Origin of the sequence: Vibrio sp. TRT 29B02 (assembly GCF_050113655.1) — a bacterium.
Taxonomy (GTDB): Bacteria; Pseudomonadota; Gammaproteobacteria; order Enterobacterales; family Vibrionaceae; genus Vibrio.
Genome location: NZ_JBNJOJ010000034.1, coordinates 1 through 53,082, shown reverse-complemented (window position 1 = coordinate 53,082; position 53,082 = coordinate 1). Strand labels below are relative to the sequence as shown.

The 53,082-nt window shown below is 44.4% G+C and carries 54 protein-coding genes and 1 pseudogene; 16 read left to right on the top strand and 39 right to left on the bottom strand.

What is annotated here, in order from left to right; translation table 11 throughout:
• Together ACQEXT_RS18090 and ACQEXT_RS18085 are read right to left on the bottom strand one after the other, a co-directional pair.
• Positions 1–167 (bottom strand): annotated as a pseudogene (locus ACQEXT_RS18090) (inovirus Gp2 family protein); the annotation flags it as partial.
• A 61-nt stretch (positions 168–228) separates the two neighbouring features.
• Positions 229–909 carry an inovirus Gp2 family protein gene (locus tag ACQEXT_RS18085; protein WP_148504118.1) on the bottom strand — a complete coding sequence of 227 codons (681 nt, stop codon included), beginning with the start codon at positions 907–909 and terminating at the stop codon, positions 229–231.
• 574 nt (positions 910–1,483) lie between these two features.
• Here ACQEXT_RS18085 and ACQEXT_RS18080 point away from each other — a divergent pair.
• The gene (locus ACQEXT_RS18080) at positions 1,484–2,242 is read left to right on the top strand and encodes a hypothetical protein (protein ID WP_270055160.1); all 759 of its coding nucleotides are present in this window, start codon (positions 1,484–1,486) and stop codon (positions 2,240–2,242) included.
• Between the two features lie 57 nt (positions 2,243–2,299).
• On the opposite strand, the gene ACQEXT_RS18075 is transcribed toward ACQEXT_RS18080, so the two are convergent.
• The 3 genes from ACQEXT_RS18075 to fabR all read right to left on the bottom strand — a co-directional run bounded on the left by ACQEXT_RS18075 (position 2,300) and on the right by fabR (position 4,867).
• Positions 2,300–3,559, bottom strand: coding sequence for a tyrosine-type recombinase/integrase (locus ACQEXT_RS18075; protein WP_193289580.1), 1,260 nt, complete (start codon positions 3,557–3,559; stop codon positions 2,300–2,302).
• Between the two features lie 283 nt (positions 3,560–3,842).
• Positions 3,843–4,226: a YijD family membrane protein gene (locus ACQEXT_RS18070; protein WP_138971318.1), complete on the bottom strand. Its 384-nt coding sequence runs from the start codon at positions 4,224–4,226 to the stop codon at positions 3,843–3,845.
• Positions 4,226–4,867 (bottom strand): HTH-type transcriptional repressor FabR, encoded by a 642-nt coding sequence (fabR, locus tag ACQEXT_RS18065; protein ID WP_138971317.1) that lies wholly within the window; start codon positions 4,865–4,867, stop codon positions 4,226–4,228. Before fabR ends, ACQEXT_RS18070 begins: the two co-directional genes overlap by 1 nt.
• Positions 4,868–5,125: 258 nt before the next feature.
• On the opposite strand from fabR, the gene sthA reads away from it, so the two are divergent.
• Entirely contained in the window at positions 5,126–6,556 is a 1,431-nt protein-coding gene (gene sthA / locus ACQEXT_RS18060; RefSeq protein ID WP_138971316.1) for a Si-specific NAD(P)(+) transhydrogenase, read from the top strand.
• 44 nt (positions 6,557–6,600) lie between these two features.
• Here the strand turns inward: sthA and fghA are convergent, their stop codons facing one another.
• The 6 genes from fghA to ACQEXT_RS18030 all read right to left on the bottom strand — a co-directional run bounded on the left by fghA (position 6,601) and on the right by ACQEXT_RS18030 (position 12,266).
• Positions 6,601–7,449: an S-formylglutathione hydrolase gene (gene fghA, locus ACQEXT_RS18055; protein ID WP_426953117.1), complete on the bottom strand. Its 849-nt coding sequence runs from the start codon at positions 7,447–7,449 to the stop codon at positions 6,601–6,603.
• A gap of 84 nt (positions 7,450–7,533) precedes the next feature.
• Positions 7,534–8,682, bottom strand: a complete 1,149-nt coding sequence (locus tag ACQEXT_RS18050) for an S-(hydroxymethyl)glutathione dehydrogenase/class III alcohol dehydrogenase (RefSeq protein ID WP_426953116.1) — start codon at positions 8,680–8,682, stop codon at positions 7,534–7,536.
• A 212-nt stretch (positions 8,683–8,894) separates the two neighbouring features.
• The gene (gene dinF / locus ACQEXT_RS18045) at positions 8,895–10,232 is read right to left on the bottom strand and encodes an MATE family efflux transporter DinF (RefSeq protein ID WP_426953115.1); all 1,338 of its coding nucleotides are present in this window, start codon (positions 10,230–10,232) and stop codon (positions 8,895–8,897) included.
• 41 nt (positions 10,233–10,273) lie between these two features.
• Positions 10,274–11,086: a class I SAM-dependent methyltransferase gene (locus tag ACQEXT_RS18040; RefSeq protein WP_269378419.1), complete on the bottom strand. Its 813-nt coding sequence runs from the start codon at positions 11,084–11,086 to the stop codon at positions 10,274–10,276.
• An 88-nt stretch (positions 11,087–11,174) separates the two neighbouring features.
• The gene (lexA, locus tag ACQEXT_RS18035) at positions 11,175–11,795 is read right to left on the bottom strand and encodes a transcriptional repressor LexA (protein WP_138971311.1); all 621 of its coding nucleotides are present in this window, start codon (positions 11,793–11,795) and stop codon (positions 11,175–11,177) included.
• Between the two features lie 108 nt (positions 11,796–11,903).
• The gene (locus ACQEXT_RS18030) at positions 11,904–12,266 is read right to left on the bottom strand and encodes a diacylglycerol kinase (RefSeq protein WP_426953114.1); all 363 of its coding nucleotides are present in this window, start codon (positions 12,264–12,266) and stop codon (positions 11,904–11,906) included.
• Positions 12,267–12,470: 204 nt separating this feature from the next.
• Between ACQEXT_RS18030 and plsB the strand changes: the two genes are divergently transcribed.
• Positions 12,471–14,906 (top strand): glycerol-3-phosphate 1-O-acyltransferase PlsB, encoded by a 2,436-nt coding sequence (plsB, locus tag ACQEXT_RS18025; RefSeq protein ID WP_426953113.1) that lies wholly within the window; start codon positions 12,471–12,473, stop codon positions 14,904–14,906.
• A gap of 37 nt (positions 14,907–14,943) precedes the next feature.
• Here plsB and ubiA read toward each other — a convergent pair whose 3' ends face one another.
• A complete protein-coding gene (gene ubiA, locus ACQEXT_RS18020; protein ID WP_331418000.1) occupies positions 14,944–15,798 on the bottom strand; it encodes a 4-hydroxybenzoate octaprenyltransferase in 855 nt (284 codons plus the stop codon).
• Positions 15,799–16,338 (bottom strand): chorismate lyase, encoded by a 540-nt coding sequence (locus tag ACQEXT_RS18015; protein WP_138971307.1) that lies wholly within the window; start codon positions 16,336–16,338, stop codon positions 15,799–15,801. It lies immediately after the preceding gene.
• A 165-nt stretch (positions 16,339–16,503) separates the two neighbouring features.
• Here ACQEXT_RS18015 and ACQEXT_RS18010 point away from each other — a divergent pair, with 165 nt between their 5' ends.
• Entirely contained in the window at positions 16,504–16,911 is a 408-nt protein-coding gene (locus ACQEXT_RS18010; protein WP_138971306.1) for a flagellar basal body-associated protein FliL, read from the top strand.
• Positions 16,912–16,949: 38 nt separating this feature from the next.
• Here ACQEXT_RS18010 and glpG read toward each other — a convergent pair whose 3' ends face one another.
• From glpG to ftsY, 6 genes are all read right to left on the bottom strand, one after another.
• Positions 16,950–17,786 carry a rhomboid family intramembrane serine protease GlpG gene (gene glpG, locus ACQEXT_RS18005; RefSeq protein WP_138971305.1) on the bottom strand — a complete coding sequence of 279 codons (837 nt, stop codon included), beginning with the start codon at positions 17,784–17,786 and terminating at the stop codon, positions 16,950–16,952.
• A 4-nt stretch (positions 17,787–17,790) separates the two neighbouring features.
• Positions 17,791–18,117, bottom strand: a complete 327-nt coding sequence (gene glpE, locus ACQEXT_RS18000) for a thiosulfate sulfurtransferase GlpE (RefSeq protein WP_138971304.1) — start codon at positions 18,115–18,117, stop codon at positions 17,791–17,793.
• A gap of 415 nt (positions 18,118–18,532) precedes the next feature.
• Positions 18,533–19,390: an RNA polymerase sigma factor RpoH gene (gene rpoH, locus ACQEXT_RS17995; RefSeq protein WP_138971303.1), complete on the bottom strand. Its 858-nt coding sequence runs from the start codon at positions 19,388–19,390 to the stop codon at positions 18,533–18,535.
• 182 nt (positions 19,391–19,572) lie between these two features.
• Entirely contained in the window at positions 19,573–20,541 is a 969-nt protein-coding gene (gene ftsX / locus ACQEXT_RS17990) for a permease-like cell division protein FtsX (protein ID WP_426953112.1), read from the bottom strand.
• Positions 20,531–21,205: a cell division ATP-binding protein FtsE gene (gene ftsE, locus ACQEXT_RS17985; protein ID WP_138971301.1), complete on the bottom strand. Its 675-nt coding sequence runs from the start codon at positions 21,203–21,205 to the stop codon at positions 20,531–20,533. Before ftsE ends, ftsX begins: the two co-directional genes overlap by 11 nt.
• Positions 21,206–21,253: 48 nt before the next feature.
• Positions 21,254–22,441, bottom strand: coding sequence for a signal recognition particle-docking protein FtsY (ftsY, locus tag ACQEXT_RS17980; RefSeq protein WP_426953111.1), 1,188 nt, complete (start codon positions 22,439–22,441; stop codon positions 21,254–21,256).
• A gap of 209 nt (positions 22,442–22,650) precedes the next feature.
• Here ftsY and rsmD point away from each other — a divergent pair, with 209 nt between their 5' ends.
• Positions 22,651–23,253 (top strand): 16S rRNA (guanine(966)-N(2))-methyltransferase RsmD, encoded by a 603-nt coding sequence (gene rsmD, locus ACQEXT_RS17975; protein ID WP_138971324.1) that lies wholly within the window; start codon positions 22,651–22,653, stop codon positions 23,251–23,253.
• A gap of 10 nt (positions 23,254–23,263) precedes the next feature.
• Positions 23,264–23,530, top strand: coding sequence for a DUF1145 domain-containing protein (locus tag ACQEXT_RS17970; RefSeq protein WP_426953110.1), 267 nt, complete (start codon positions 23,264–23,266; stop codon positions 23,528–23,530).
• A gap of 64 nt (positions 23,531–23,594) precedes the next feature.
• Here the strand turns inward: ACQEXT_RS17970 and ACQEXT_RS17965 are convergent, their stop codons facing one another.
• The 4 genes from ACQEXT_RS17965 to ACQEXT_RS17950 form a co-directional block, all read right to left on the bottom strand.
• Positions 23,595–24,179 carry a YhgN family NAAT transporter gene (locus ACQEXT_RS17965; RefSeq protein ID WP_138971298.1) on the bottom strand — a complete coding sequence of 195 codons (585 nt, stop codon included), beginning with the start codon at positions 24,177–24,179 and terminating at the stop codon, positions 23,595–23,597.
• 117 nt (positions 24,180–24,296) lie between these two features.
• Positions 24,297–24,533, bottom strand: coding sequence for a YecH family metal-binding protein (locus ACQEXT_RS17960; RefSeq protein WP_426953109.1), 237 nt, complete (start codon positions 24,531–24,533; stop codon positions 24,297–24,299).
• Positions 24,534–24,599: 66 nt separating this feature from the next.
• Complete coding sequence (locus tag ACQEXT_RS17955) at positions 24,600–25,223, bottom strand: lysoplasmalogenase (protein ID WP_331418003.1); 624 nt, start codon at positions 25,221–25,223, stop codon at positions 24,600–24,602.
• A 937-nt stretch (positions 25,224–26,160) separates the two neighbouring features.
• Positions 26,161–26,526: a DUF4145 domain-containing protein gene (locus ACQEXT_RS17950; protein WP_138972189.1), complete on the bottom strand. Its 366-nt coding sequence runs from the start codon at positions 26,524–26,526 to the stop codon at positions 26,161–26,163.
• Between the two features lie 267 nt (positions 26,527–26,793).
• Here ACQEXT_RS17950 and ACQEXT_RS17945 point away from each other — a divergent pair, with 267 nt between their 5' ends.
• Positions 26,794–27,123 carry a DUF2500 domain-containing protein gene (locus tag ACQEXT_RS17945; protein WP_426953108.1) on the top strand — a complete coding sequence of 110 codons (330 nt, stop codon included), beginning with the start codon at positions 26,794–26,796 and terminating at the stop codon, positions 27,121–27,123.
• On the opposite strand, the gene ACQEXT_RS17940 is transcribed toward ACQEXT_RS17945, so the two are convergent.
• The 7 genes from ACQEXT_RS17940 to rhtB form a co-directional block, all read right to left on the bottom strand.
• On the bottom strand, positions 27,120–28,133 hold the full coding sequence (locus ACQEXT_RS17940; RefSeq protein WP_426953107.1) for an acyltransferase: 1,014 nt from the start codon (positions 28,131–28,133) through the stop codon (positions 27,120–27,122). The genes ACQEXT_RS17945 and ACQEXT_RS17940 overlap by 4 nt on opposite strands.
• A gap of 97 nt (positions 28,134–28,230) precedes the next feature.
• Positions 28,231–29,451, bottom strand: a complete 1,221-nt coding sequence (gene arsJ / locus ACQEXT_RS17935) for an organoarsenical effux MFS transporter ArsJ (protein WP_426953106.1) — start codon at positions 29,449–29,451, stop codon at positions 28,231–28,233.
• 108 nt (positions 29,452–29,559) lie between these two features.
• A complete protein-coding gene (locus ACQEXT_RS17930; RefSeq protein WP_426953105.1) occupies positions 29,560–30,051 on the bottom strand; it encodes a cyclin-dependent kinase inhibitor 3 family protein in 492 nt (163 codons plus the stop codon).
• Positions 30,052–30,062: 11 nt separating this feature from the next.
• The gene (locus tag ACQEXT_RS17925; RefSeq protein WP_426953104.1) at positions 30,063–31,064 is read right to left on the bottom strand and encodes an ArsJ-associated glyceraldehyde-3-phosphate dehydrogenase; all 1,002 of its coding nucleotides are present in this window, start codon (positions 31,062–31,064) and stop codon (positions 30,063–30,065) included.
• Between the two features lie 25 nt (positions 31,065–31,089).
• A complete protein-coding gene (locus ACQEXT_RS17920; protein ID WP_138972195.1) occupies positions 31,090–31,431 on the bottom strand; it encodes a metalloregulator ArsR/SmtB family transcription factor in 342 nt (113 codons plus the stop codon).
• 105 nt (positions 31,432–31,536) lie between these two features.
• Complete coding sequence (locus ACQEXT_RS17915; RefSeq protein WP_426953118.1) at positions 31,537–32,763, bottom strand: EAL and HDOD domain-containing protein; 1,227 nt, start codon at positions 32,761–32,763, stop codon at positions 31,537–31,539.
• 31 nt (positions 32,764–32,794) lie between these two features.
• Complete coding sequence (rhtB, locus tag ACQEXT_RS17910; RefSeq protein ID WP_269378402.1) at positions 32,795–33,412, bottom strand: homoserine/homoserine lactone efflux protein; 618 nt, start codon at positions 33,410–33,412, stop codon at positions 32,795–32,797.
• Between the two features lie 85 nt (positions 33,413–33,497).
• Between rhtB and ACQEXT_RS17905 the strand changes: the two genes are divergently transcribed.
• Together ACQEXT_RS17905 and ACQEXT_RS17900 are read left to right on the top strand one after the other, a co-directional pair.
• Complete coding sequence (locus ACQEXT_RS17905) at positions 33,498–34,484, top strand: alpha/beta fold hydrolase (RefSeq protein ID WP_331427751.1); 987 nt, start codon at positions 33,498–33,500, stop codon at positions 34,482–34,484.
• A gap of 106 nt (positions 34,485–34,590) precedes the next feature.
• A complete protein-coding gene (locus ACQEXT_RS17900) occupies positions 34,591–35,418 on the top strand; it encodes a Cof-type HAD-IIB family hydrolase (RefSeq protein WP_269378400.1) in 828 nt (275 codons plus the stop codon).
• Between the two features lie 47 nt (positions 35,419–35,465).
• On the opposite strand, the gene ACQEXT_RS17895 is transcribed toward ACQEXT_RS17900, so the two are convergent.
• Positions 35,466–35,945 (bottom strand): EVE domain-containing protein, encoded by a 480-nt coding sequence (locus tag ACQEXT_RS17895; protein ID WP_138972199.1) that lies wholly within the window; start codon positions 35,943–35,945, stop codon positions 35,466–35,468.
• A 38-nt stretch (positions 35,946–35,983) separates the two neighbouring features.
• Here ACQEXT_RS17895 and ACQEXT_RS17890 point away from each other — a divergent pair, with 38 nt between their 5' ends.
• Together ACQEXT_RS17890 and ACQEXT_RS17885 are read left to right on the top strand one after the other, a co-directional pair.
• Positions 35,984–37,510 (top strand): COG3650 family protein, encoded by a 1,527-nt coding sequence (locus ACQEXT_RS17890; RefSeq protein WP_426953103.1) that lies wholly within the window; start codon positions 35,984–35,986, stop codon positions 37,508–37,510.
• The gene (locus ACQEXT_RS17885) at positions 37,507–38,142 is read left to right on the top strand and encodes a tRNA-uridine aminocarboxypropyltransferase (protein ID WP_426953102.1); all 636 of its coding nucleotides are present in this window, start codon (positions 37,507–37,509) and stop codon (positions 38,140–38,142) included. Before ACQEXT_RS17890 ends, ACQEXT_RS17885 begins: the two co-directional genes overlap by 4 nt.
• Here the strand turns inward: ACQEXT_RS17885 and ACQEXT_RS17880 are convergent.
• The 7 genes from ACQEXT_RS17880 to lptM form a co-directional block, all read right to left on the bottom strand.
• Positions 38,126–40,600 (bottom strand): EAL domain-containing protein, encoded by a 2,475-nt coding sequence (locus tag ACQEXT_RS17880; RefSeq protein WP_426953101.1) that lies wholly within the window; start codon positions 40,598–40,600, stop codon positions 38,126–38,128. The genes ACQEXT_RS17885 and ACQEXT_RS17880 overlap by 17 nt on opposite strands.
• Before the next feature lie 95 nt (positions 40,601–40,695).
• Entirely contained in the window at positions 40,696–41,418 is a 723-nt protein-coding gene (gene yigB, locus ACQEXT_RS17875) for a 5-amino-6-(5-phospho-D-ribitylamino)uracil phosphatase YigB (RefSeq protein WP_331418015.1), read from the bottom strand.
• A gap of 2 nt (positions 41,419–41,420) precedes the next feature.
• Complete coding sequence (gene xerC / locus ACQEXT_RS17870) at positions 41,421–42,347, bottom strand: tyrosine recombinase XerC (protein WP_138972203.1); 927 nt, start codon at positions 42,345–42,347, stop codon at positions 41,421–41,423.
• Positions 42,319–43,023, bottom strand: coding sequence for a DUF484 family protein (locus ACQEXT_RS17865; protein WP_269378393.1), 705 nt, complete (start codon positions 43,021–43,023; stop codon positions 42,319–42,321). The genes xerC and ACQEXT_RS17865 overlap by 29 nt, the downstream gene beginning before the upstream one ends.
• A gap of 26 nt (positions 43,024–43,049) precedes the next feature.
• Entirely contained in the window at positions 43,050–43,880 is an 831-nt protein-coding gene (dapF, locus tag ACQEXT_RS17860) for a diaminopimelate epimerase (protein ID WP_331427745.1), read from the bottom strand.
• A 10-nt stretch (positions 43,881–43,890) separates the two neighbouring features.
• Complete coding sequence (lysA, locus tag ACQEXT_RS17855; RefSeq protein WP_426953100.1) at positions 43,891–45,144, bottom strand: diaminopimelate decarboxylase; 1,254 nt, start codon at positions 45,142–45,144, stop codon at positions 43,891–43,893.
• 28 nt (positions 45,145–45,172) lie between these two features.
• The gene (lptM, locus tag ACQEXT_RS17850; RefSeq protein WP_419723661.1) at positions 45,173–45,292 is read right to left on the bottom strand and encodes an LPS translocon maturation chaperone LptM; all 120 of its coding nucleotides are present in this window, start codon (positions 45,290–45,292) and stop codon (positions 45,173–45,175) included.
• 75 nt (positions 45,293–45,367) lie between these two features.
• Between lptM and cyaY the strand changes: the two genes are divergently transcribed.
• The gene (gene cyaY, locus ACQEXT_RS17845; protein WP_331418019.1) at positions 45,368–45,682 is read left to right on the top strand and encodes an iron donor protein CyaY; all 315 of its coding nucleotides are present in this window, start codon (positions 45,368–45,370) and stop codon (positions 45,680–45,682) included.
• Between the two features lie 60 nt (positions 45,683–45,742).
• On the opposite strand, the gene ACQEXT_RS17840 is transcribed toward cyaY, so the two are convergent.
• Positions 45,743–48,271, bottom strand: coding sequence for a class I adenylate cyclase (locus ACQEXT_RS17840; protein WP_138972208.1), 2,529 nt, complete (start codon positions 48,269–48,271; stop codon positions 45,743–45,745).
• Between the two features lie 333 nt (positions 48,272–48,604).
• On the opposite strand from ACQEXT_RS17840, the gene hemC reads away from it, so the two are divergent.
• From hemC to ACQEXT_RS17820, 4 genes are read left to right on the top strand one after another with little or no spacing between them, the layout of a single operon-like run.
• Positions 48,605–49,543 (top strand): hydroxymethylbilane synthase, encoded by a 939-nt coding sequence (gene hemC / locus ACQEXT_RS17835; RefSeq protein WP_426953099.1) that lies wholly within the window; start codon positions 48,605–48,607, stop codon positions 49,541–49,543.
• 6 nt (positions 49,544–49,549) lie between these two features.
• The gene (locus tag ACQEXT_RS17830; protein ID WP_138972210.1) at positions 49,550–50,293 is read left to right on the top strand and encodes a uroporphyrinogen-III synthase; all 744 of its coding nucleotides are present in this window, start codon (positions 49,550–49,552) and stop codon (positions 50,291–50,293) included.
• Positions 50,294–50,296: 3 nt separating this feature from the next.
• Positions 50,297–51,505, top strand: a complete 1,209-nt coding sequence (locus ACQEXT_RS17825) for a uroporphyrinogen-III C-methyltransferase (RefSeq protein WP_138972211.1) — start codon at positions 50,297–50,299, stop codon at positions 51,503–51,505.
• On the top strand, positions 51,505–52,692 hold the full coding sequence (locus ACQEXT_RS17820) for a heme biosynthesis protein HemY (RefSeq protein WP_138972212.1): 1,188 nt from the start codon (positions 51,505–51,507) through the stop codon (positions 52,690–52,692). Before ACQEXT_RS17825 ends, ACQEXT_RS17820 begins: the two co-directional genes overlap by 1 nt.
• Positions 52,693–53,082 lie beyond the last annotated feature (390 nt).

The following is a 53,082-nucleotide window of genomic DNA, read 5'->3' as shown; positions in this document are numbered from 1 at the left end:
AAGATTCTTGGGTATTGGTTTAGTGCTTCAGTCAGCACTCGGTCTATCTCCTCTAGGTATTCGAGAACGAGACCATCTTCAAAGTAGTAGAGTGGCTTTCCATTAAAGGTTCGGTCATGAGTGATGGTGTGGACTCTTTGATGAGCCTCGTTGAGTTGATGAATCATGATTGGTTCCTGTGGTTTGTTGTGATTCCCACAGGAACTGGTACTGCCGTTACTTTTTAAGCTACTTATGACTATGACCGAAATTTCGTCTACCGCTACCAAAGTGCTTCGTGTTCTCTTTTGCTAGATAGCTAATGTGCTTGAAGAACTCATCAAACGCATCATCAAAGTCATCAGAGTTACAATTCAAGCGGTGGATGACCACACTGTCGCTATTCTTTCTCTTTGAAAAATGAACCAGTCCATTGGCTTCCTCGTAGTCGACACCAGCCACCCTCGCCCATGCCTCTACGATAAAAGAGCCTAAGTTCTCCTGTTGTGTTTGAGTTTTACCCAACCAGTTAAATCTATCTTTGTTGAACATGAGTACTAGGTGATAGTGGTCGTTTATCGAGCTAGAGCGCTCCCTCACCCAAGCAATCCGCACTTTACAGGGATGCACTCTAGCACTCCCTTCTCTTTTCTTTCGTTTTCCGGAGTGATCAATCTGCGACTGTAACGAGCGTAGAAAGTCGGTCATGACATTACCGCTCTTTTCATTGTTCCTTAGCTTAGGAAACCTCAAATCCACTCGAATAGCCATCAGCCGAGGATACTCGCCCAATGCGAGATCAATCGTATCGTGCATTTTCTCTAAGTAGTCGATGTAGAGTGGACCGTGCTCGGTCTGGATAGGCCTACCCAGAAACGTTTTCTTGTTGGTTAGTCTGAGGTTTTTGTTTTTTCTAGAACGTTCATTCATTCCTATCTACTCCGGTGTTTAGGTTCATAGATAGGTCTGTGTCGTTAATTTTTAATTGCGTACTGTGAGTCACTATGGTGACTCAATAGAGGGTAATACAGATACGAAGATAATATAATACTAACCAGACAGACATCGACCAAAAACTAAAATAATCAATAAAGAGAAAAAATAGCCACGATTATATTAAAAAAAGTCTATAACGACATTGAACAATGAAAAAACCACCAAAAACATATAATAAAAAACATCATATCAGTTTCATTTTAAATGCATCCTTCCCAACAGTAAACACCTCTAAAAATGTTATATACAACTCTCCCCCCCCCTTTAAATCATCCAAAGTTATACATAACAACGTAACTTATCATCGGTTCAACAATACAGAGGTGAGTCTTCATTCAGACTTACCGCTTTAACTTCCCTTTCACATCACCATTTCTCTGTGAATCTATCACTAACTAGGCATTGACCACATAGTAACAAAGACACTACTTAGCTCATACAGCTTTAAATAAACACTTGAAAAACACTCAATAATACGTTAAAAATTTAACACAAAAACTACTGAGTAATGATGATGCCAGAAATCGACTATACCGATAGAGATAAAAAATTAAAAAATTTTATTTCAAGAAGAGATCTTAGCTTCATAGATAATAGTGATCCTGTGAGCATAGCCATACCATACATTTTTCTTTACACTCATGATTTTAAAGAAAATGGCGATATCATACCTAGATTTGGAACAACAAGAATAACTGACAAGTTTGGGTTGGAATATTTTGTTGATGTTATAGAGGCATATAGAACTCAAGATATGCTAGAAGTTTTCTTTGATTATAATGAAAACTCTGACATCGATAGTGGCATAAAAAGAAAGGTAAATAATGAAATAGCTAAATTTTACGAAAAATATAAATCTGAAAATAAAACTTCTTGGATAGAAAAAGGAAACCGAGATCAAGCCCTCTGGCTAAAGAAATATATATCCAATAATGAACTAATAGAAACAATAACGAAAAGAACCCCTAAGTGCATGAATAAAGAGGAATTAATTCATATAACTGTACCTTCATTAATTTATTCAATGGACATGGAAGATGCAGAAAGGGAATTATTGATAATAAAAATGAGACAAGCTTGGGGACAGGTTAAATATAGAAATAAGATAAAAAAGGAAAACAAAGTTAACTTTAACTTTGTTACAGATAAAAGAACAAAAGAAAAACTAAAAAAAATATCACATGTTTATGATTTAACTATGAATGAGACCCTTGATCGATTGATAAATGCCGCTTACCAGAGCTCATCCAAAAAACATGAATCTTAGACTCCGCCAGACCTATTAACCACAATTCTAATGGGTTACATAGAACCAGACGTCCACCTAAGCCATCTTAGATAAAGGTAACGGGTGGACGTTCGCTTCCATTAGCGATTGCAACTTGTTCCCCCATGCCTCCAGAACCTTCAACTGCTCATCAATATAATCATGATGGTTATAGACTCTGAGCATGCCCGGAAGCTGGTGGCCGACTGTTTTTTCAATCGCTACGATATCTAACCCCATTTCACTGCAACGGCTGATAAAGGTACGGCGCAAGTCATGAGGTGAAAAGCGCACAAAATCGGTAGGTAGATTACGTTTGATCAATGCCCGTACTGCCGCAGGTTCTTGCACTTTATCGACCGTTAGCTGGGGCCATACCAATTTCCACTTACTTGGCACACTGTCACGCTGCTCTTTTAGAAGTGCAAACAAGTAGCCACTCAAAGGTACTTTACGTGCATCTTGGCTTTTAGTGTGTCGCTCTTCTGAGCTGGCTGGTAATAGCCAAATTCCCTCATCAAAATCCAACTCAGTCCAACGCATTTCCAGTACGGCACTAATACGCTGTCCACAACCAAGTAAAAACTGCATTAAACGGATGTTCGAGGGATCTGTACGCCATGACGGCATACTCGTTAACAGGATCTTTAACTCTGAAAAGCTTAAATTACGTTTTGTGACTTTAGAGCCGCCACCAACGTCTTTTGCTTTCAGTTGTGGTGCGGGATGAGTATCGAGCATATTTAGTGCTAGGGCATGGTTAATCACTTGATTGATAATTTTATGGCAAACACCAATAGCCCCTGCCATACGCTTACCGTCTTTATCAACCTTCGCATCAAAGACCCTATTGAGATCATATATGCTTAAATCTGCCAATTTGATGTTACCGAGAATTGGCTTGATATCTCGATTGTAAATGGTCCTCGACTGGTCACCCCGTAGCTGTTTTGAAAGACGTTTCTCATCGAAGCTCATAAACGCATCATCAAAGGTCTTCGCCTCATCTTGCGCTCGTTTCTCTATATCCAGTTCAACCTTTGGGTTCTTACCATTCTCCAACCAACTTCGATAACGGCCAGCTTCCTTTCGTGCTTGATCTAATGTCATCCCGCGCTCTGGTTTGGTCTTAATGTATCGACCCATAGAGATTTTTTCGTGTTTCTTCCCTACTTGAAAACGAAAGATCCAAGTCATTGTGCCTGTTGGACGAACTCGAATATTCAATCCTTCGACCTTCTTATCGGGGATCGAGTATTCCTTATCCTGTGGCTTCAATGCTTGCAACGTTGCATTGGTACTGATTCGTTTCGTCATCGTTGGAAAACCTCTGCATTTCTGGGTACGGCGTGGGGTACGGGAAACATCGAGTTTCTATTGTACGCCTTTGAACTCCAACGGACAATAAGATCATAAAAAACACTATTAATCATAATCTTACAATTGAAAAATATAACTCTGTAGACTTTGACGGACTAAAGGTTCCATTTACCCACCATATGGAAGCGGGTGTACTGCTAGAGCGCAAGTAATCTCAAATAAGGACAAAATAAAAAACGAGCCTAAGTGGCTCGTTTTTTTGTCTCTAGAGTATGGCAGATTAAGATTCTGCTTTAGTGACTGCGTTTAGAAAACCCAGTTTCTTTGCAACCCATAGTAGCAAACCTAAGGTGATGAAGATTGCCAACATATTTGAGCCCGCATCTGGATACTGCGCTTTGACAAACGCGGAATGGCCAAATGCTCCGACAAAGAAACACGCTAGACCCACCAGCGGGATATCTTCAGAGACAGGGTTACGTAGGTACTCTTGGTAGAGCGCTTGTACTGATAGTACAAGTGCAATCAGTGGAAAAATTGAGAAAGAGACTTCACTCATAGTTAGCCATGACAACATGGCATCACCACACATACCCGCGACGAGCGCCAATACGAGTGTTTTCTTCTCAGAACCACGATTAACTTGGTTTGTTTCATTCGACATTAATCTATCCCACCTTTTAATCGGTTACGTTCACGTTCTTTGCGATACCAGAAAGCCCCTTTGGCTATCATTCGCAATTGCATTATAAGACGCTCCGCGAGTTCATCTCGCTCATGCCTTTCTAAATCTAAAGCTTCTGCACCTGAGCTGAAGACCAAGGTAACGGATGCTTCTGCTTGGGTAAAAGCTTCGTCCCGAGTCATCCCGGTACTAATCAAATACTCTGTCATCTCTGCGACAAAATGTTGCATCTCACGAGCGACAGCGGTACGAAATTCAAAAGAAGTACCCGATCGCTCACGTAACAATAGACGAAAAACGTTTGGACTACTTTCGATAAACTCCATGAAGGTTTCAACAGAAGTTCGAATCACACTGCCCTCTTTGACAATGCGTTGGCGTGCTTGGCGCATAAGTTGACGCAGCAACAAGCCTCCCTCATCGACCATGGTTAAACCTAACTCATCCATATCCTTAAAGTGGCGGTAGAATGATGTTGGCGCGATTCCCGCTTCGCGTGCGACTTCTCTTAAACTTAAGTTGGAGAAGCTACGATCAGCACTCAATTGACTAAACGCTGCATCAATTAATGAACGACGCGTTTTTTCTTTTTGCTGTGCACGGATTCCCATGGATTTCATATTTGTTTTTCTATTTTTCTTTCAACGGTAGCCTTTAATATACAACGATTGGCTTAAGGAGATAACCCATAATCTCTCGCTTTGACAACCGAGTGGCAATTAAACCGAGTTAGGCCAAATTTTCAATCTTTTCGCCCTGAATTAGAGACATACGACATACCCTTTAATCTATTTACTTGATTCTACGTGATCTCACCGACTCTCTAGTGCGCTTTTCTTTTACGCCTTTGAGGAATCAGTTAAAATCTCGCTACAGCAATGTTAAGACTATATAACAAGGAAAAAGCTATGGCGGAGAGTAACCACTTTGATGTAATCGTTATTGGTAGTGGTCCCGGTGGTGAAGGGGCAGCGATGGGATTAACCAAAGCGGGATTAAATGTAGCCATTGTAGAAAAGGAAAGCAGTGTAGGTGGTGGTTGTACTCACTGGGGAACCATCCCTTCTAAGGCGCTGCGTCATGCAGTTAGCCGTATCATTGAATTCAACAACAACCCTCTGTTCTGCCACAATAACACCAGCTTACACTCAACGTTTTCCAATATCCTTGGTCATGCCAAATCCGTTATCGATAAACAGACGCGTTTACGTCAAGGCTTTTACGACCGCAATCAGTGTACGTTGATTTTCGGCAGCGCTCGTTTCATCGATAAGTACACGATAGCGGTAATGCAAAGTGACGGTACTGAAGAAACCTACAGTGCAGATCGATTTGTTATTGCGACGGGCTCTCGTCCATATCAACCAGACAATGTCGATTTCATGCATGAACGCATTTACGACAGTGACTCAATCCTTAACCTAAAGCATGACCCTCGCCATATCATTATCTATGGTGCTGGTGTGATCGGTTGTGAGTACGCATCGATTTTCCGTGGATTAGGGGTTAAAACTGACCTAATTAACACCCGAGATCGCCTACTTTCTTTCCTTGATAATGAAGTGTCTGATGCGCTCTCTTATCACTTCTGGAACAGTGGTGTCGTGATACGTAACGATGAGACCTTTGAAAAAATCGAAGGAACCGAAGATGGTGTCATCGTTCACTTGGAATCAGGTAAGAAGATGCGAGCTGACTGTATCCTTTACGCGAATGGTCGTACAGGTAACACGGATAAACTCAATCTTTCAGCAGTTGGTCTAGAGGCAGACTCTCGTGGTCAACTTAAGGTTGATGGCAACTATCAGACTGAAGTGGAACACATCTATGCTGTTGGTGACGTGATTGGTTACCCTAGCCTAGCCAGTGCCGCCTACGACCAAGGCCGTTTTGTTGCTCAAGCAATAACGAAAGGCCAAGCAGAAGGCCATTTGATTGATGATATCCCAACCGGCATCTACACCATTCCAGAGATCAGTTCGGTAGGTAAAACTGAACAAGAGCTGACGGCGGCCAAAGTTCCGTATGAGGTTGGACGTTCATCATTCAAACATTTGGCTCGTGCGCAAATTGCAGGGAAAGATATTGGTAGCTTAAAGATTCTATTCCATCGCGAAACCAAAGAGATCTTGGGCATTCACTGTTTTGGTGAGCGTGCCGCTGAAATCATTCACATCGGTCAAGCCATCATGGAACAGAAAGGCGAAGCGAATACGATTGAGTACTTCGTTAACACCACCTTTAACTATCCAACCATGGCGGAAGCGTACCGAGTTGCCGCTCTCAATGGTTTAAACCGATTGTTCTAAGCACCGAAACGAATTAAGCCTGCATTGTATGCAGGCTTAAATATTTAGCTATGCTTCTGAATTAGGTAAGAGGCATGGAAATCAATGTGCTCATCAATAAAGCTGGATATGAAGTAGTAACTATGGTCATAACCCGGTTGAAGGCGAACCTCGACATCTGAACCATGCTCTTGTGCCGCAGCAACCAGCACTTCTGGTTTAAGCTGTTCGACTAAAAAACTATCTGCATCACCCTGATCAACCAGAATCGGCAGCTGAGACTTCGCCTGTTTGAGCAATTCACTCGCATCGTACTCTCTCCATATTTCGAAATCATTACCAAGATAAGCAGTAAACGCTTTCTGCCCCCACGGTGATTGCATCGGATTACTGATCGGGCTAAACGCTGAAATCGAACGATATTTCTCACTGTTCTTCAAACCAATAGTCAACGCACCGTGTCCCCCCATGCTATGACCAAAAATAGAACGCTCTTTAGATACGGGAAAATTTGCTTCAATCAATGCAGGCAGCTCATCAACCACATAATCGTACATCTGATAGTGGCGAGACCAAGGCTCTTGCGTAGCATTGAGATAGAAGCCCGCGCCTTTCCCAAGATCATACCCATCATCATCAGCAACATCGTCACCGCGTGGACTGGTATCTGGCGCAACAATCGCTATGCCTAACTCTGCTGCACGACGAAATGCTCCCGCTTTTTGCATGAAGTTTTCATCTGTACACGTCAATCCAGAAAGCCAATAGAGCACGGGGACGGGGCTACTCTTCGACGCTTTCGGCGGTAAAAAAATCGCAAAACGCATTGCGCAATTCAGTCGGACAGACTGATGTGTATATTGTTTGTGCCAACCACCGAATACTTTGGCTTGGCTAATATTCTCAATGGTCATAACAACCTCATGGGGAAAAGCGATTTTGATAAATTATAAAGTTAACGCCCCTGTTTCAGGGCGTTAAAACTTAAGCGTGAAACGTTATCTATCCATGTGAAGTACAGTACGAATAGACTCACCTCTGTGCATCAGTTCAAATGCTTCATTCACGTCTTGCAAACCCATCGTATGAGTAATGAATTCTTGCAGACCGAACTCACCAGCCATGTAGCGTTCAACAATTTCAGGTAGCTCTGAACGACCTTTCACACCACCAAATGCTGAACCACGCCATACTCGACCAGTAACCAACTGGAATGGACGAGTAGAGATTTCTTGTCCAGCACCAGCGACACCAATAATCACCGATTCACCCCAGCCTTTGTGGCAGCACTCTAGTGCTTGGCGCATAACGTTGACGTTACCAATACACTCAAATGAGTAGTCGACACCGCCATCCGTCATTTCAACGATAACTTCTTGAATTGGCGTATCAAACTTTTGCGGGTTAATACAATCGGTCGCCCCCAATTGTTTTGCTAGTTCGAACTTACTTTCATTGATATCAACGCCAATGATGCGGCTTGCGCCAGCCATACGAGCACCAATGACCGCCGATAAACCAATACCACCAAGCCCAAAGATAGCCACCGTATCGCCCTGCTTAACCTTAGCGGTGTTTAAGACAGCACCCATACCCGTTGTTACGCCACAGCCCAGTAGACACACTTCTTCAAGTGGTGCTTCTTTGTTGACTTTAGCCAGTGAAATTTCTGGCAGTACGGTGTACTCAGAAAAAGTAGAGCAACCCATGTAGTGAAAAATTGTTTCACCATTAATGGAGAAACGACTTGTACCGTCTGGCATTAAGCCCTTTCCTTGAGTTTCACGAACAGCCTGACATAGGTTAGTTTTACCTGATTTACAGAACTTACATTCACCACATTCAGCTGTGTATAGTGGAATAACATGATCACCCACTTCAACGCTGGTTACACCTTCGCCCACCATCTCAACAATACCACCACCTTCATGGCCGAGGATTGCAGGGAAGATGCCTTCTGGATCGTCACCAGACAAAGTAAAAGCGTCTGTGTGACATACACCAGTCGCCACAATACGAACAAGTACTTCACCCGCTTTGGGAAGCTGAACATCAACTTCTTCCATTTTTAGTGGTGCGCCAGCTGCCCATGCAACCATCGCTTTCGATTTGATATGAGTTTGACCCGGTTTCAGTTCAAGTGCCATTGGGGTTTCCTTCAAAGTAGGGATTTGTTATGACGCAATAAGCGTAGTTGAGCTTGCGTCTCAATGCTGCGTCGTTTTGTTGGAAGTTATTTTAGGCATTTCAACGACCATGATAATCCAGTCATTTTGAAAATGATTTTTACATATAAGTAATAATAGTGAGTAATTACAAAAAGCCGAGCACTAAGCTCGGCGATAGATTAAAAGAATAATTAAGCGAGAAATCTGTTTTGTCGCCACTGATTAATTAATATCAGTGCAAGCGACATTCCCCTTACGGCCATGAAACTCAACATAGCCAACCATAGTGCATGATTCTCTAGATAGGCCAGCAGATAGAACACCACAAAGAAAGTACAGGTCGAAACAAACATGCTATTGCGCATCTCCGCCCCTTTGGTTGCACCGATAAAAACGCCATCGAGTAAGAAACACCACATAGAAACCATTGGCATCGCGATTAACCAAGGTAAGTATTCAAGAGCAATAGTCTGTACCTGAGGGATATCGGTGATCATTCCGATCAAGCTCGATCCGGCGATAGCAAACACCACTGTCAGCAAAAAGCAGATCACAAAACTCCAAAAGAAGGTTCCGAATAAAGAATGGCTCAACTGCTGTTTGTCTTTTGCCCCAATCGCTTTGCCGACCATCGCCTCCATCGCATAAGCGAAGCCATCCATACCATACGAAATTATCATTAGGAAACTCATCAAAACCGCATTAGCTGCGACAATTTCATCACCAAAGCTTGCCCCTTGAAAGGTCATAAAAGTAAATGCAGCTTGCAGGCATAATGAGCGAAGGAAGATATCGCGATTGAGTTTAACAAAACGCGCTAAACCTTGAGTGGTGTCTTTGAGCAGAACCCACACAGGCGGTAAACGTTCAATTCGCCACTTACGCCACACACAATAGAGACCAAAACTCATCCCTGTGTAATCGGCAATGACGGAGGCCAGCGCCGCACCCTCAACTTTCCAGCCCAAACCGATCACAAACAGTATGTCGAGCACGATATTCACCACATTAGCAATGATCACCATCCACATAGGTGCCTTGGCATTTTGGGTTCCTAGCAGCCAGCCTAATATCACAAAGTTGACCAACGCAGCTGGGGCACTCCAGGCGCGCACAGCAAAGTACTGAGCACCATATTGCTTAACCTGCTCGCTGGCATCACTAAAACTAAATATCCACTCAGCGACAAATTGATGAAATAACAGAAATAGCGAAGCAAACATCAAGGCCATACTCATGCCTTGACTGAAAACCAAGCCCAATTGGTGAGCGCTTTTCGCTCCATAGGCTTGAGCAGTGAGCCCCGTCGTCGACATTCTCAGAAAACCGAGTAGCCAGAAAGTCACACTGATCATCGTGCTGCCTAACGCAACACCACCCAAATACCAAGCATGTTCTAAGTGGCCGATAACAGCAGCATCAACCAATCCCAATAAAGGGACGGTGATATTGGAAAGCACCATAGGAATAGCAAGCAGCAATACTTGTTTATGGATAGCGCGATTAGATAGGATCTGGAGTATTTGCACGTTGTCACTCAATAAACATCAGAGTGACAAGTGTAACGAGATCACCAGCGAAGCTGAACCACTACCGGTGTTAATCTCTGCTTTATAAAACTGAGTTTGGTGATCCAGCGGTGCCACAGTTTCCAGCGTCCGCAATCTCTTTCGAGTGGTGAATAGGTTTTTGCCCAGCGAGCCCATGGCAAGTAACCAAGTAATGCCTCGCCAGGATCACTATACCCATGAGCATAATGAACAGCCCCTAGCTTTTGGCCTAGTTTGGACTGAGTGAGATCTCCCGCTAGCACCATACAGGCACGGGCAGAGTCGAAGTGACAGCCTAGAGCTTGAACAAACTTCGCGATTTGCTGCGCATTACAATCAAGCAAAGCATGTTCACAAACAATCAGGACTGGTGTTTTTTCTGGAATAGGTAACTGTTCCAGCCAACTCAGCTCATCAACGCTGCCGCAAATGTGGTGGTAACGTTCACTAGCATGAAACAGCTTCTGACGCCAAAGTAGATTTTCAGTCACATCTAATTCTAGCCAGTGGCACCGACCATTATCGACGCGGTAAAAACGAGTATCGAGACCGGCACCCACATTCACAATCCAACCATCTGGATTGCGTCTTATAAAATCAGAGACTTGCTGATCGCACAATTGAGTTAGCGTGACATGAAGCAGCTGTTTCTGGTCAATATCACCAGAAAAACAATCGGGGGCAAGATGACAACGCTGGCACGCACGCGCAGCGATAGGGTCATAGACCAACCCATTGTCAACCAAGCTTTCTCGGCTACGAAGCCATAATGGTTGCAGTAAATTTGTCGGGATCTGATAGCGATGTTTCGTTGATGCGTGATTGACGGCCATTATCATCTTCCTTCCGTAGCCAGAATTCAGATGATAATGAATATCAATTACAAAATCAACAAGTGAGAATAACTCTCAAGAAGAGTCATTACATCCAATCCGTATTGCGGATGATGCCGACAGCCAAACCTTCGATAGTCAATTGCTGACAAGTTAAGTCCACTTTGATCGGTTCAAACTCTTCGTTCTCTGCGTGAAGCAGAACCGTAGAGCCTTTGCGTTCTAAGCGCTTTACTGTCACGTCATCATCCACTCGAGCCACAACAACTTGCCCATCACGCACATCTTGAGTCTTATGAACAGCAAGTAAATCACCATCCATGATACCGATATCTTTCATACTCTCGCCATTAACACGAAGCAAGAAATCGGCTTGCGGCTTAAACATACTAGGATCAACTTGGTAGTGCGTCTCTACATGCTCTTGAGCAAGGATAGGTTCCCCAGCAGCAACCTGACCAATCAGAGGTAGACCCTGATCATCATTAGCCGCGTCTTCTAACAAGATACGGATACCACGAGAAGCCCCTGGAATAATCTCAATCGCTTGCTTACGCGCAAGGGCTTTTAAATGTTCTTCAGCAGCATTTGCTGAACGGAAACCAAGTTCGCGTGCAATTTCAGCGCGCGTCGGTGGCATACCAGTGTCATCAATTTTACTCTTGATGAGGTCAAAAACTTGTTGTTGGCGGGGCGTTAACGGCTTCATAAGTCACCTGTCTTTTTATACAGTTAACTGTGAGTATATCCAGTATTTGGCGAAATGAAAAGCCAATTGATTGTTTTTTAGTAAGTTAGCATGGTCACCCCGTTCTGCTTAAAAGAACAGAATGTCTAACCATACATACCCCGTTAACAACATGGTCACCATTACTGATGCTGAGCCTAAATCTTTTGCTAAACCCGCCATTTCATGTTGCTCAGTTCCGATTCTATCTACTACGGCCTCAATGGCACTGTTAAACAGTTCAGCGATCAAAACCAGCACAATAGTTGCAATCAGCAGAATCCTTTGCCACTGGTTCTCTGCTAACAAAATAGCGACTGGAATCATCAAGGCCGCCAGTAATATTTCTTCACGAAATGCAGGCTCATTTTTAAACGCTGCCTTGAGCCCCTGACAGGAATAGCGTGTCGCGTTTTTGAGTCGTTTTAATCCATGAGTGGTTTTAGGTTGCAAGCTTCTCTCTCTTTGCTATTTATTTAATCGAGCTATGGGCGAAAAAATTGATGTTTTCATAATCAATAATAAGTAAAAGGTTCGACCAGTTTCTGTTATCCTTGCCACCTATAAAAATACACGCTTGGGCACATCCCCACTTCTATAGTTACAGAACTGGAAATGTGCTTATGCAAATCATCTATTTTTGAGGCTAAGAACCTTATGTCTTCTGGACGAATGTTATCGCGTTCCTTGCTAAAGCTGCCTATGTCAGTACTGGTTAAAGGGACAACAATTCCTTCAAACCCTATTGAAGATCATAGCATCGATATTAACAAGCCGATTATTTACGCTTTGCCGTATCGCTCAGGTGTCGACTTGCTTGCACTGCAAAAACAAGTCATTGCGCTGGGCCTACCTGATCCCCTTGAGCCTGTAGAAATTAATGGTAAACAGTTTAACCGCTATGTGTTTACCTCAGCCCGACAAACCGTAATGGGCAACGATCAAGATGTACCAAACGAATCGATCACTCTATTCTCCGATCTGCTGGAACTGCATAAGTTTGATTCAGAGCTCGATGTTCAAGTCATTCCGACCACCGTTCTTTGGGGCCGTAAACCGGGTAAAGAGTCACGACAAAAACCTTATCTCCAGTCACTCAATGGGCCACAAAAAGCGAAAGCGGTTTTGTTCGCGGGTCGTGATTGCTTGGTACGTATTAGCCCGGTAGTTTCACTCCGCTACATGGCGGACTCGCACGGTACGGATGCTTCAATCGCACACAAACTTGCCCGCGTAGCACGTATTCACTTTTCGCGTCAAAAGCTTGCTGCATCAGGCCCTAATCTGCCAAGTCGTCAGGCATTATTTGATCGTCTGATGAAATCTAAAGCCATTGAAAAGGCCATCGAAGACGAAGCCAAATCAAAGAACATCTCAATTGAGAAAGCGCGTAAAGAAGCGCACGCCATTATGGATGAGATCGCTGCAGACTTCTCATACTCACTAATTAAGAATGGCGAACGTCTGCTTGGCTGGCTTTGGAACCGTATCTACCAAGGTTTAAACATTACCAACGCCGCTACGGTGCGAAAATTGGCTCAAGACGGACATGAAATTGTTTATGTTCCTTGTCACCGAAGCCATATGGACTACTTACTGCTGTCCTACGTACTGTACCGTGAAGGCATGGTGCCGCCGCATATCGCAGCAGGCATTAACCTAAACTTCTTCCCAGCTGGGCCTATCTTCCGTCGCGGTGGTGCTTTCTTTATTCGCCGTAGCTTTAAGGGTAATAAGCTATATTCCACCATCTTCCGCGAGTACTTGGCAGAACTTTTCGCCAAAGGTTACTCCGTAGAATATTTCAGTGAAGGCGGTCGTTCACGCACAGGTCGTTTGCTCCAAGCAAAAACTGGTATGCTGGCGATGACTATCCAAGCGATGCTACGTGGCCTCAACCGCCCAGTAACGCTGGTGCCAGTCTATATTGGTTATGAGCATGTAATGGAAGTGAGCACTTACGCAAAAGAGTTACGCGGAAAGCGCAAAGAAAAAGAAAACGCAGGCCAAGTGTTACGCACAATCCGTAAACTACGCAACTTTGGCCAAGGCTATGTCAACTTTGGTGAGCCCATTCCGCTTAACCAGTACTTGAATGAAAAAGCCCCTGAGTGGACCAAAGATATCGATGCCATGGGCAGCAGTAAACCTCAGTGGCTAAACCCTGTGGTGAATGATCTCGCGACTAAGATGATGACACATATCAACGACGCGGCAGCAACCAATGCCCTAACTCTGTGTGCGACAGCATTATTGGCTTCTCGTCAGCGAGCACTCTCTCGTGACAATTTAGTTAGCCAAATTGACTGCTACTTGTCGATGTTAAAAAACGTTCCATACTCGACAACCTATACGGTACCGGAAGATAGTGCAGAAGCATTGGTCAAGCATGCCGAGTCACTCGATAAGTTTATTATCGAATCAGACAGCATGGGCGAGATTGTGTCACTGGATCGTAATCAATCGATCTTGATGACTTACTATCGAAATAACATCATTCATTTGCTGGCTCTGCCATCACTTATCGCTCAGATGTTGGTTCGCCATCAAAAACTTTCGCTGAAGCAGATCAAACAGAATGTCGCCTTGGTTTACCCATTCCTCAAGCAGGAGCTTTTCCTGAGCATTGAACAGGAAAACTTGGATGAGCTAACGGAATCCTACATTGAAGAGCTTGCACATCAGGGACTCGTTACGATCGATAGCGAACAAAACGTCGCGATCAATCAAGCTAATACTCAAGTGCTTGTGCTACTTGGACGCACGATTACTGAAACACTGCAACGCTACGCAATCGCTCTAAATTTATTAGTTGCTAGCCCTGATTTAGGTAAATCAGATCTTGAGCAGAAGAGTCAGGACATTGCTCAACGCCTAGGTCGCCTGCACGGAATCAACGCACCAGAATTTTTCGATAAAGGTGTCTTTTCGGCGCTGTTCACAACCCTAAAACAACAAGCGTATCTTGATGTGGATGGCAACTGTGACATAGAGAAAAGCCAAGCTCTTGCGAGCCTTCTCTACTCTATGCTTTATCCTGAAGTACGTTTGACCATCAGAGAAAGTATCTGCCAAACCGCAGAAAACAAATAAAGTGACAATAAAAAGGCATCCTATGGATGCCTTTCTTTTACCAAAATGCGATAAATAACCCTATGGTGATGACCATTCCGACATAGTTGTTATTTAAGAAGGCTCTGAAGCAAAGGTCACGATCACGGTGGCGAATAAGATGCTGCTGGAACACAAACAGTGCCCCTACCACCAGCAGACTCCAGTAGTAGCTAGATCCAAGTTGATACCAAGTGCCAACAAACATCAGCATCACCAAGGTGACAAGCTGAAGGGAACCGATCACCATCTTATCAAATCGTCCAAATAGGATTGCCGTCGACTTGATACCAATCTTAAGGTCATCATCTCTATCAACCATCGCATACTGAGTATCGTAAGCAATCGTCCACAGTGCATTAATGGCGAATATAAACCAAACCATCACTGGCATTTCATTCGCTTGTGCAGCCCATGCCATCGGAATCGACCAACTAAACGCTAGCCCAAGAAAGAGCTGCGGCAGGTGAGTAAAACGCTTCATGAACGGATAGATGAAGGCAAGAACAATACCGACAAAAGAGAGCTGAATTGTCAGCGTATTCATACTCAACACTAAAGCAAATGAACTGACGGCCAAGAGAGCAAAGAGAGCCAAAGCTTCCTTTGAAGTCACTCGACCAGAAGGCAAAGGTCTCTGTTTGGTGCGCTTAACATGGCCATCAACCTTACGATCAGCAAAGTCATTAATCACACAACCCGCCGCACGCATAAAAATAACACCCAAAACAAAAACCAGTAGAACCTTTAAACTTGGCATCCCTTGAGCAGAAATAATCAATGCCCAAAGTGTTGGCCACAATAGCAACAAGGTTCCAATCGGCTTATCCATGCGCATAAGTTGCCAATAAGCCAGCGCTTTATCCGCCGTCATTCAAACACTCTCCCCTGAGTAGATGGGCGCTGTAGGCAAAAATAGTTCTGCAACTAACAATGGTTTGTGATTCATCCACAACCGTGAGCGGCGAGCGAGTAAGGGTTGTTCATCAACTTCAACGACCCCAACCTGCAAGGCGTCCCGTTTGACATTGCTGGCACTAAATACCGTTAGTCCAAGGGGGATTTCTCCTTGCTGAGCCAAGTCATACTCTTGCTCCAACATTGACGAATGAGGGATTAACGTTCTCCCAATAACCCAAGCGCAGCCATCGCCTTTGAGAACAACCTTGCGCAACAAGCACTCTTCTTGAGCGAGAAGCGCAATTTCTTGTGAGTTCAGTTTTTCCGCTTTGACAATCTTGTTGTGCAGTAAGTCGACAGTTAAAGATTGGCAATAAGACTCTAATAAACGTGACAGTGAGCCCTGTTCTAGCAACCACTTTTTTGCACTTTGTGTAGGGAAGCTAAAATACTCTGGATCCTGCCATTCAACTTGGCGTAACGCAGATAAATAAAGCGCAGTCGATTGATTCATACTAGTATTCAATAAGTAGCCTTATCAGCGTACAATAAAGCTTCGATCTCTGATGTTAACCACCACAACGAGTGCTTAACGCATTTTCATTACAAATAGATGCTCTATTGTAACAAGACTCTGGCGATTCGAGTATCGTGATTGGAAGAAAGAAAAGTTATAAATATGATTAAACGTTACCTAGCCCAAATTTTTGTCGCTTGGAGTCTGTTGATCAGTCTCCCTGCGATAGCGGAAGAAGAAGGCGTCCCCAAACTGGCTTATTTCACCCTTGAACCTGATTTAACCACCAATTTTTTCACTAAAGGTAAAAAGTTGGGTTATATACAGGTTCGAATCGACATCATGGTTGCCAGTCAAACGGATCTTGCCGTGATTGAATTACATCAACCCTTAATTCGCGATGCTGTAATTGAGCTATTAGGGAAGCAGTCTGAAGAGACCATTACGTCATTAGCAGGACGTGAAGATTTACGTAAAACCTTGGTCGAACAACTCAACGCGACTCTACTGCCAGAAACAGGCAAAACAATCATCGCCGATCTGCTCTTCACAAAATACCTCTACCAGTAAATCGTCTAAGGATGGACGGCGTGCATACGCCGTTTTCTTTATCTGCGTGAATTAGCCCGCCCAGCATCCACCGCTCCCATCAGCACACCAGATAGTAGGCCTACAAGATGAGCCGTATTGGCTATCGCCATAAAAGGCTGAACAAACCCGAGAACTAACCAAACAAGCATAAATCCGATGACGGGCTTTGGCATCCCCAGACCCAATTGTGGGGCTTTATAACCCACTACCCATAGATATCCCACCAACGCATACACTACGCCAGATAAACCACCGAAATTCGCACCTTCAACCCAGAATTGGCCAATGCCTGATAGTGCTGCGGATAGCAAAAACAGTTGCAGCACCTTGCCAGAGCCCAGCTTTTGTTCAATATCGCCACCTAGCTGCCACCACCACAGCAAATTAAACGCAATATGCATGACGGAGAAATGGAGCAGCGCATGACTAAACCACCGCCAGATTTGCCACTCTTGACCTGAAAATGCAGGGAAATGAAGCGCAGCAAAAACGGCATTACCGGCGCCAAACTGCTGTAGAACAAAAATCGCAATACATGACGCCATAACCAAGAGCGTTAGCGGACCTGCTTTGGCCTTAACCATCGCCAACATACTTGGTGATTGGTACTTAAAATGGTTTTGACGAGTCTCAGCCATATCCCAAGAAGCCGCTTGGTACTTACTCGCGTTAGGATTATCAAGAAATTGCTGGAGTTCAGCTTCCGCTTCGACTTGATGCTGACTATCGGTTAGCCATAATGCAAACTGCCCCTCTCCCTCGGGCATCATTTTGATATCAATTTGGCGAGACGCCATGTAATCAATAAATGCCTGTGCCATTCTCGGATGGTTGAGAGAGATCAGTTTATGCATAACGCTATCCTAAATTTGATTCAGTGGGCAGTTGAGCTCGCTGCCAGGCTTCGAAGCCACCATCTACACTATACACCTGCTCAAAGCCTTGGTTAACTAAATACTGTGCCGCACCTTGGCTACTGATGCCGTGGTAACACATCACCAAAACTGGCTGCTCAAATTCAACGCTATTCATAAACGCTACCATAGTGTCGTTGGTTAAATGGAAGGCATCTTGAGCATGTGCGACGGCAAAAGATTGCGGGTCACGAATATCGACCATACGAGCTTCACCTTGTTCCATAAGGCTTTGTGCGCTATTGACATCGATATGTTTGTACTGGTCCATAAACTTTCTCTTTTCATCATTATTATCAAGCATCATTGTAACCTATCCAGTGCTCAACAAGTACACGGGAGAAGTAAGGTTATCCACCCGTGATCATAAATTCACCAATTGTGGATAAATCTGTGGATTGCGTTGATAAAGTGTTTTATTGAAAATGGATCCACAATATGTAGTGATGATCCTTATTTGATTGTGAGTAAAGAAAAAATTATCCCCACCGTCAATCATGCTCAAATGACTTGATTCACCCTGCTTTCTGACAGATAGCAAAGAAATTTACCACAGACTTACCCACAGGCTACTGAAGCCACAACGATCATCTTGGCAGTGGATTATTTTAGAAAGCGATCACAAATAAAAAAGCCGAGATCATAAGACCTCGGCTTTACCAATTTATCAGCTGTCGTGCTAGTAATTAAAATTCGCCAACTGCAGCTTTCAGTTTTTTCATCGCATTCTTCTCTAGCTGACGAATACGCTCTGCAGATACGCTGTAAGTTTCCGCGAGTTCTTGCAGAGTAGACTTATTATCATCAAGCCAACGTGAACGAACAATGTGCTGACTACGTTCATCCAGAGATTTAAGTGCTAAGCTCAAGCGATTGTTGGTATGCGCTTCCCAGTTAGCCGCTTCAATGTTGTCTGCAACATCAGACGCTTTATCTTCAAGATACACCATTGGAGCTGTGTATGAGTTACTTGAGTCATCTTCATCCATTGGCATCTCAAATGCCGCATCTTGCGCAGCTAGACGAGATTCCATTTCACGGACTTCTGAAGGTTCGACACCGAGTTCTCTTGCTACAGTCTCTACTTCACCGTTATTAAACCAACCTAAACGCTTTTTAGACTTACGTAGGTTGAAGAACAGTTTACGCTGAGCTTTGGTTGTAGCGATTTTAACAATTCGCCAGTTACGCAGAACGTATTCATGGATTTCAGCTTTGATCCAATGAACGGCAAAGGATACAAGGCGAACGCCGACTTCAGGGTTAAAACGTTTAACCGCTTTCATCAAACCGATATTGCCTTCTTGAACAAGGTCAGCCATTGGTAGGCCATAACCAGAATAACCACGAGCGACGTGCACGACAAAGCGAAGGTGCGAAAGGATCAAACCTTTTGCCGCCTCAATTTCACCGTCATAATGCAGTCTCTCGGCCAGTTCACGTTCCTCATCAGCCGTCAGCATTGGGTAGCTGTTTACTGAACGGATGTAGCTATCTAAGCTATCTTGCGTAACTACTGCCATTGGATATGCTTGGTTAGTCATTCATTTCCTCATCAATCTCTGATCTGGAGTATTTTTTAACCCATCAATCTTGAACCTAAAATGAACAGGTTTCAAGCTGCGAAAGTAATTATGCATAAACAAAATGTCTATACAAGGGAAAAAGTACACGGTAGCGTCTACTTTTTCAATAGTATGACCTCCACAAAGTCAATCAGTTCAAATTAAACTGGCTCGATCTCTTTTAAGTGGCGCTGCGCAGATACCTTAGCGGCTAGGCAACCTAAGAAGGTTCCAAGCATTACTAGCAGTAGCGACTCATCCCAGCTAAGGCCAACTAATCTGAAGTGACTATCATACAGAAGGGCCAATTTCTCCACACTGCTATTGAGCAAAACTGTGATTATCGCAGTCAAAATCCACGCGCTAACCGCACCGAGTAAACCAAACCACATGCCAGAGTAGAGATAAGGGCGTAAAATGTAGCTGTTCGTTGCACCAATCAGCTTCATTGTCTGGATCTCTTCTTTATTCGCTAACACATTAAAACGTAGAGTGTTGCCGACAATTAAGAATACAGAGGCAAGCATCAGCAAAGATAGGGTAATGACAATTCCGCTGACAAGGTTCTTAATCGCATCTAAGCGAGCGAGCCAATCCTCATCCAAACGAACATCAGTAATGCCCTCTTCATCGCTAATACGCTGAACAAGCTGCTTAATCATTTGATTGTCATCTTTACTTGGCGTGATGACCAACACACCAGGTAGTGCATAATCATCAAGCAAGCTCAAGGCATGTTCAAAGCCTGAATACTGACTTAAATCATCCAATCCCTGCTGAGGTGAGATGTAGTTCACTTCAGCCACATCCTCCATGCTTTCGATCTGGTCTTTTAGCACCATGATCCTAGCTTCAGGGGTGCTCTCTTTTATGTAAGCACTTACTTGCGATGGGCTGGTAACATTACTTGATGCCGCAGAGATATTCTTACCCAGTAAGTAAAGAGCCGATGGCATGGCCAATGCCATAGAGATAACTGCCAAGGTTAAGATGTTGCCCATTGGTCTTAACCAAAACTCACCTAACGAAGCTTTAGCTTGCTTGAAATGGACAGCAAAAAAGTTGTCTTTCTTAACGCGATTGTTCGTTCGTGATGCTTTAGCGCTTTTATTGCGAGCATTAATGGCCATAGTCTTCTACCTCACTGAGAAAACCTTGGTTTAATTCAAGATGACGGTATTGTGGGCGAGTATTTACTAACCCAATATCGTGTGTAGCCAGTAGGATCGTCACTCCGGCACGGTTAAACTCTTCAAACAGTTTCAACACTCGATTAGACAACTCAGGGTCGAGATTACCCGTTGGTTCATCTGCAAGTAACAGAGTAGGACGATTGACCACCGCACGTGCTATGCCGACTCGCTGTTGTTCACCACCGGACAGTTGGCTCGGTAAGCACTTGGCTTTATCTAGCAGGCCCGTCTTATCCAAGGCTGCGGAGACACGACGTTTGATCTCATTTTCAGAGATGGATTCAATTCGCATCGGCAGCGCGACATTGTCGTAGACGGTTCGGTCCATCAACAAGCGATGATCCTGAAACACAATACCAATGTTGCGACGCAAAAATGGGATGTCTTTATTAGGGATTCGAGTAATGTCATGGTCATTGAAACTGATTTTTCCATCCGTTGGTCGCTCAATGGCACAAATCAATTTAAGCAGAGTACTTTTACCGGCTCCTGAATGGCCACCAAGAAAGGCCATCTCACCTCTACGAAGATGAAAATCGACCTTCTGTAACGCCTGTCGACCACCACGGTAAGCCTTACTCACTTGCTGAAATTTTATCACCCGAAATCCCTCTTAACTGAGTTTCTTCAATTGGTCTTTGTGTTTACTCTAGTCTTCACGACTGAATAGAGCGTCAATGAACTCTTGAGTTTCAAATGGACGTAGATCGTCGATACCTTCACCGACCCCAATGTAACGAATTGGAATCTGGAACTGGTCAGCCAGTGCGAAGATCACACCACCTTTTGCGGTACCATCCAACTTAGTCAAGGTGATACCTGTAAGCGGTGCAACATCACTAAACAACTTAGCTTGGCTAATCGCGTTTTGACCAGTACCAGCATCTAAGGTCAACATGATTTCATGAGGAGCTGAGCCATCAATCTTTTGCATTACACGGACGATCTTACGCAGCTCTTCCATCAAGTTAGATTTATTCTGTAAGCGACCTGCTGTGTCAGCAATCACCACATCTACACCTTTCGCTTTAGCGGACTCTATCGCGTCGTAGATCACTGAAGCACTATCTGCGCCAGTGTGCTGTGCGACTACGGGTACATTGTTTCGCTCACCCCAAACTTGAAGTTGTTCTACTGCCGCAGCACGGAACGTATCCCCTGCCGCAAGCATCACTTTTTTACCTTCAGCTTGGAACTGTTTAGCCAGTTTACCGATCGTGGTTGTTTTACCTACACCATTCACGCCAACCATTAAGATCACGTAAGGCGCTTTAGAACTGTCTACTTCTAGCGGTTTCTCGACGTTCGACAAGATCTCTGCCATTTCTTCTTTTAGAAGTCCATAGAGTGCTTCACCGTCTTTTAGTTCCTGACGTGATGCTTTTTCTGTTAGGTTTTCAATGATTTTTAATGTGGTATCCATGCCCACATCTGCAATAAGAAGCTGTTCTTCCAGCTCTTCAAACAGCTCATCATCAATCTGCTTACCTTTGAACAAACCAAAGAAGCCAGCACCAATGTTGGCTTTGGTGCGTGCAAGACTGCGTTTCAAACGAGCAAAGAAACTTTCCGTCGGTTTTTCCTGTTCCACGACACGCGGTTCAACCGCTTGTGGCGTTTCAAGCTCTTCAACAGGTTCAACTATTGCTTCTGCTTCTGCTTCTGCTTCTGCTTCTGCTAGTTCAGCCTTTTTGTCTTCAATTGGTTCGTCAACAACGGCTTGCTGCTCATCTTGTTGTTCGTCAGTCGTTGTTTGTTCTTCTACGGGTTGTTTTGCTTGTTCTTCATCACCAAAGCCAAGCCAAGAGAGTAATCCGCGCTTCTTTTTTTCCGTCATCTGGGGCTATCCTAGATCGTCTTAATTAACTCAGACTTTTTTCTGCGGGCATTATCCACACTGAAAAAAGCAAAATGACAACAAAGTGAAAAGTTTTCACTGCCAGAGTGTTGGTATACACTTTGTCATCAACAAATTTGGGCTGTATGTTAGCGCTCAACAGCAGAGCGACTGGCTATAGTATCACTTTATTAGCGGTCAAAAAATCTATGGTAAGACGTCGCCAGCAAAACACATCACAAAAAAAGCCTTCAACCGGCTTTGTTCGTATTATTAGCGGCTTATGGAGAGGAAGAAAACTGCCTGTTCATGATGCCGAAGGACTAAGACCAACAACAGATCGCGTCAAAGAAACACTGTTTAACTGGATCGCTCAAGATGTTCCCCGCGCTAAATGCCTCGATCTGTTCGCTGGCTCTGGTGGACTCGGTTTTGAAGCCGCTTCACGCCAAGCAGAGATGGTGACACTTATCGAGTTAAACCCTAACGCGTTTAAACAAATTGAGAAAAACATTGCTTCATTAAATGCCAGCAATCTGACAGCTCATAATACTGATGCAATTAGCTTTCTTAAACAGCCGGGCACACCTCATCATGTCGTATTTATTGATCCGCCATTTCGCAAAGGCTTACTGGATGAAACCGTTGCCCTACTTGAAAGTCATGGCTGGTTAACGGATGACGCTATGATTTATGTCGAGACTGAAAAAGAATTGAGCCTTGACTCCATCCCTGCTCACTGGCACTTACACCGTGAGAAAACAGCTGGTCAGGTCAGCTATCGACTATTCGAAAGACAAGCAGATCAATAAGGAAATTTTGATGAAAGCACTGATTCTTCTGGCCAAAGCCGCAATAGGCTTTGTCTGGTTTATTCTAATCTTGAACTTCTTTATGCCGTTTCCTGGCAAAGCAGCTATCGCGCTCTACATCATGACAGCATTCCTGTTCATTATGCATGGTTTGCAAATGGCGATTTTCATTGGCGCATTTGGCGACAAAATTAAAATGAGCAGTTGGGAAAAATGGTCAATACTGATCTTTGGTATCTTCGCCCTACTTGATATTCGCCGTAAGCACATGACCTAACCATTCCTGAAACAAAAAAATGCCGCTCCAAATAGAGCGGCATTTTTATTTTTACGTTTCAACGCTAAGCAAGATAACTCTTCACACCATCTAAGAACATCTGGGTAGAGATCATGATCAGTAGCAAGCCCATTAAACGCTCTATCGCTTTTAGGCCACGTTCTCCCAATATACGGTGGAAGAAACTGTAGAACATTAGAATAAAGAAGGTCACGCTCCACGCGAGCAACACAGCAGCAGAAAGCTCAAGTAAATTGTTCGGGTACTGGCTTGAAAGCAGCAACAGAGCGGCAATAACTGATGGCCCTGCAATCATCGGGATAGCCATCGGCACGATAAAGGGCTCCTCACCCGCGGCTAGGCCAGTAATACTACCTGCACTAGGAAATATCATCTTAATTGCAATAATAAATAGGATGATGCCACCTGAAATGCTTAACGTTTCAGGTTGAACGTGCAAGAAGTTAAGAATCGTCTTACCTGCAAACAAGAACAGCATCAGAATCGCAAGCGCAAAAATCAACTCGCGAATAAGTACTTTACGTCTGCGCTTGGGATCGAGATGTTTTAGGATCGATAGGACAATAGGAAGATTGCCAAGCGGGTCCATGATTAGAAACAGCATGGTCGCGGCGGAAAGAATGTCCATAAGAGGTCTCCAAAACGTTATATATCAAGCACTAAAAATTCGGCGAAGTATAACAAGCTCACCAGACGATTTGGAGACATTGACAGAAATTATCTTAACGGTGGTATCGAGTCATAATTAATGACTGCACACTCTCTCTGCATTCACCATCCAGATACCATCTTGTACGATCACTTTCTCGCGATCGATAAAAAACTCGAGTAGTGTTTCCAGCGTAAATCCATTGCACTTACATGTACGAAAACGTGCTCGCTCACCAAATGCTTCGCTTATCGCCTGCTCTAAGTCTGATTTAGACATAGGCTGCTCTCGCAATAAGTTTAGAACGTTATGGGCATGAATTTCGGTTGTCATGGAACTTCCTCACTAAAGGTAATAGACCGATCAAGAATACATGCTTCATCGATATTTTCTTTGATTTTAAATAATCAGAGAAGCCGTGATAAGTGAGTGAGCAAGGAGATAGCTACCAGAGACAAGGTAACGTCCCCGATACATTGAGGGACGGTAATCACTGATTGCGAGTAGCACTGCCGATAATGTTAACGTCACTGTTCCAACGAAACCTAAACCATTGGCAATGCCGCCATTAAGCAACCACACTTCACCGGCAGCCCAATTGAGCTGTAACAGTGCGATTCCCATCATAACGACAGGGAAAATAAGTCGATCTATTTTGGGCAGTAGAAGAAAGAAGCTCACGATTGCAACGCCTAATAGCATTGCAGGCAACCACCACACGATATCACCTGACAACTTCACCCAAAAAGAGGCACCATAGCAGAGCTGGGCGGTGACAAAGCCGACAAAACACAACTTTAGGTGACGCTTTACAAGATAGAGCCAATCCGCCGCCATAGAAACGAGCAAACCAAGTGATACCCACCACGCATCGATGCCAACCAGAGCATTTTGACTCCAGAGCATGACCAACAACATAAGCAACGACATTGTTTTAAACATCGCTGCTTGTCTTACGTGATTACTTTCACTCGCAGAAATACTGATATATCCCGAAAGAGCAACAGATAGCCAGCTCCACATTCGAACACCTCAAGAAAATTTGAGGTGCTAGTGTAGGCAGAGTCGTCAAGATGTCTACCGTAGAAGGGCAAAATTTGGATCTCGATAATACTTCTCGCCGTCAACCAAGCCGACTTCTGTGAATCACCATCAGTATTGCTTTTTGCTCACAATGTTCTCAATGGATGAGAATTTCAGTATATCTTTATCTAGCACGCTTCAGATCGACCAATCGCAGTAAAAAATAAGAACCAAACGTAGCACATTTTTCACCCTAAAATTAAATCATTAAAAATTAATAACTTAACAGAAAGCACAGAAAACCCCCTCATTCAAAACATGAAGTTTTCTCATATAAACCAACCAAATCACCCAGTATAATTTTTAGACTGAGCGCCAAAACAGAGTCATATAGAAACTTAAAATGAACTTTTGACCATCCCTAACAATGACATGACGAACCAACCAAAAGTATAGAAAAAGTCATCTCACCCAATGAGAAAAAACAACACCAATCATTATAAATCAACAACTTAAAAAACAAAAACAAAGCAATTAGCTGGCATATTGAGCGGTTACAAAACTATCAAAAAACAAATTAACCTTCGAAATTCATCGAAAACAACGATAGAAAAGTATCTTTTTTAAGGACTAGCGATCAAATCACTTGATCTAACCACCAAAACACTGCTATTGTTAGTCACACATTGTTAAACATCAATTTAAAGGAGCAGTGCCATGATTTCTTCTTCACAAAAACAAGGACTTGTAATGATCGCAGTAGTCGTAGGCCTAATGACACTGCCGATGATGTACTAAGAAATTATTAAAAACAAAAAGGGACGCATTAGCGTCCCTTTTTGTTTTTATTGGGTTTTAAACCATCACTTTGATTCAAAAATACTCTGTATGTCTAAGTTTAACACTTAAAAAATAAAGGTCGTTTTTAGCAATTACTCTACAAATGTTTCGACAACACGTCCCAATGAGCATAATAGAACAATAATGCCGCAAGAGTGATTAAAGTCATCAAGGTTATAGCTGCTCTCCAGATGAAACGGCTACTCCTAGGTGTCAGCTCTTTTTCACATTCATCACAAGCGGCTAGAAACTCTTTGCGACTATCTAGTTTGTAATCTTCTTCATGCACGATTTTATTGCGAATCGTTGCGATATATCTCAGCTTACCTATTACATCGTGAGGAAGTCTTTCTTCACAACTGGTAATAAGCTGATGCAGTCCCTTACCGTCTGCATGATATTGCGTCCGAAGAAGCTTCTCGATCTTGCGTGTTCGAGTGACCACTTTTTCAATATCAGACATAGTTTCCCTCCATCGCTACTAAGTTTAGGGGGTAATTGTTACTTGTTCTATCTACTGTCCCATTTTTTCTACAAGTTGCAAGTTAATTTATGTAAATGAATCAATAGCTAATCAACTAAATTACTTCCCTTCCCCCTGTGGCAGCATGTGATATGACTCGAAAAAAGCATTCCATCTTGCTGTTTTGTTTTTACAGCAAGAGCCGTGCCCAGACTATCTAGTGAAATCACGTTAAAATGGCTGCGTTTAGTAAAAGGGACGAAAACTATGCCTCTCACTCTTTCTATTGCTATCGCCCTTTTTGCGCTTATAAGTGGATGGACATTTGTCCATTTCTACCGTAAGCACATTCAGGGTGAAAATGCCCCACAACAAACAGTCGAAGTGACCATCCTCGATAAACAGGCAATTACAGTTGATGATCCGAAGCCTGGCCAAGATGACCAAGAATATTGGATCTATGTTCAAAAAGGAAAAATTGGTCCTAAACGTGAATTTCAGGTTGGTATCCACTATTTCCATGCCTTAAATCCGGGCGATCAAGGTACGCTCACTTATCAAGGTGCCAAGTTTCTCCACTTTGCTTTAAAGCGTTAAGGCAACAGCCAACGTGTATAAGCCGATCTCGCCAGTAGCGAACTCATTGCAAGAGAGCCACAACCACTAATTATTATCCATACAGGGATAACCCAGGCGGGATGTCCCTGATGCCAAGCGAACTCTTTCATCGGCCATAACACGATTGGATGCAAAATATAGATGCCCAAGCTATGACTGCTAATGAACCCAATCACTCGATTGGCTTGGGATGATAAGCCTTCGCCAAAATAACGGCACAACATAAACACCATGCTCGCCGCGATGACAACGTTAAGTGTTTTATAGGATAGCCAACGTCCTACCGTATATTCTTCGGCCACTACACTATTGGTTATGACCATAAAGCCTGTGACAAATAGGGCAATGGCTCCGAGCACAGCGAAAATCATCACGTATTCTTTGCTTAGCGGCACACGTTGGTAGAGCAAGTATCCAAGAGGAAGATAGCCGCTATAGAGCCACATTTGATTGCTCCACACACCATCGATACCTGTAAGGTAGAGTAACGTAGTACCCAGCCAGATAGCGACGTAGGCATAGAGTGAGCTCTCGCCATATTGTCTAATGACAAACTGAAAAAACGGAATCACAAAATAGAGCGGGATAAAGTAGTAAAAAAATCCCAGATGGTAATAAGTAGCGTGTGTCAGGCTGTTTTCAAGTAGAGACTGAGTTTGCTGGCTGTCAAATCCGTTCAGGCTCCAACCTGCTAGAAATGCATAAAACAATGACCAGACAATAAAAGGCAATAGCACTTTGCCTAATCGACGTTTCACATAGTACTTAAAGTCAAATGGCCGCTTATCACTCAGCATCAAAGCGCCTGTGATAAGAATAAAAACGGGCACCGCCCAGCGCGTTACGCTATTGACTCCAACCGCCGTCGCCCATTGGTTAAATGGGATGAGACCCAGTTCGTATCGATAAGGGGCAAGGACATGAATAGCGATCACCGCTACCGCTGCTACGCATCGTAGCAAGTCAAAAAAATGGACTCTTTCTCTCATACCTAACCCTTTGCAAACTAACTTACTGAATATAGCAATAAAAAAGCTGACCAAAGTACAACCTTGGTCAGCTTTCAGTCATGAATAGTTGATAATGTTAAGCTGATGCAACGTGTTCGATTTTCGGCAATTTCAAAGAAATCATCGTTGTTAACGCTAGAAATGCAAATGACACCCACAAACACGCCGAAAGACCCGCCATCTGAAACACCCAACCAGAAAGGATCGTTCCAATAAGACGCCCCATGGCGTTGGCCATATAGTAAAAACCAACATCCAAGGAAACCCCATCCTCTTTGGCGTAGCTAACAATCAAATAAGAGTGCAATGATGAGTTCACCGCAAAGATTGCACCAAATAGCAGCAAGCCACCGACAATCACCAGCTCAGGTTGCCAACCAATCTGAACAGCGTAGGCAATACAACCGGTCACTACCGCCAAACCACCAGCCCACAGCATAGCAGCATGCCCGTCAGGAACTTTGCCCTCTGCCTTACCCGTAATCTTTGGCGCTATCCCCTGTACAATCCCATAAGCAATGGTCCACGCAGCCAAGAACCCGCCAACCCATAAATGATCCCAGCCAAACACACTACCAAGATAAATCGGTAACGCGATAACAAACCATACATCTCGAGCACCAAACAGGAACATACGCGCCGCTGAAAGAATATTGATAGGCTCTGACTTGGAAAAAATCTGCTTAAACTTTGGTTTAGTTTTCGCTTTACCCAAATCACTTTCTAACCCAACAAGACTACCGATAAACACTAAGCTCAGTACACCAGCCATAAGCAGTACTGCATATTTAAAACCCACTAACGACAGCAACAATCCACCAATAAAGAATCCAGCACCTTTCAAAGCGTTTTTTGAACCGGTGAGAATCGCTATCCATTTATAGAGAGAACCTTGCTGTTCATCAGGCACCAATGTTTTTATGGAACTTTTGGCGCTCATTTTGTTGAGATCTTTTGCGATACCCGATAGTGCTTGAGCCATCATCACCCAGGGAATCGTCAGCCAACTGGTCGGTACCGCAAGCATGGCTAAGGCGAAAATCTGCATGCCCAAACCAATGTTCATCGTCTTATTTAAGCCAAGACGCGCTCCCAACCATCCGCCGATAAGGTTAGTGACAACACCAAAAAACTCATAAAACAGAAATAGCGACGCAATTTCTAGAGTGCTGTAGCCAAGACTGTGGAAATAGAGCACGACCAGCATTCTGAGTGCACCATCAGTAATGGTGAAGTTCCAGTAGTTAAACGTCACCAGCATATATTGGCGCACGTTTTTACTCAGATTTGCGAACATAGACAACCTAACCTTGTTTACTTGCTATCTAATCACACAAAAGAGTGCTAGCGAAAATAGAGCAATAAGAGCTTTTAGACACCAATAGACCAAAAGCTCTTTTCGTCGCTATTTTTCAGCTACCGCTTTGATGTAATCGACCTGAACAGACTTAGTAAAAGCACCAGGGCGTAGTGCCTGTACCGCTTCTACAATCTCTTCCAGTTGCCATCCTTTTTCTAACAAGAGATGGGCGGCAAATAGTCCAGTGCGTCCAGAGCCTCCCATACAGTGCATGGCAACTTTGCCTCCGTTGTCGACAATCTGGTGTAACTTAGGACTCGCTTGCTGCCATTTGTTAATAAAATCACCGGCCGGAGCGCAGTCATCCTCAATCTCTATCTGGAACCACTGCATCCCCATTTGCTGTGTTATTTCACCGAGTGCGGAGACATCTTTGCTTGCAAGTTCTGCGTTATCCAGTGCAGTCACAATCGCCTGCACACCTTGCTCTTTCAGTTGAGCCAGTGAATCGGCTAGATCTACGCCTTTTGTTCCAGGACATGGGGTAAGAATCAAAGCACCAGCTTCTAAATCAAGCTGCCAAGATGGGTGTGTCATTGTCTCTCTCCTTACGCCAGACCGACTTTACGAACCAGTTCCGCAGTGCGCGTCGCGTAGCCCATCTCATTGTCGTACCAAGCGTAAATTTTCACCATGCGGGTACCCACAACCATGGTTGACTGAGCATCAACGATGGTTGAGCGTTGATCACCTTTATAGTCAATCGACACCAGAGGTCGCTCTTCAAAGCCCAGAATACCCTTCAGCTCCCCTTGAGAAGCTGCTTTTAGCAAGGCATTCACCTCTTGCGCTGTGGTATCGCGTTTGACATCAAAAATGATGTCCGTTAGTGACGCGTTGGCTAACGGAACACGGACTGCATGACCATTAATTTTGCCTTTCAACTCAGGGAAAATCTCAACGATCGCCGTCGCACTGCCCGTCGTGGTTGGGATTAAGCTCATGCCACATGCGCGGGCACGACGTAGATCCTTGTGGGGTGCATCGAGAATGGTTTGAGTATTCGTCAAATCATGGATAGTCGTAAATGAAGATTGCTCAATGCCCAACTTCTCATGGATCACTTTAACGACTGGCGCGATACAGTTGGTAGTACACGAAGCGGCGGTAACAATACGGTGGATCTCAGGGTCGAAGATTTCATCATTGACTCCCACAACGATATTCGCAATTCCAGGCTCTTTAACCGGTGCAGAAACAACAACGCGTTTCACACCTTGCTCTAGGTATTTGTTTAAGAAAGCGGTTTTGCGATGAACACCCGTCGCTTCAATAACCACATCACAGCCAGACCAATCAACGGCATCAATATCTCGCTCCTGAGTCGTTACTACAGTGCGACCATCAATCACCATCGCATTGCCGTCTACTGCAACCTCGTGATGCCAACGTCCTTGCACTGAATCAAACTCTAGAAGGTGAGCCAGTGTGGCGGTGTCACCGGCAACATCGTTGATTAGAACAAACTCCAGTTCGGGCCAATCAAACGCAGCACGCAGGGCTAAACGTCCAATACGACCGAAACCATTGATACCTACTTTAATCGTCATAACTTTGTCTCTTTATCTTCAAAAACTATGGGCAGCAGACTGGACGAGACTGGATTGCATGAAGTCTCTCTATATCTTGCTGGTATTCTTTTTTCAGGCAGTTGGAAGCCACCAAATCATCGATCAATTTGTTCATCCACCCTGGCAAGTCTTTCGCCAAACGGTAAAACACCCACTGACCTTGTCGAACATCGACCAAAATTCCGTTCGAGCGCAGTTGAGCAAGATGACGTGATACTTTCGGTTGGCTCTCTTTCAGTGCTTCTGTCAACTCTCCAACACACAGGCACTCTTCTCGCATGATTAACATCAAGCAACGAACACGGGTCTCATCAGAAAGCAATTTGAAAAATTGGTGAGGTAGCATAAAACATACTCATATATGGATATGCGAATATGTTTATTTAATTAGATGAATTGATCAACACCTGAACGGCATTTGTCATAAAAAATTCATGATTGGGCAGTGGGGTTAAACGACCTTAATAAGGTCTTGGCTCCAACGTTGGGCCTGATTGATTCTTGGCATCACTTCATGAATCGAGAGGTTGAGTTGCTGACACGCTGACTCCATACCTGTCCAGTCGGCACTCTCGTAGCACTCTTCCAATTGCAATAAAGTGCCATATGGACCCTTTCTTTCAAGCAAAACGACTTTAATGGCTTTACATAAGGGCAGTTGATTAACCAACTCTTCGAGTGGCATATCCAGCAACGCATCAAGCATTGAAAATAAACCAATAATGAAAGCCTGCTCGCGCAGTTGCTCAAACGGGTTGTCATCCGACATTAGTTGAAAGAACTGAGCGCGCTGAAGGCACAAGGTGTAAATCTCTTTTGGCTTATAAGCCGAAACAAATGAAGCGACCACCAGTGACACAAATATCTTCAGCTTGTCTTGACCCAGATAAACCAGCGCCTGACGAAATGATGAGATAGGTACTTCAATCCGATTCGACATGGTATTAACGAAGCGCAACAGTTTAAATGACAGAGCCACATCTCGAGCGACAATCCTTTCTATCTGCTCAAAGTCCACTTGTGGCTGACATACAGCGCGGAACAAGTCCATCGCAATCACCTGCTCAGGGCTAAGATACCGCTGTCGAATAACAACAGGCTTACTAAAAAAGTAGCCTTGAAAAAACGAAAAACCAGCAGAGCGAGTCGCAAGAAACTCTTCTTCTGTCTCGACTCGCTCTGCTAAGAACTTCCGTTTGACGCCCATGGCTAATCGCTCTTTGATCAACGCACAAGACTCTTCCAGTCCCGTTGCCATGATGTCGATCTTAACAATGTGCACCAATGGAAGAAAACGCTCCCATTCAGGCTTGTAAACAAAGTCATCTAACGCAATCAGATAACCATTGGCATGGATCTCTTTGACGGCTAAGAACAGTTCATCGTTGGGAATACAGGTTTCAAGAATCTCAACCACAATCTGCTCTTTTGGCAACGAAAGCGGAAGTAATCGCACCAGACTTTCGTGTGGGAAATTAATGAAGCAGCGAGAAGCCGCAATACAAGGGTTGGTCCCAATCGATAGGAAGTTTTCGACAATCAGCCGATAGGTGGCGCGGTTGGACTCGATATGACTTGGGTATGCATTGCTTTCGCCATCACGAAACAACAACTCATACCCTAAGGTTTGTCGCTTAGCATTTAAGATAGGTTGACGTGCTACATACGTATCACGTATTCGCTTTTGCATATCAGTCAGTAGCTCAGTGTTATGCTTTTGCAGCTGCCAATAGCGCACCACACCCCATAAACATAGAGCCAAACACTTTGTTTATCTTTGACATAATACGATCAGAACGAATGAAACGGCCCATCTGCGAAGCCAAGCTGGTGTAGCCCAACATAACGACTGAATCTATAGTTACGGTTGTAATACCTAGCACCAACAATTGAGTCAATTGGTCTCTTGCTGGGTCAATAAACTGTGGAAACAGGGCCACAAGAAAGACAATAGACTTAGGGTTAGTAAGGTTAATCAACACCGCTTTGCGCATTAGGTTGGTACGTGACATATATTGAGTCGCCTCATTCGCCGCTAAGCTTGAGCGATCACGCCATTTTTGGATACCAAGCCAAATCAGATACGCCGCTCCTACCCACTTAATTACGCTAAATGCCAAAGCAGACTGTGCAACCAAAGCGCCAATACCAGCACCAACAAGAGCAATATGAATAGCAAGACCAATTTGCAGACCGGCGATAGCAGAAAGAGAATGGCGTGTGCCGTAGCTCAGTCCATTACTTATGGAATTTACGGTACCAGAACCTGGCGCAAGGCTAAAAACAATTGCCGTAACCACATAAGCAAGCCAAACATGCATATCCATAGTATTTCCTCTCGACTAAACGTAGCTAGCCACACATAATCTAACTCTGCCGCAAAAATCAATCATATTCAGGTCATTAGCGTCAATGAATGATTCAAGCTCCAACATAACTCCTTCTTATACTCAAGAGTCAGATTTTGAGCAAGCAATCAGTAGCGATATTGCCAACTTTTGGCAATCTAGGCAGCAGGGCTACCTAAAATCGTTCGATCGGACCTCATTATACTGGATAAAGTTCTGTTCACCTCAACACACTAAAGCGATTGTCGTGGTCAATGGACGAATCGAGTGCACCACGAAATATCAAGAACTGTTCTACGACCTATTTCAGCAGGGTTACGATATCTATTCCTATGATCACAGAGGACAAGGGCTATCTGAACGTCTGATTGAAGATACACAGATGGGATATGTCGGAGAGTTTGAAGATTACGTTCAAGACCTAGACGTCTTACTCGAGCACTTCAGCTTAGAGCACTATGACAAGCGCTATTTACTTGGTCACTCTATGGGGGGAAACATCGTTACTCGTTATCTCCAAACACGCGATTCTCAATTTGATGCGGCATCACTTAGTGCGCCAATGTATGGCGTGAATCTGCCGTGGCACCTTAAACCCATTGCAACTCTGCTTGGCCAACTGCTGACGGCAGTTTACTCCAAACCAACTTTTGCTCCCGGTCAAGTGGCTTACTATCCCAAACCTTTTGCGGGTAACCTACTTAGCCAAAGTTCGATTCGCTACCACTGGTTCCGCAACCTCTATGAGCAACACGCTGAACTAAAAGTAGGCGGAGCAAGCACGCGTTGGGTATGGCAAGGCTTAGTCGCCTGTAAACAGTGCTATTTAATGACACGTCACATTAAGACGCCACTGCTCGTGATGCAGGCAGGAGACGATCAGATCGTCTCCAATCAGGCACAAGATCAATTTATGCGTAAGCTGGCTAAAACACATCAAGATTGTGTATTGGAAGTCATCGACGGCGCCAAACACGAGCTATTGTTTGAGAAAGACGAATACCGTAATCAAGCCCTCGATCTCACCCTGAACTTCTTTGAAATGCACTAAAATAGGAAATGATTGAGGGTGAAGTTTACCCTCTTTTTCCCCTTTCTCTTGGAGTACACTATTCGCTCTAACCAATGGCGAATCAACGCTGCACAACGAGGGTGATATGACCAACTCACGCCAAGATACTCCTTTTCACATTGTCGCCTCCGATCTCGATGGTACTTTGCTTGCTCCAAACCACCAGCTAAGCGAGTTTTCCAAACAGACACTGAAAGCCCTGCACGAAAAAGGTTTCACCTTTATCTTTGCTACAGGTCGTCACCACGTCGACGTAGCTGGTATTCGAGAAATCGCCGGGATTCCAGCCTACATGATCACTTCTAACGGTGCCCGAGTGCATGACCAGAATGACCAACTGATGTACAGCAAGAATGTTCCTGCTGATTTGGTTCAAGCGGTGATCGATGTGATCAGAGAAGATCGCAATATCTTTATCCACATGTACCAAAATGAAGACTGGCTGCTGGATAGAGATGATGAGATGCTCGCAAAATTTCATAGTGAATCCGGCTTTAGCTACAAGCGATTCGAAGCACAAGCTGCGCCATGCGAAGGCATAGCAAAAATATTTTTCACTCATCCAGAGCACGATCATGACCATCTCGTTATCTTCGAGAAAAAGCTGCGAGAAACGTTTGGCGACCAGCTAAATATCGCGTTTTCCACACCTTGGTGCCTAGAGGTTATGGCAGCTGAAGTGTCCAAAGGTCATGCGCTAGAAGCGGTTGCTAAGTCCTTAAACCTCACACTAGAAAACTGCATTGCCTTTGGCGATGGTATGAACGATGCTGAAATGCTTGAAATGGCTGGAAAAGGCTTGGTGATGGAAACAGCGCACCACAAGGTGAAAGAAGCGCTGCCTAATAACGAAGTCATTGGTAGCAATGCCGATGATGCGGTCGCTCATTACCTCCAAGACCATCTGTTTTAATGACTTAATTCACGACCATCAGGCTGCTTATTGCAGCCTGATTTGCTTCATGAGAATTGTCTTTGGCTGGGGAGTTTCTCTTTGTCGAGAATCGCACTCCACTCCTGCTCAGAAACAGGCATTATTGATAAACGATTGCCCTTTTTCACTAACGGCATATTTTCCAACTCGGGCATGGCTTTCATTACTGAAAGTGGGATTAAGCGCTCTGTCTTACGAACAAACTCGATATCCACCATCACCCAGCGTGGGCTATCTGGCGTTGATTTTGGATCGTAGTAGTCGCTTTCAGGATCAAACGAGAAATGATCTGGATAAGCTTCCCTCACGACTTTAGCTATGCCTGCCACACCTACTTTTTTGCATGATGAGTGATAAATCAGAACCAAGTCGCCCATTTTAATCTGATCACGCATCATATTCCGAGCTTGATAATTCCTTACGCCTTCCCAGCAAGAAACCTTTTGTGTTCGAAGAGTGTCAATAGAAAAGGTGTCTGGTTCTGTTTTGAACAGCCAATATGCCATAATAGACTCCGCCAATTTCTGAATAGGGAAGATATAGCATGAAGGCGCTCCGAAACCCAGCGGCTGTAATGACTTTACTTACGTTGTCAGCATGTTCGACATTTGATTCTCAACAAGTAACTTCAACGCCAACAACGCCTAAAGCGAGTTTAGATAACCCAGCGAGTATTCAAGCACAAACGTTTGTAATGCGCGGTGAAGTGATACTTGGTCATGAGGTTCGCTCCATCACACCTTGCGGTAGTCAACAGCAGTATTGGCTCGACCTACCCAATGACAGATTTCAACAGGCTCTTAAACTCGTCCCAAGCCCATATTCACCTCTGTACGCAGAAGTGGTCGGTCACCTTGCAACTGGTCAAGCGGATGGTTTTGTTGCCGACTACACGGCGCGCTTCATTGTTGATTCAATCAATATCCTTAGTGCGGAAAACCCAAAACGCTGTGATCAGCCAGTTAAACCTACTTCTGCATTTGGTAACGAACCATACTGGTCTGTTGCCTTTTCAGACAAGTTCCTCACATTTCAAAAACTGGGCGAAGAGAAACAACAACTCGCACTGAAATCGAGTCGAATTGAAACCGATCGCCGACGATATCAGTTCGATGCCGGATCGCTAGAACTCAATAAACGCAGTTGTGTCGATGGTATGAGTGACTCTCTCTACGGATGGAGTGCGACATTGCAACTGGGTGACTCTACCTACAATGGCTGTGCAATGCTATCGAACAAAGATGCTACCCACAATTGGACGGGGGTTTATCAGGCCACATCCACACAAGCTAGCAACTTTAGTGTCAGCTTAAATATCGCTTCTGACCATACGGCCACAACCACTTACAGCTATAATGACGGCGAATCAGACTCTGTAGAACGAGGCTACTGGCAACAACTAAACCCAAATCAGGTTCAAGTTGTCATGACTCACCATCAGCAACAACCTCTGCTTTCTGAACGTATCTTTAGCCGAGAAGAGAACCAGATAACGGCTGACAAAGAAAAAGTGGGCAATATGGTCTACCCTATTGCTGACGGTGGACTGACTTTATTCAAGTCCGAGCAGAGCGCCTCGACAACGTATGGAACGACTAGTCCACTCGCTATCCCTGCAACCGCTGAATTTAATCCCAAAGTTGACAAAGCACTGCGAGATTATTTCAGCGCTAACGGTATAGATCCTACCGGGACTCGCTACCGCTGGCTTAGCTACGACCTCAATGGCGATGGCCATAATGAACTATTGGCACAACTCGACTGGTGTGGCTCTGGTGGCTGTACGCTCCTGATTTTCGACAATCAGCAACAGGATTGGCGCTTTAATAGCAAAATCACCTTAGTCAGAACGCCAATTAACGTTGGAGTCAATAAACAAAGCGGCTGGCAAGATCTGGTTCTATTTGTTAGCGGTGGTGGCGCGATACCTAACCAGCACGTTCTAAAATATAATGGTGTTAAGTATCCGCTAAACCCAAGTACCGCCCCAGTGGCAGGTTACGATGAAATCAGTCCAATCCAACTGTTCTCTGATGGACTAACCCCTCATCAACAAGGCATTACTCTTTGAATACTGTAATAACCTCTGAGGGCACTCGTTGCCCTCACTGTCTGCTGCAACATCAGTGTGTGTGTGACTTGTTGCCAAAGACACAAGCCCCTATTCATATTGCACTATTAATGCACGAGAACGAGTTGGATCGCGAGACTAATACCGGTAAATGGTTACTCCAAAGTTTGGCAACCAGTAGCTCTCATGTATGGCAGCGCACGGAGCCTTGCACAAACTTAATGGCATTGGTGGCTAGCCAACAGTATGACCCGTATTTGCTCTTCCCAAGCGATAAGAGCATCGATATATCAGAGATTAAACGTCAGCAAAGACAGGCAACAACAAATAGCACGCCCCTGTTCATTATTCTCGATGGCACATGGCAAGAGGCGAAAAAGATGCTGCGTAAAAGCCCTTGGTTGCAAGCGTTGCCACAAGTACACCTTGAACCAACCCGAGTCTCCACCTATCAGTTGCGACGTAATCAACAACAAGGCCATCTATGCACATTAGAAGTGTGTTGCGAGCTACTTGATGCTGTTGGTGAACCAAACTCATCAGAACAGCTATTAGTTTTTTTTGAACACTACATGCAGGTGTTTAAAGCCGACAAAAGTGGTCACGTTTTCAACGCTAAAACAGACGTTTAGGCTCTGCTAAATAGAAGCCTTGCAGGTAATCAACGCCGATGCTTTCCGCAATGCTACAAATCTCACTATTGTGGACAAACTCCGCGACCGTTTTGGCATTGAGAACCTGACACAGTTTAACTAACTGGGCCGTAATACGGCGCTGTTTTTCGTCTTGGTCGATATTTCTTATCAAGCTGCCATCTAACTTAATAATGTCTGGCTCAAGACGAATGATCTCATCTAAATTGGAATAACCGGAACCAAAATCGTCAACCATCAAGCGCACACCCAGTTTTTTGAAGTGACTGCAAACTTCCGCCATGCGACCAAAATCTTTAATCTGTTCCGATTCTAAAACTTCAATACCTAACCGATAAGGCTCATTCATCTCAGCGACCGACTGCTCAAGTAGGTACAACGTTTTATCACTCAGCATATCCTGTGGTGATAAGTTTATGGAGAAAGACTCTTGTCTGTTGGCCATATATGCCACCGTAGAGGTCAGCATGTGGCGACTCAAACGCGTATATAAATGAGTTCCTTCGATAATAGGTAAAAAACGCCCAGGAGAGATGATGCTGCCCTCATCTTCGATTCGAACCAGACACTCTTGTGACACTTGTTCTCTTGTATGAGCGGCAAATATGGGCTGACTGTAGGTAATGATGCGTTTATTAAGAATGGCTCGGCTAACGACTCCCATCAACTCAAGCCTATCTTGATGTTCAGCAACAGAAACCGCGCAATCTTTCGCATTACACATATGGGTATTACGTGCTTTCCCCATTCGCCTAGCATCGATCGATTTTAGCAGTAGCTCTTCTCCCTCAACTTCTGGGAAATCAAATCGACTCGCGATGCCTGCGGTAATCGATACTGACAAGTAGTCGAGTTCTGGCAACTCAAATGGGTCAAAATTAATGTGTTCTAACTCTTCAGCGAAAGAGGAGAATTCAACCCGAATTTGTTCACTCGTGCGATTGGACATAAAAACAATCGCCCACTCAGCAGGTCCGATATAGTAGAGGTGTTTAACAAAATCACTACCATGGCGATGAGCAATGCTTGAGGTTATGTGCTCCGTCAGATCTCGGATTAGCTCATCAGCGACTTGATAACCGTACTTTTCATTAACCTGATGAAAGTTCGACAATTTAAAAGTGATAATATGCTCATTGCTTTTCACGCGAGTTAACCTTTCCTGTAAGGCTACTCGATTCTGCAATCCAGTATGTTTATCGAGGCGGTAACTCTCAATCAACCTCTCGGTCTGTTTTGCCAGTTTTTGTTCAACACCTTGACGGATCTGGTTGAGCTCATCAATTGAATGACGAATGAGGTGAAAAAGTGGTGAGACCGGAAATTCGTCGTTATCAGCAACGGTCAGAGGCGGACGCGAGTCATCTTCACTCATCGCAACATAAGTCATGCTGTGATGCAGCGTCTCTTGACGCTCGCTACGATAAAATTCCCCTAAGCAGTATGAACCACAACAAATTTCGAACTGATCGAAAAGCCTGATTTCACTGACACCCTCCACAAACTCCAGTCGAGACTCACAGTTATAGATAAACACAGACTCTGGGTTATATTTTGCTAGTTGAATGACATCATGCCGAACCTGTTCAAGCGTTAAAGAGGGATGGTTGTAGCAGATGCGTACTTCATCACCAATCGAGATCGATTGATCAAGTTCAATACTACCGTCAGGGTAAAGGGCTCTAGGACAACTGATTTGCCCAGAACTGCTTTCTAAAGGGAAGCTTAACATCTGCTCTAAAGCTAACGAGCGCCCTTGTGCGAGCCTCATTTGATATAAACTATAAGCAGGCTGGTAGTCGAGAGATTTGAGCTTAGCGCCTTCCGCATCGGTGACTCTTAATGGACCACCAACAGGCGTCCATTCAGAAAATGCGTTGCGCCATACTTGCAAACGATCACTGTGGAGAGCAACCGATACCGATCTCTTTTGATAAGTTTGAGTGCCATACAACACCCACTCTTCACGTACATCAACATTGGCGGCCACACCACCACTGATCGGCACTGATGTTAACTCCCCTAGCGCTCGGTAGAGGTTAAAATCCAAACTCTTGATGTGTTGTGAAAAACTGATGATGAGTTTCGACTGCTCATTCAGTTCAAGAGCACCAAAAACATTGCGTGCTTCTTGGATAGGATTCTCAGTCAGTTCAACACATGCAGAGGTGATTCGAGTATGCTCAAAGCAAGAGATAACAACTAAGCTTCCATGATGAGTGATCTGCCCATCGACAATCGTATGGCGGGTGCTATGCCCTATGATGTGGCTATGTGGAAGGAATTCATGAATCTGCCGAGCATAAGCACATACTCTATCTTCTGGCTCTGTTGAAAAAAGCTGGACAAGACATGATGCAGAATTCCTAGCAGGAATATCCTGGAGAAACGCCATTAATTGCTGATTATCAGTCACCAGCGTGGAATAAGTGCGCATTCAAATAGCCTAAGACGTGTTTCATTTATTTACTAGTGGCTATACCGTAATGCATATGCATCCATATGAAAAGAGTTGATTTCGAGAGTTGTTAGTTACTTCCCTATCAATAACAATAAGTCAGACAATCGGTTTACTTCAACATCCGGGATAACTTTCACCTTATCATGTTGATACAAATCGATATTTTGATCGTTGAACCAGCAAGCCTTCATTCCACTGCGCTTGGCGCCAAGGACATCTGAGACCAAGTGGTCACCAACGTGCAAAATATCCTCAGCGGGTATCGCCAAAAATTGTTGCGCCTTATCGAAGAGATCTCGATGGGGTTTTGCATAACCATCTGGGCCAGCTTTCAGCACCAAAGAGAAGTAGTCAGCTAAACCAATTTTTTCCACATCAACATTACCATTAGTGATCGCTACCAAGGGTATCTGATTAGCCAGCTCGGCCAATACCTTGTGAGATTCTAACGGTACTGTGAAATCGCTCCGAAGCTCTAAGACACGCGCAATCGCCTCTTCAGCCGCCGACTGTGCTTGCTGCGGCTGATAACCAAGCAAAATCAGTCCCTGCTCAATTTGTTTATAACGCCATAGCGTCACATCGTTAGGTAACCAGCTATCTTGTTTTGCCAAGGTTCGTTTTAAATCATACCACCAGCTTAGCGGCTGAGTCGCAGAGATAGGGTGTTGGTGGTGCAACCATTCAACCATCTGGCGTTCAACCTGACGAATGATTGGACGATTATCATAAAGCGTGTCATCAAGGTCGAAAGTCATTGCTTTGACTGCTTGCCATTGGCGGAAAAATTGCACAATTAACTCCCTTTCTTTTTCGCTCTTGGGTGTGCCTGATCGTAAACGTCAGCCAAATGTTGAAAATCTAAATGGGTATAGATCTGAGTGGTTGAAATATTTTCATGCCCCAACAGCTCCTGAACCGCTCGTAGATTATTACTCGACTCCAACATATGTGTGGCAAATGAATGTCGCAGCTTATGGGGGCTAATGTGGCTCGCGACAGACTGTTTATGGCCCCACTCCGCCATACGTTTTTGAACATTCCGGTGCGATATCCTAACGCCAAGCTTTGAGACGAACAAAGCTGGCTCATCACTCTTCGCTAAGCTAGAGCGAACTTTCAGCCATTTGGTTACCCATTCCGCCGCCATTCCAGAGAAAGGGACTTTGCGTTCTTTATCACCTTTACCGATAACACGCAGTTCACCGGAAGAAAGGCTCACATCCTTAAGGTTTACATTGACCATTTCAGCCAAACGAAGCCCTGCACCATACATCAGCTCCATCATTGCACGATCTCTAATCGCTAATGGATCATCTTCATTCACCTCAAGCAATTGACCTACTTCATCAACATCGAGATTTTTAGGCAAAGGACGTTTTTTACGTGGCGCAGAAACCCCTTTGGCTGGATTTGCAGTCAATTCGCCGCGCAAAATCAGAAAGTCAAAAAAGCTACGTAACGAAGAGAGACGAGTAGCAATACTGCTGGCCTTCATCCCATCACGCATTCCCTTGCTGGCAATTTGGCGCACCCATCCAGCATCCACTTGTTGCCAACTTTTCAGACCAAGATGAACAAGGTGACTTGCGATGGTTTCAAGCTGTTGTTTGTAATTGCGCTGGGTATGCAAGCTCAGCCCCTTTTCGCTTCTTAAATATTCATAGAAGCGTTCCAGAGGCTGTCTTAGTCCGCTAGGAAGAGGAGTTACTGATTCGCTCATGCTCTTCACATTGCCAAGGCAGGCTTTCAATCAAATGAGATAACACCAGCGCCAAGTGACGCAGGAACAAGGTGTCCATATGGGGCTGGAAATGACCACCATCACCGCTTGAGAACATGAGTACTCCTTGAAGTGCTTTCTTATACAAGGGTAGCACGACATACGAACCCATTTCTGGCGCTCGAGAGTTTTCACCTAGCAATAATTCGCGATCTACTTTGCGCATACGCCCCAAGTAAGCACTCTTACCGTTTAAATGATTGGTCGCAAAACGCTGATAGTTTTCTTTATTCAATGAGTAGTAGCCCGATTCGCTATCAAGTAAGCGCACATAAGCCACTAATCCTAGTGATTTGGCCATATTTTCAATGGCTTTTACTACCGAAAACAGGGTGTCACATTTGAGGATCTGCTCTTGCAGCTCCATAAACTCATGAAATGTTCTGTCATTACTTTTAGCCAGAGACATCAATGAGGTGATCTCTTCTTCTAACTCTTCGATTCGCTGACGCTGCCGGTTCATTTGCACATGAACCAGAGAAACAGCACCTTGTTCCTGACTTGGCAGTGCCAGTCGGTCCACTAAATCACGTCGATGAGTAAAAAAGTCTGGATTGTCACTTAGGTACTCGGCTACCACTTCAGCCGTCAGTGCATCCGCTTCAATTTGAGACACGTTGAATCCTTGTTATTATTTTATTCTTAGCAGCTTAGCTGACCATCAAACACATGGGTAGCAGGGCCTGTCATGTATAACGGTTTCCCAGGTCCTTGCCAGCTAATGTGCAGCGAACCACCAGGCAGGTTCACTTTAACGCTTTCGTCTAATAGCCCCTGGATGATACCAACAGCTACCGCACCACAAGCACCACTGCCACAGGCTTGAGTCTCACCAGCCCCTCGCTCATAGACTCGTAGGTTGATTTCATCTCGTCGCAATACTTGCATGAATCCAGCATTAACGCGCTCAGGGAATCGCTCATGGGACTCTAGAAGAGGTCCTAATGTGTCGACATCAGCCGTAGCGACATCATCAACCACAGTCACCACGTGAGGGTTACCCATGCTGACTGCACCACAGAATAAGGTTTTTTCCCCTGTACGCATGATATACGTTTTTTCAGTCTGCTTCGCTTTGAAAGGAATCTTACTTGGTTCAAATTCCGGCACTCCCATGTTCACCGTAACCTGATCATCTTCCTCTATGTTCAGTACCATTTTACCCTTTTTAGTACTGACGCTAATGCTGTACTTGTTAGTTAATCCTTTCATTCGGACAAAGCGAGCAAAGCATCGAGCACCATTACCACACTGTTCAACTTCACTACCATCAGCGTTAAAAATTCGGTAGTGGAAGTCGGTTTCAGGATCGTATGGAGCTTCCACGACAAGCAGTTGGTCAAAACCAACGCCTGTGTGACGATCCGCCATGCGACGGATCAAATCAGGGGAAAAGAAAATATTTTGAGTAATACAATCAACGACCATGAAGTCGTTACCCAAACCGTGCATTTTTGAAAAATGGAAATGCATAAGACTTCAATTACTCCGGAAGTACGTTTTCAAGTGCCCACAAACTGGATAGTTCTTCTCTTTGGCGCACTAAGTAAGCTTGATCGCCATCAACCATGACCTCTGCTGCACGAGAACGAGTGTTGTAGTTGGACGACATGACAAAGCCATAAGCACCAGCAGAACGTACCGCTAGCAAATCATTTTCCTCAATCACTAGCGAACGGTCTTTACCGAGAAAATCACCCGTTTCGCAGATAGGTCCCACCAAGTCGTAAGTCATTGGTTCGCCTTTGCGAGGGCAAACAGGCACGATATCTTGCCATGCTTGATAAAGCGCTGGACGCATTAAATCATTCATTGCGGCATCAATAATGGCGAAATTCTTGTGTTCGGTATGTTTAAGGAATTCTACCTTAGTCAGTAAGACACCTGCGTTAGCTGCAATCGCACGGCCGGGTTCAAAGATAAGCTCCAAGTCTTGATGATTTTCAAGACGACCTAGCAGTGCCTTCGCATAATCAGAAGGCTCTGGTGGCAGCTCATCACGGTATACCACCCCTAAACCACCACCAACATCAAGATGATCGATCTTAATACCTTGGGCTTTTAGATCATCAATAAGTGCGAGCAGGCGATCTGTTGCATCGATAAACGGTTCAATATCGGTTAGCTGAGATCCAATATGGCAGTCAATACCGCGAATCTGTAAGTTCTCTAGACTTTGAGCAAATTTATAAACCGCAGGTGCACGATCAAACGCAATACCAAACTTGTTATCACGTAGGCCAGTTGAAATATAAGGGTGAGTATTTGCATCGACATCTGGGTTAATGCGCAGCGAGATCGGTGCTTTAAGACCAAGCTCTCCAGCAACCTTGTTGAGACGCTCAAGCTCTGGCTCAGACTCTACGTTGAAACACTTGATCCCCAGCTCTAGCGCTCGTTTCATCTCGGCTTCGGTTTTACCAACGCCAGAGAATACAACTTTGCTTGCTTCACCACCGGCAGCAATGACTCGTTCCAGTTCACCACCAGACACAATATCAAAACCAGAACCCAGGCGAGCTAACACATTCAATACACCAAGGTTTGAGTTTGCTTTGACGGCATAGCACACCAAATGTGGGTGCTCACCTACCGATTTATCAAACGCGTGCCAGTGACGCTCAAATGTTGCGCGTGAGTATACATAAAGTGGCGTGCCGTACTGTTGTGCAAGTTCTGTTAGTGCGACATCTTCGGCCCATAGCTGGCCATCATCCTGATAGTTGAAGTAATCCAAAGTACTTTCCCTTATATTCTGTTTCTAATTATTGTGAAGACTGCTCGTTCTGCTGAGCATCTTCAGGCATGTAAAGCGGTCCAGTTTGACCACAGCCAGCTAAGCCAAGCACCGAAAAGATAAAAAGAGCTAAGATCGATTTTTTCATTGGTTGTATCGTGATTATTCTATCAATGCCCCCTATAATCGCACCACACTCAAGAAAAGCAATAGGATAGATTAGATGAACGATACGGAATTTCATCAGTTAGTAGATGTTCAAATGCAAATCATCGAGGAAATGATTGATGATTCAGGTGCGGACATCGATTACGAGACCTCTGGCAACGTAATGACTTTGGAGTTTGAAGACCGCAGTCAAATCATTATCAACCGTCAGGAACCAATGAAAGAGATCTGGCTAGCATCTAAATCTGGGGGGTTTCACTTTGCTCTAGTTGATGGTAATTGGACGTGTTCAAAGACTGGACTAGAACTTATTGCTATGGTTAAGCAAGAGTGTGAAAAACACTGCGACGAAGAGATCGAGTGGGCCTAAGGCATCATCCCTGCCCAACATAAAAAAAGAGCATCCTTAGATGCTCTTTTTTGTATTCGTTTATGCATTGACTATCTTGTTTGGCCTAGTGTAACTGGCGCCATCATTTCGATAAGGAACAATATAAGGTTCGTCATCTTCTGGACGAACAATCTGGTAGTACTGAGGCAAATTGAAATTGATCAGTTTCGAAGAGAGCGGATTTTCATCTTTCACCGAGGTATAAAAACTGTTCACGCTCGCAATCATCTCATCTTTCTCACCTTTAAACTGGTGATAGACTTCCACTCGATTCGATTCGTCCAACACGTAGATATTGAAGCCTTTATCAGTATCTTCAAAAAAGAACTGAATCAAACCTTCGCTAGCAAAACCATCAACCACTTCAGGCAACTGATAGTCCTGTTCCTTATCTAGCATCAGAAGTGGTGAACCTTTCAACTTGTTGGTCGAAATACTGCGATAAAAATCTACCGAGTTTTCCAACATTTGAACCGAAACACCACGACGTTCATAAAAAAGACCGTAAGTTTGCTGACCTATGCGTAAAGCCTTAAATCGACGACGTTTTTCTTGTTCAACTGGCTTGAGACGTAAATCAATACACTCTGCCAATAACTGATAAACCTTGTTGCGCATGACGCCACGTAGATTTTTGCTGTAACAGAACACATCCACTGACTCTGGCGGGATCGCATCCTGATGCATTTTCCCTAGCACGGTTTTCAACCCGTCCAGCATGGCCGTCTCACCTTTAAAATGCAAAGTACGTACTTCATGCCACGAATTGCGGTAAACCAAATCAACACTGCCGACTAGGCATTTCTGCTCAGGACCAAAGCTAAAAATATCTGTGGTTTTAGGATCAAGCTTCAAAGACTTACCACTCAGGTCTGCTGTTGGATCGTTTTCAAAGTTGATAAACATCGCCAGTTGACTAATTTCACATGGGCTAGCTAACGCTTGCATTGTCGGTCGGCGTTTACGCAGTGAGAATGTATTACGTAGGTCACTCACCATCTGATAGAACTTGTCGATGTCGAGGTGAGCATCACGAATCACAGAATGCAAACGAGTCGATTCTGTAATCAAACCATTGAAGAATGACCATGCGACTAGCTTACTCAAATACTCGTTATGTTCTAACGGCGCCTGACCGATAATACGGTGTGGAGTCAAAGGTTGTTTATACAGATACCAACCCGCTTTATTTGTCCGTCCTGGACGAACTTCAATAAAGGTGAGGTCAGACTCATGCAAATCAGGAGAAATCTGAGGATTAAGCAGTGTAACTTTACCTGGTAACACTTCAAACGCAGCATACAGCTTACGCGCCAAGATACTAATATCCTGAGGGCTAATGGCAGAAGTAATATCGTTGCGACGAGCAAACTGAATAAGATTCCGGTAGCTCTGCATCAAAGCGTCCAGCAGCGCATGGTGCACAACTTTGACTTGCTCTACTTTCCAGTTACGACGGTCATCAAGCTCTTCAATAACAGAGTCTGACCAATTCCACTGCTGTACTAGCTCACTCAGCGCTTCACGACGCCATTCCACCGAACCCACACTTGGTTCTCTAGAAAGCTTTTCGTGCGTTTTAAGATAAAAACAGCGGCGCACTAAATCTAAACGCGTGGTATCTCCAATACGTTCAAGATAACGAGTCACCTTTTCTAGCATTAGGTAATACGCATCCATCCCGTAAAGATCCGGCTCATGCGCAAAGAAACGTCGCTTAGTATCTAGGCTCAACAGCTGGGTATTTGGGTACTCCCACGAATAGGCTTCTAATAAAATGGCTTTCAGAACCGACTTGTATGGCGAGTCAATACTCTTGTAAAGCTGCCATAGATTCGAGCCAAAATACTCCTCTGCAGGAATTCGATTCAATTTGCCGAAGTCAATCCACTTAGAGCAATCGATATATCCTTTACTGCACAGGTCTTTTACATATTCGTCGTAGCACTCTTCCATCTCAGTTGGAACAATCTGCCACAGCAAGCGCTGGCCAGCGAGGCGGACAGCACTGCGATAAAACTCATCAAGTAACAGTAGATGCTGAGATGAACCACAGTTGTCACCGGTCATTTCTTCAGAATGATTTGAACGGAAACGTTGCTCATCCATTAAGAAGAAATTCGCTTCAACACCCTGAGTTTGTGCCCAATCAGTGATCAGTAAACATTTGTTGGTTAGGCTTTCTCTTTCCTCGCATTCCATCTCAGGTGATACACATACCCAAATATCCAGATCACTGGAGGTGCTTTGCCCAATAGAAGATGTACTTCCCATGGTATAAAGACCGAGAATTGCTGGATTTTCACTGGTAGGTAGAGGCTGTCCAATGGTTAATTGGCTATCTTCAACGAATTGCTGCTGAATGTCGTTAAGCTCAAAATCACAAATACCAAAAGGAACGTTGGCATCAAAGTAACCAGGAAACAGAGGATGGTTGAAATGGAGTAGAGTTGGGATCAGATGGAAGACTCGTTGACTTGGTAAATCCATAAGCGCCAGCGCACGTTCAATACGTTGCTGGTTAAGGTTATCAAGTCTCTTTATTAACGTCTTGGTGTAAGCCTGCAAGGGAGCTTCCTTGGTTCATATCCTAGATAGTGCCTGACTAAAAACTGTCCTAAAGCACCAACAAAACGTGATCAATCTAACATTTTTATTTGGATTGGTAAAGAAATGTACGATCTGATCTACACAATTTTGTCCATCTGAAGTTGCCGCTCTTAGTGTGGTACGTAACTGCTCTTAATAATAATAGCCTATTTTACAAACGAGACATTTATCACACTCTTTCGATGATTTTGTGCTAGCAAACATCAATCCCTCACCCGAATGAATATGCAGTAATGCATTTTTAGCCGACAGTGGTAGGATTAGCGATTATTTTGGTATCAGCAGAACACTATGACTCAAACAACTCCAATTCGTATCGCTACACGTAAAAGTCCACTTGCGCTTTGGCAGGCTCACTATGTTAAAGACGCATTACAAGCTGCTCACCCAGATTTGGAAGTTGAGCTAGTGACCATGGTAACCAAAGGCGACATTATCTTAGATACACCGCTAGCAAAAGTGGGTGGTAAAGGTTTATTCGTTAAAGAGCTTGAAGTCGCCATGCTGGAAGGTCGAGCAGATTTGGCCGTCCACTCGATGAAGGACGTTCCTGTCGATTTCCCTGAAGGCCTAGGCCTAGTCACCATCTGTGAGCGTGAAGATCCACGCGATGCTTTTGTATCCAACACATACAGCAGTATTGATGAACTCCCCCAAGGAGCAATTGTGGGCACTTGTAGCCTGCGTCGTCAATGTCAACTTAAAGAGGCTCGTCCAGACTTAGTCATTAAAGAACTGCGTGGCAATGTTGGCACTCGTCTCAGCAAACTGGACGCTGGCGAATACGATGCCATCATTCTTGCTGCCGCTGGCCTAAAACGCCTTGAACTGGAAGAGCGTATCAAGAGCTTTATTGAACCAGAACAGTCCTTACCAGCAGTTGGACAAGGGGCAGTCGGTATTGAATGTCGCTTAGACGATGAACGCCTTATTGAACTCCTAGAGCCACTAAACCACAAAGAAACCGCAGACCGTGTTCGCTGTGAACGCGCAATGAACCTAACCCTAGAAGGTGGATGTCAGGTGCCAATCGGTAGTTACTCGCTCATTGATGGCGACAACATCTGGCTACGTGCTTTAGTGGGTGAACCAGACGGCTCTAAGATCGTTCGTGGTGAGATCCGTGGCACTCGTGCAGACGCAGAAGCTCTAGGTGTCGAACTTGCTAATCAACTATTGGCAGACGGCGCGAAAGAGATTCTGACTAAACTGTACGCAGAACACGAGTAAATCACTATGGCAGTACTGGTCACTAGGCCGGGACAACAAGGCCTTACCCTATGTGAGCAACTTTCGAAGGTTGGAGTTTCCAACCTTCACCACCCTCTTATACATATCCAGCCCGGTGAGCACTTAACCGGACTGGAGAATCGAATAGCTGAAGTTGACATCATCATCGCAGTTAGCCAGCACGCAGTGGAAGCGAGCCATCGTTTCCTCTCACAATTGAGCCTAACTTGGCCTTCACAGCCGATCTACCTTGCCGTTGGTCAAAAAACTGCACATGTTTTGAGCAAAGTGAGTCAACAAAAAGTACACTACCCAGAAATTAGTGACAGCGAACATCTACTTAATCTGGATGTACTGCAAAACGTCACCAACAAATCAATCCTCATCTTGCGTGGAAATGGCGGGCGAGAACTCATCTTCGATACGCTCTCTGCACGAGGTGCGTGTGTTGAATATAGAGAAGTATACAAACGAGAAAACCTAGCTTTCCGCTCAGATTTACTCGTACCGTTCTGGCAAGATAAAAACATTAATCAATTAGTCATCACCAGTTCAGGTCAGCTCGACTACTTTATTTCGCAGTTTAATCAACAACAACGGGACTGGTTATTTACGCTACACCTCTACGTACCTAGCGAGCGTATAGCGCAACAAGCACGAGAAGTCGGTTTTAAAGTGGTCACCAATACTTTCAGTGCCTCGAACCCAGTGTTATTGGCTGCTCTCCGGCCAGACAAAACAGGACAATAAGTCATGACAAGCAAAAATAAAAACGAAAACATTGCCCCTGACCAAGAAAAAGATAAGGCAGCGGACGCAAACAAATCAGAAACAACAGCGTCTGCAGAAACAGCGGTAGAGACAGCAGAGCAAGTCTCACCAGCCACGGAACCAAAACCTAGCGAAGCCGCGAAAACTCAAGCTGAAGATAAACAAGCCAAACGTGGCGTTAAGCTCGCGACTGTTGCCATCGTTATTTCGGTCCTTTTCGGTGGCGGTCTTACCTTCCAAATGCAACAAAAGAACGCTGAATACCAAGCGCAAATTAGCGCATTACAGACTCAGTTGCAGCAAACTCAAAACTCGGTTCAATCTGAACTTGAAGCGACCCAGCAGCAAGCCATCGCCAAAGCGACAGAAATCACTCACCGTGCAGAAACCGTATTAGCTCAGCAACAAAAAAGCATTGAAAGCCTTCAGTTAGCCGTTGCTGATGTGAAAGGGCGTCGGCCAAATGACTGGCTTCTCGCGGAAGCAGATTACTTGGTAAAACTGGCAGGACGTAAACTCTTTCTTGAGCATGACGCGGTAAGCGCAACCAAACTGATGGAAAGTGCGGACCAGCGCATCGCTGCACTGAACGACCCAAGTTTAGTTCCACTGCGAAAAGCGATGGCCAACGACATTACTAAGCTAAAGACCATTCCATTAGTTGATCGTGAAGGTTTAGTGCTACGCATTACAGCACTACAGCAACAGGTAGATAAACTCCCACTTGCCAATGCCCTACTTCCTGAAGCAGATAAGCAGCAAAAACCTGTAGTTTCAGAAGACATCTACGACTGGCAAGATAACCTAATTACTTCACTAAAAGATTTCTCTGACAACTTCATCACTTTCAGAACTCGTGATGGCAACGTTATTCCACTCCTATCACCTCAGCAGCACTTCTACTTAAAAGAAAACATTAAGGCGAAGTTAGAGACAGCGATTAAGGCCGTCTACGTAGAACAACAAGAAATCTACTCGACTGCGTTAACAACCGCAGACAAATGGTCATCAACCTTCTTTAACCAAGACTCAAATGAAGTGAAAGAGTTTAATAAAGCTCTAGAGCTATTGAGCTCACAAAAGGTTCAAGTTGAGTATCCAGTTAAGCTTGAAACCCAACAGAACCTATCTGATGTCATTCGTGAACGCCTTCGTCGTGAAGTAACGACTCTAGTATCGGAGGATAAGTAATGTTTCGCCTTATTTTTCTCTTTGTCGTACTCGGATTAGGACTGTTTGTTGGTACTCAGTATGCAGGTCAACAAGGCTATGTGCTGATCTCAATTGCCAACAAAACCATCGAGATGAGTGTCACGACTTTAGTCATCTTCGTTATTGGCGCGCTAGCAGCACTGTTCGGTTTAGAGTATCTGATTAAGAAAGTATTCTATGCGAGTTCAGCGACATGGAATTACTTCAGCGTACGTAAAATGAGACGCTCACGCCGCTACACAAATGAAGGAATCATCAAGTTGCTCGAAGGTGATTTCAAGCTCGCAGAGAAAAAAGTGACTCGTTGGGCCAATCATCATGATATGCCACTACTCTGTTACTTAGTTGCGTCAGAAGCAGCACAAGGCATGGGTAATGAAGCACAGCGTGATCGTTACTTAGAACTGGCAGCACAGCAAGAAAACGCTGAGCTAGCGGTTGAGCTCACTAGAGCCAAACAACAAATTCGCGATGCTAAGTACAACCAAGCTCTTGAAACGCTGTCAGGCTTGAAACATAACTATGCCAACAACCTAATAGTGCTGAACTTACTCAAACAGGTTTACATTGAACTGAAGCTTTGGCAGCCGCTTTTGGACTTACTGCCAAAACTCGTGAAGAATAAGATCGTGACCGAAGAGGAACAAGAGCCATTAGCACAACGAGCACAATGCGGCCTGCTTACTGAAGTTGCAGAGCAAAAAGGGAGTGAAGGACTGATCGCTCACTGGAATGCGCTACCACGCAAGGTGAAATCAGACGCTCACCTAGTGGAGTGCTTTGCGAAACAACTCATCAACCGTCAGGCAGATAACGAAGCGTTTACTTTAATTAAAGAAACACTTAAGAAGCATCCGAATTCTGAATTATATCGCTTACTTCCTGAGCTTAAACTCTCAGACAGCCATCCAGTTATCACCTTCTTAGAAGAAGTTCTAAGAAAAGATGCCAATAACGCACAAGCAAATAGTGCTTTAGCGCAGTTCCACCTACGTAATGAAAACTGGAGTGGCGCTCAACAGTACTTAGAGAAAGCGCTCTCTATACGCTCAAACGTCTCAGATTACGGTCTACTGGCGGATGCCCTAGAGAAACAAAACCTAACTAAAGCCGCACATGAAGTCTCTAAAAAAGCACTGACTCTGGTCAGCGGCCCTGCTGCTTAACACTAGCAAGTACTTTAGAAAGCCACCTAATCAGGTGGCTTTTTTATAGCGAGAATATTTTCTCTTTTCAGAGACAAGTCCTATCAACATCTTCTAGGCCCAGCATCTCATCAGTTTACAGCCAAACCTTACCTTCAGCGTAAGCAGCGCTCGTATTGCCCCCTATCTCAAAGCTCGTAATCCGTAATCCACAGCCCGTAGCCGATTTCCACACCTGAAGCACTCCTGCTCCCTAATACACAAAAAGCCCGTGGCGTGAGCGACGGGCTTTTAAAACAACCAAAGCCTAGCGTCAGGCTCGGCTGTATGAATCAGAGATGGACGGTCGGGACGGCAAGCCATCGACATGCCTTGGTCGATGAGAAACATACTCGGATAAAAACAAAAAGA

What these genes read in the sequence shown, in the direction of transcription:
- ACQEXT_RS18085 (WP_148504118.1), bottom strand. Translation starts at nt 909, where the DNA reads ATGAATGAACGTTCTAGAAAAAACAAAAACCTCAGACTAACCAACAAG.
- ACQEXT_RS18080 (WP_270055160.1), top strand. Translation starts at nt 1,484, where the DNA reads ATGATGATGCCAGAAATCGACTATACCGATAGAGATAAAAAATTAAAA.
- ACQEXT_RS18075 (WP_193289580.1), bottom strand. Translation starts at nt 3,559, where the DNA reads ATGACGAAACGAATCAGTACCAATGCAACGTTGCAAGCATTGAAGCCA.
- ACQEXT_RS18070 (WP_138971318.1), bottom strand. Translation starts at nt 4,226, where the DNA reads ATGTCGAATGAAACAAACCAAGTTAATCGTGGTTCTGAGAAGAAAACA.
- fabR (WP_138971317.1), bottom strand. Translation starts at nt 4,867, where the DNA reads ATGAAATCCATGGGAATCCGTGCACAGCAAAAAGAAAAAACGCGTCGT.
- sthA (WP_138971316.1), top strand. Translation starts at nt 5,126, where the DNA reads ATGTTAAGACTATATAACAAGGAAAAAGCTATGGCGGAGAGTAACCAC.
- fghA (WP_426953117.1), bottom strand. Translation starts at nt 7,449, where the DNA reads ATGACCATTGAGAATATTAGCCAAGCCAAAGTATTCGGTGGTTGGCAC.
- ACQEXT_RS18050 (WP_426953116.1), bottom strand. Translation starts at nt 8,682, where the DNA reads ATGGCACTTGAACTGAAACCGGGTCAAACTCATATCAAATCGAAAGCG.
- ACQEXT_RS18040 (WP_269378419.1), bottom strand. Translation starts at nt 11,086, where the DNA reads ATGGCCGTCAATCACGCATCAACGAAACATCGCTATCAGATCCCGACA.
- lexA (WP_138971311.1), bottom strand. Translation starts at nt 11,795, where the DNA reads ATGAAGCCGTTAACGCCCCGCCAACAACAAGTTTTTGACCTCATCAAG.
- plsB (WP_426953113.1), top strand. Translation starts at nt 12,471, where the DNA reads ATGTCTTCTGGACGAATGTTATCGCGTTCCTTGCTAAAGCTGCCTATG.
- ubiA (WP_331418000.1), bottom strand. Translation starts at nt 15,798, where the DNA reads ATGACGGCGGATAAAGCGCTGGCTTATTGGCAACTTATGCGCATGGAT.
- ACQEXT_RS18015 (WP_138971307.1), bottom strand. Translation starts at nt 16,338, where the DNA reads ATGAATCAATCGACTGCGCTTTATTTATCTGCGTTACGCCAAGTTGAA.
- ACQEXT_RS18010 (WP_138971306.1), top strand. Translation starts at nt 16,504, where the DNA reads ATGATTAAACGTTACCTAGCCCAAATTTTTGTCGCTTGGAGTCTGTTG.
- glpG (WP_138971305.1), bottom strand. Translation starts at nt 17,786, where the DNA reads ATGCATAAACTGATCTCTCTCAACCATCCGAGAATGGCACAGGCATTT.
- glpE (WP_138971304.1), bottom strand. Translation starts at nt 18,117, where the DNA reads ATGGACCAGTACAAACATATCGATGTCAATAGCGCACAAAGCCTTATG.
- rpoH (WP_138971303.1), bottom strand. Translation starts at nt 19,390, where the DNA reads ATGACTAACCAAGCATATCCAATGGCAGTAGTTACGCAAGATAGCTTA.
- ftsX (WP_426953112.1), bottom strand. Translation starts at nt 20,541, where the DNA reads ATGGCCATTAATGCTCGCAATAAAAGCGCTAAAGCATCACGAACGAAC.
- ftsY (WP_426953111.1), bottom strand. Translation starts at nt 22,441, where the DNA reads ATGACGGAAAAAAAGAAGCGCGGATTACTCTCTTGGCTTGGCTTTGGT.
- rsmD (WP_138971324.1), top strand. Translation starts at nt 22,651, where the DNA reads ATGGTAAGACGTCGCCAGCAAAACACATCACAAAAAAAGCCTTCAACC.
- ACQEXT_RS17970 (WP_426953110.1), top strand. Translation starts at nt 23,264, where the DNA reads ATGAAAGCACTGATTCTTCTGGCCAAAGCCGCAATAGGCTTTGTCTGG.
- ACQEXT_RS17965 (WP_138971298.1), bottom strand. Translation starts at nt 24,179, where the DNA reads ATGGACATTCTTTCCGCCGCGACCATGCTGTTTCTAATCATGGACCCG.
- ACQEXT_RS17960 (WP_426953109.1), bottom strand. Translation starts at nt 24,533, where the DNA reads ATGACAACCGAAATTCATGCCCATAACGTTCTAAACTTATTGCGAGAG.
- ACQEXT_RS17955 (WP_331418003.1), bottom strand. Translation starts at nt 25,223, where the DNA reads ATGTGGAGCTGGCTATCTGTTGCTCTTTCGGGATATATCAGTATTTCT.
- ACQEXT_RS17950 (WP_138972189.1), bottom strand. Translation starts at nt 26,526, where the DNA reads ATGTCTGATATTGAAAAAGTGGTCACTCGAACACGCAAGATCGAGAAG.
- ACQEXT_RS17945 (WP_426953108.1), top strand. Translation starts at nt 26,794, where the DNA reads ATGCCTCTCACTCTTTCTATTGCTATCGCCCTTTTTGCGCTTATAAGT.
- ACQEXT_RS17940 (WP_426953107.1), bottom strand. Translation starts at nt 28,133, where the DNA reads ATGAGAGAAAGAGTCCATTTTTTTGACTTGCTACGATGCGTAGCAGCG.
- arsJ (WP_426953106.1), bottom strand. Translation starts at nt 29,451, where the DNA reads ATGTTCGCAAATCTGAGTAAAAACGTGCGCCAATATATGCTGGTGACG.
- ACQEXT_RS17930 (WP_426953105.1), bottom strand. Translation starts at nt 30,051, where the DNA reads ATGACACACCCATCTTGGCAGCTTGATTTAGAAGCTGGTGCTTTGATT.
- ACQEXT_RS17925 (WP_426953104.1), bottom strand. Translation starts at nt 31,064, where the DNA reads ATGACGATTAAAGTAGGTATCAATGGTTTCGGTCGTATTGGACGTTTA.
- ACQEXT_RS17920 (WP_138972195.1), bottom strand. Translation starts at nt 31,431, where the DNA reads ATGCTACCTCACCAATTTTTCAAATTGCTTTCTGATGAGACCCGTGTT.
- rhtB (WP_269378402.1), bottom strand. Translation starts at nt 33,412, where the DNA reads ATGGATATGCATGTTTGGCTTGCTTATGTGGTTACGGCAATTGTTTTT.
- ACQEXT_RS17905 (WP_331427751.1), top strand. Translation starts at nt 33,498, where the DNA reads ATGAATGATTCAAGCTCCAACATAACTCCTTCTTATACTCAAGAGTCA.
- ACQEXT_RS17900 (WP_269378400.1), top strand. Translation starts at nt 34,591, where the DNA reads ATGACCAACTCACGCCAAGATACTCCTTTTCACATTGTCGCCTCCGAT.
- ACQEXT_RS17895 (WP_138972199.1), bottom strand. Translation starts at nt 35,945, where the DNA reads ATGGCATATTGGCTGTTCAAAACAGAACCAGACACCTTTTCTATTGAC.
- ACQEXT_RS17890 (WP_426953103.1), top strand. Translation starts at nt 35,984, where the DNA reads ATGAAGGCGCTCCGAAACCCAGCGGCTGTAATGACTTTACTTACGTTG.
- ACQEXT_RS17880 (WP_426953101.1), bottom strand. Translation starts at nt 40,600, where the DNA reads ATGCGCACTTATTCCACGCTGGTGACTGATAATCAGCAATTAATGGCG.
- xerC (WP_138972203.1), bottom strand. Translation starts at nt 42,347, where the DNA reads ATGAGCGAATCAGTAACTCCTCTTCCTAGCGGACTAAGACAGCCTCTG.
- dapF (WP_331427745.1), bottom strand. Translation starts at nt 43,880, where the DNA reads ATGCATTTCCATTTTTCAAAAATGCACGGTTTGGGTAACGACTTCATG.
- lptM (WP_419723661.1), bottom strand. Translation starts at nt 45,292, where the DNA reads ATGAAAAAATCGATCTTAGCTCTTTTTATCTTTTCGGTGCTTGGCTTA.
- cyaY (WP_331418019.1), top strand. Translation starts at nt 45,368, where the DNA reads ATGAACGATACGGAATTTCATCAGTTAGTAGATGTTCAAATGCAAATC.
- hemC (WP_426953099.1), top strand. Translation starts at nt 48,605, where the DNA reads ATGACTCAAACAACTCCAATTCGTATCGCTACACGTAAAAGTCCACTT.
- ACQEXT_RS17830 (WP_138972210.1), top strand. Translation starts at nt 49,550, where the DNA reads ATGGCAGTACTGGTCACTAGGCCGGGACAACAAGGCCTTACCCTATGT.
- ACQEXT_RS17825 (WP_138972211.1), top strand. Translation starts at nt 50,297, where the DNA reads ATGACAAGCAAAAATAAAAACGAAAACATTGCCCCTGACCAAGAAAAA.
- ACQEXT_RS17820 (WP_138972212.1), top strand. Translation starts at nt 51,505, where the DNA reads ATGTTTCGCCTTATTTTTCTCTTTGTCGTACTCGGATTAGGACTGTTT.